At 41.2% G+C, this 57,671-nt stretch carries 46 protein-coding genes, 1 tRNA gene and 1 pseudogene (2 of these 48 cut by a window edge); 27 read left to right on the forward strand and 21 right to left on the reverse strand.

The window, feature by feature from the left end; translation table 11 throughout:
- Positions 1-775: the 5' portion of a DUF3078 domain-containing protein gene (locus J4861_RS09110; RefSeq protein ID WP_211817777.1), read on the reverse strand. Its footprint begins 503 nt before the window's first position; 775 of the gene's 1,278 nt are visible here — the first part of the coding sequence; its start codon is at positions 773-775; its stop codon lies off the left edge, out of view.
- 549 nt (positions 776-1,324) lie between these two features.
- Positions 1,325-2,008: an outer membrane beta-barrel protein gene (locus tag J4861_RS09115; RefSeq protein ID WP_211817703.1), complete on the reverse strand. Its 684-nt coding sequence runs from the start codon at positions 2,006-2,008 to the stop codon at positions 1,325-1,327.
- Between the two features lie 632 nt (positions 2,009-2,640).
- On the opposite strand from J4861_RS09115, the gene J4861_RS09120 reads away from it, so the two are divergent.
- The 7 genes from J4861_RS09120 (at position 2,641) to J4861_RS09150 (ending at position 9,639) form a co-directional block, all read left to right on the forward strand.
- Positions 2,641-3,519: a cell division protein FtsX gene (locus J4861_RS09120; protein ID WP_021672882.1), complete on the forward strand. Its 879-nt coding sequence runs from the start codon at positions 2,641-2,643 to the stop codon at positions 3,517-3,519.
- 131 nt (positions 3,520-3,650) lie between these two features.
- The gene (locus tag J4861_RS09125; RefSeq protein WP_004360512.1) at positions 3,651-3,893 is read left to right on the forward strand and encodes a DUF3098 domain-containing protein; all 243 of its coding nucleotides are present in this window, start codon (positions 3,651-3,653) and stop codon (positions 3,891-3,893) included.
- Positions 3,893-4,753 (forward strand): undecaprenyl-diphosphate phosphatase, encoded by an 861-nt coding sequence (locus J4861_RS09130; RefSeq protein ID WP_211817704.1) that lies wholly within the window; start codon positions 3,893-3,895, stop codon positions 4,751-4,753. Before J4861_RS09125 ends, J4861_RS09130 begins: the two co-directional genes overlap by 1 nt.
- A 21-nt stretch (positions 4,754-4,774) precedes the next feature.
- Positions 4,775-5,473: a tRNA pseudouridine(55) synthase TruB gene (truB, locus tag J4861_RS09135; protein ID WP_211817705.1), complete on the forward strand. Its 699-nt coding sequence runs from the start codon at positions 4,775-4,777 to the stop codon at positions 5,471-5,473.
- 21 nt (positions 5,474-5,494) lie between these two features.
- Positions 5,495-6,679 carry an S-adenosylmethionine:tRNA ribosyltransferase-isomerase gene (locus tag J4861_RS09140; protein WP_013264503.1) on the forward strand — a complete coding sequence of 395 codons (1,185 nt, stop codon included), beginning with the start codon at positions 5,495-5,497 and terminating at the stop codon, positions 6,677-6,679.
- Between the two features lies 1 nt (position 6,680).
- Positions 6,681-7,091: a 2-amino-4-hydroxy-6-hydroxymethyldihydropteridine diphosphokinase gene (gene folK / locus J4861_RS09145; protein ID WP_211817706.1), complete on the forward strand. Its 411-nt coding sequence runs from the start codon at positions 6,681-6,683 to the stop codon at positions 7,089-7,091.
- 112 nt (positions 7,092-7,203) lie between these two features.
- Positions 7,204-9,639 carry a C10 family peptidase gene (locus tag J4861_RS09150; RefSeq protein WP_211817707.1) on the forward strand — a complete coding sequence of 812 codons (2,436 nt, stop codon included), beginning with the start codon at positions 7,204-7,206 and terminating at the stop codon, positions 9,637-9,639.
- Positions 9,640-10,238: 599 nt separating this feature from the next.
- Here J4861_RS09150 and rpsO read toward each other — a convergent pair.
- Positions 10,239-10,514, reverse strand: a complete 276-nt coding sequence (rpsO, locus tag J4861_RS09155) for a 30S ribosomal protein S15 (RefSeq protein ID WP_211793324.1) — start codon at positions 10,512-10,514, stop codon at positions 10,239-10,241.
- A 204-nt stretch (positions 10,515-10,718) separates the two neighbouring features.
- Between rpsO and typA the strand changes: the two genes are divergently transcribed.
- The 3 genes from typA to J4861_RS09170 all read left to right on the forward strand — a co-directional run bounded on the left by typA (position 10,719) and on the right by J4861_RS09170 (position 14,905).
- Positions 10,719-12,521 (forward strand): translational GTPase TypA, encoded by a 1,803-nt coding sequence (gene typA, locus J4861_RS09160; RefSeq protein ID WP_211817708.1) that lies wholly within the window; start codon positions 10,719-10,721, stop codon positions 12,519-12,521.
- A 257-nt stretch (positions 12,522-12,778) separates the two neighbouring features.
- Positions 12,779-13,990, forward strand: a complete 1,212-nt coding sequence (locus J4861_RS09165; protein WP_036886406.1) for a DUF1810 family protein — start codon at positions 12,779-12,781, stop codon at positions 13,988-13,990.
- A 132-nt stretch (positions 13,991-14,122) separates the two neighbouring features.
- Positions 14,123-14,905, forward strand: coding sequence for a radical SAM protein (locus J4861_RS09170; protein WP_211817709.1), 783 nt, complete (start codon positions 14,123-14,125; stop codon positions 14,903-14,905).
- 594 nt (positions 14,906-15,499) lie between these two features.
- On the opposite strand, the gene lpxA is transcribed toward J4861_RS09170, so the two are convergent.
- The 8 genes from lpxA to J4861_RS09210 all read right to left on the reverse strand — a co-directional run bounded on the left by lpxA (position 15,500) and on the right by J4861_RS09210 (position 27,253).
- Positions 15,500-16,282 (reverse strand): acyl-ACP--UDP-N-acetylglucosamine O-acyltransferase, encoded by a 783-nt coding sequence (lpxA, locus tag J4861_RS09175; RefSeq protein WP_211817710.1) that lies wholly within the window; start codon positions 16,280-16,282, stop codon positions 15,500-15,502.
- Positions 16,283-16,455: 173 nt separating this feature from the next.
- A complete protein-coding gene (locus J4861_RS09180; RefSeq protein WP_211817711.1) occupies positions 16,456-17,835 on the reverse strand; it encodes a TolC family protein in 1,380 nt (459 codons plus the stop codon).
- Between the two features lie 20 nt (positions 17,836-17,855).
- A complete protein-coding gene (locus tag J4861_RS09185; RefSeq protein WP_211817712.1) occupies positions 17,856-21,119 on the reverse strand; it encodes an efflux RND transporter permease subunit in 3,264 nt (1,087 codons plus the stop codon).
- 82 nt (positions 21,120-21,201) lie between these two features.
- Positions 21,202-22,536 carry an efflux RND transporter periplasmic adaptor subunit gene (locus tag J4861_RS09190; protein ID WP_211817713.1) on the reverse strand — a complete coding sequence of 445 codons (1,335 nt, stop codon included), beginning with the start codon at positions 22,534-22,536 and terminating at the stop codon, positions 21,202-21,204.
- Positions 22,537-22,732: 196 nt separating this feature from the next.
- Positions 22,733-24,157 carry a CCA tRNA nucleotidyltransferase gene (locus J4861_RS09195; protein WP_211817714.1) on the reverse strand — a complete coding sequence of 475 codons (1,425 nt, stop codon included), beginning with the start codon at positions 24,155-24,157 and terminating at the stop codon, positions 22,733-22,735.
- 401 nt (positions 24,158-24,558) lie between these two features.
- A complete protein-coding gene (locus J4861_RS09200; RefSeq protein ID WP_211817715.1) occupies positions 24,559-24,993 on the reverse strand; it encodes an HU family DNA-binding protein in 435 nt (144 codons plus the stop codon).
- Positions 24,994-25,393: 400 nt separating this feature from the next.
- A complete protein-coding gene (locus J4861_RS09205; protein ID WP_211817716.1) occupies positions 25,394-26,989 on the reverse strand; it encodes a hypothetical protein in 1,596 nt (531 codons plus the stop codon).
- A gap of 54 nt (positions 26,990-27,043) precedes the next feature.
- Positions 27,044-27,253, reverse strand: a complete 210-nt coding sequence (locus J4861_RS09210) for a hypothetical protein (RefSeq protein ID WP_211817717.1) — start codon at positions 27,251-27,253, stop codon at positions 27,044-27,046.
- A gap of 716 nt (positions 27,254-27,969) precedes the next feature.
- Between J4861_RS09210 and J4861_RS09215 the strand changes: the two genes are divergently transcribed.
- From J4861_RS09215 to J4861_RS09265, 10 genes and pseudogenes are all read left to right on the forward strand, one after another.
- The gene (locus J4861_RS09215) at positions 27,970-28,518 is read left to right on the forward strand and encodes a DUF1599 domain-containing protein (RefSeq protein ID WP_211817718.1); all 549 of its coding nucleotides are present in this window, start codon (positions 27,970-27,972) and stop codon (positions 28,516-28,518) included.
- A pseudogene (locus J4861_RS13420) lies at positions 28,511-30,631 on the forward strand (BT_3928 family protein). The gene J4861_RS09215 and the pseudogene J4861_RS13420 overlap by 8 nt, the downstream one beginning before the upstream one ends.
- Positions 30,632-30,729: 98 nt before the next feature.
- Positions 30,730-31,395, forward strand: coding sequence for an SPOR domain-containing protein (locus tag J4861_RS09230; protein ID WP_211817721.1), 666 nt, complete (start codon positions 30,730-30,732; stop codon positions 31,393-31,395).
- A 67-nt stretch (positions 31,396-31,462) separates the two neighbouring features.
- A complete protein-coding gene (folE, locus tag J4861_RS09235; protein WP_204866332.1) occupies positions 31,463-32,056 on the forward strand; it encodes a GTP cyclohydrolase I FolE in 594 nt (197 codons plus the stop codon).
- A 33-nt stretch (positions 32,057-32,089) separates the two neighbouring features.
- The gene (locus J4861_RS09240) at positions 32,090-32,725 is read left to right on the forward strand and encodes a DUF4840 domain-containing protein (protein WP_211817722.1); all 636 of its coding nucleotides are present in this window, start codon (positions 32,090-32,092) and stop codon (positions 32,723-32,725) included.
- A 70-nt stretch (positions 32,726-32,795) separates the two neighbouring features.
- Entirely contained in the window at positions 32,796-33,467 is a 672-nt protein-coding gene (locus J4861_RS09245) for a DUF4840 domain-containing protein (RefSeq protein ID WP_211817723.1), read from the forward strand.
- Positions 33,464-34,213 (forward strand): exodeoxyribonuclease III, encoded by a 750-nt coding sequence (locus J4861_RS09250; protein WP_211817724.1) that lies wholly within the window; start codon positions 33,464-33,466, stop codon positions 34,211-34,213. The genes J4861_RS09245 and J4861_RS09250 overlap by 4 nt, the downstream gene beginning before the upstream one ends.
- A gap of 9 nt (positions 34,214-34,222) precedes the next feature.
- The gene (locus tag J4861_RS09255; protein WP_211817725.1) at positions 34,223-34,975 is read left to right on the forward strand and encodes an SGNH/GDSL hydrolase family protein; all 753 of its coding nucleotides are present in this window, start codon (positions 34,223-34,225) and stop codon (positions 34,973-34,975) included.
- Between the two features lie 33 nt (positions 34,976-35,008).
- Entirely contained in the window at positions 35,009-36,490 is a 1,482-nt protein-coding gene (locus tag J4861_RS09260; RefSeq protein ID WP_211817726.1) for an MBOAT family O-acyltransferase, read from the forward strand.
- Between the two features lies 1 nt (position 36,491).
- The gene (locus J4861_RS09265; RefSeq protein ID WP_211817727.1) at positions 36,492-36,980 is read left to right on the forward strand and encodes a hypothetical protein; all 489 of its coding nucleotides are present in this window, start codon (positions 36,492-36,494) and stop codon (positions 36,978-36,980) included.
- 226 nt (positions 36,981-37,206) lie between these two features.
- On the opposite strand, the gene J4861_RS09270 is transcribed toward J4861_RS09265, so the two are convergent.
- The 5 genes from J4861_RS09270 to xpt all read right to left on the reverse strand — a co-directional run bounded on the left by J4861_RS09270 (position 37,207) and on the right by xpt (position 41,787).
- Positions 37,207-38,316, reverse strand: a complete 1,110-nt coding sequence (locus tag J4861_RS09270; protein ID WP_211817728.1) for an energy transducer TonB — start codon at positions 38,314-38,316, stop codon at positions 37,207-37,209.
- Positions 38,313-38,876, reverse strand: a complete 564-nt coding sequence (locus J4861_RS09275) for a DUF4251 domain-containing protein (RefSeq protein WP_211817729.1) — start codon at positions 38,874-38,876, stop codon at positions 38,313-38,315. Before J4861_RS09275 ends, J4861_RS09270 begins: the two co-directional genes overlap by 4 nt.
- 130 nt (positions 38,877-39,006) lie before the next feature.
- Entirely contained in the window at positions 39,007-39,459 is a 453-nt protein-coding gene (locus tag J4861_RS09280; protein ID WP_211812488.1) for a hypothetical protein, read from the reverse strand.
- A 198-nt stretch (positions 39,460-39,657) separates the two neighbouring features.
- Positions 39,658-41,001, reverse strand: coding sequence for a nucleobase:cation symporter-2 family protein (locus J4861_RS09285; RefSeq protein WP_211817730.1), 1,344 nt, complete (start codon positions 40,999-41,001; stop codon positions 39,658-39,660).
- A gap of 213 nt (positions 41,002-41,214) precedes the next feature.
- Entirely contained in the window at positions 41,215-41,787 is a 573-nt protein-coding gene (gene xpt, locus J4861_RS09290) for a xanthine phosphoribosyltransferase (protein WP_036924097.1), read from the reverse strand.
- A 219-nt stretch (positions 41,788-42,006) separates the two neighbouring features.
- Here xpt and J4861_RS09295 point away from each other — a divergent pair, with 219 nt between their 5' ends.
- Positions 42,007-44,082, forward strand: a complete 2,076-nt coding sequence (locus J4861_RS09295) for a TonB-dependent receptor plug domain-containing protein (RefSeq protein ID WP_211817731.1) — start codon at positions 42,007-42,009, stop codon at positions 44,080-44,082.
- 180 nt (positions 44,083-44,262) lie between these two features.
- Here J4861_RS09295 and J4861_RS09300 read toward each other — a convergent pair whose 3' ends face one another.
- Positions 44,263-46,428: a family 20 glycosylhydrolase gene (locus J4861_RS09300; protein WP_211817732.1), complete on the reverse strand. Its 2,166-nt coding sequence runs from the start codon at positions 46,426-46,428 to the stop codon at positions 44,263-44,265.
- A gap of 282 nt (positions 46,429-46,710) precedes the next feature.
- Between J4861_RS09300 and J4861_RS09305 the strand changes: the two genes are divergently transcribed.
- Positions 46,711-47,796: a hypothetical protein gene (locus J4861_RS09305; protein ID WP_211817733.1), complete on the forward strand. Its 1,086-nt coding sequence runs from the start codon at positions 46,711-46,713 to the stop codon at positions 47,794-47,796.
- 504 nt (positions 47,797-48,300) lie between these two features.
- Here the strand turns inward: J4861_RS09305 and J4861_RS09310 are convergent.
- Positions 48,301-48,378 (reverse strand) — tRNA-Pro (locus J4861_RS09310).
- A 124-nt stretch (positions 48,379-48,502) separates the two neighbouring features.
- Here J4861_RS09310 and J4861_RS09315 point away from each other — a divergent pair.
- The 5 genes from J4861_RS09315 to tsaE all read left to right on the forward strand — a co-directional run bounded on the left by J4861_RS09315 (position 48,503) and on the right by tsaE (position 56,041).
- Positions 48,503-49,756 (forward strand): 3-phosphoshikimate 1-carboxyvinyltransferase, encoded by a 1,254-nt coding sequence (locus J4861_RS09315; protein ID WP_211817734.1) that lies wholly within the window; start codon positions 48,503-48,505, stop codon positions 49,754-49,756.
- Positions 49,757-49,798: 42 nt separating this feature from the next.
- Positions 49,799-50,197, forward strand: coding sequence for a hypothetical protein (locus J4861_RS09320; RefSeq protein WP_013264521.1), 399 nt, complete (start codon positions 49,799-49,801; stop codon positions 50,195-50,197).
- A gap of 67 nt (positions 50,198-50,264) precedes the next feature.
- Positions 50,265-53,762, forward strand: coding sequence for a type IX secretion system periplasmic lipoprotein PorW/SprE (porW, locus tag J4861_RS09325; RefSeq protein ID WP_211817735.1), 3,498 nt, complete (start codon positions 50,265-50,267; stop codon positions 53,760-53,762).
- Between the two features lie 18 nt (positions 53,763-53,780).
- Positions 53,781-55,397, forward strand: coding sequence for a T9SS response regulator signal transducer PorX (gene porX / locus J4861_RS09330; protein ID WP_211817736.1), 1,617 nt, complete (start codon positions 53,781-53,783; stop codon positions 55,395-55,397).
- Between the two features lie 233 nt (positions 55,398-55,630).
- Entirely contained in the window at positions 55,631-56,041 is a 411-nt protein-coding gene (gene tsaE, locus J4861_RS09335; protein ID WP_211817737.1) for a tRNA (adenosine(37)-N6)-threonylcarbamoyltransferase complex ATPase subunit type 1 TsaE, read from the forward strand.
- A 334-nt stretch (positions 56,042-56,375) separates the two neighbouring features.
- Here tsaE and J4861_RS09340 read toward each other — a convergent pair whose 3' ends face one another.
- The 3 genes in view from J4861_RS09340 to J4861_RS09350 are tightly spaced (at most 19 nt apart) and all read right to left on the reverse strand, a layout consistent with a single transcriptional unit that may run on beyond the window.
- Positions 56,376-56,645: a DUF4834 family protein gene (locus J4861_RS09340; protein WP_120173799.1), complete on the reverse strand. Its 270-nt coding sequence runs from the start codon at positions 56,643-56,645 to the stop codon at positions 56,376-56,378.
- A gap of 19 nt (positions 56,646-56,664) precedes the next feature.
- Positions 56,665-57,369, reverse strand: a complete 705-nt coding sequence (pssA, locus tag J4861_RS09345; protein ID WP_211812480.1) for a CDP-diacylglycerol--serine O-phosphatidyltransferase — start codon at positions 57,367-57,369, stop codon at positions 56,665-56,667.
- A 2-nt stretch (positions 57,370-57,371) separates the two neighbouring features.
- On the reverse strand, positions 57,372-57,671 hold the end of the coding sequence (locus J4861_RS09350) for a phosphatidylserine decarboxylase family protein (RefSeq protein ID WP_013264863.1). 405 nt of this gene lie beyond the right edge of the window; the window shows 300 of its 705 coding nt (coding positions 406-705); its start codon lies beyond the right edge, outside the window; it ends in the stop codon at positions 57,372-57,374.

The raw sequence follows: 57,671 nt of genomic DNA on the forward strand, positions 1-57,671 counted from the left end.
GAACCGTATAATACCAACGCTTTGTTGCCTGCAAACCGAGTTTAGAGGTAAGACGAATCAGGTCCTCTGTACTCTTAAAACTGTGTAGGGAGTCGGAGCGACTGCTCTGCATACCATATTTTAATTCCAAACGGTTCTCCCACTTCACTTTCTGCTTATTATTATAATTAGCTTGCATGACCAATGAAGCCAAAGCAGAATAGTTGCTTTCTCCACCTTTATACCAGTTTCCAGATACGTAATTCTGCAGGAACTGTAGAGCATAATCACCACTAAACGTCCAGAAATTAGGACGCTTTACCAAAACATCTACAGGTACATTTGTTGGCTCAACAGGACGATCAGCCACTTTTTCTACCAATGTAGGATCATGATGTATTGGTGCTTTGATATCATCTAATTTCGTCTGCTGTTGCTGTACCATACGATCAGTGCCCTCCACAAGGTCAGGACGTGTCAAGTAAAGGTGCATCAACTCTGAGAGAATTGGACTTTCCTTTCTATCACGTGTAAACAGTCTTTCTGCCACATTACCATAATAGGTCAGTGGTAGAAACAATCGCATATCATTCCGACGAAGCCTCTGTCCGCGTTGAACTTTCGGCATCTTACGTGTAAACACACTATCCTTCAGCGATTTTAGTGAATCAATATACGCTTGAATCTTATCCATTGACGGCCGTTCATCGCTACGAACAGAGATAGGATGATTCACTTGAGCAATAGTACCCAAGCTCACTATTAGAAATAATGTGATTAAAAAGTTCCGTTTCATCATATTTATTATAATGTGCAAACTTACGGTATTTTTTTTAATTTACAGCCCTATTTACTGAAAATCTTAACCACTATAAGCAATTTACTCATATAATTAGTGACTCATCCGAAATATGGAGTGATAAACTAAACTCTTACATATAAGGCACACAGAGTCACGGAGGGGACGGAGGTAACGCAATGTCACGGAGGTGCCGAGGGCACAAAGAGTGACGGAGGTGTAGCGTACAGATTCTTGCTAAATATTTTGGAATAAACGTTTTGTATATAAATTGCTAATAGAATTGGCAAACAAGCTCCGTTGCTCTATGCACCGACGGTGCCTCCGTTACTACTATAGCTTTGTATTTAATAATCCTCCGTTCTCTCCGTTCCTCCGTGTGACATTACTTCAAACTCTAAACATAAGTGGCAAACCTTATCACTCCAAAATCCTGAAGACCCTAATTAGTTGTCTTCCACTTCTTCCTGAAATAAAAGACAACGAACAACGATATTACATGGTTATTCTATTTCTTTAATAAACAAGAAAAGTCTTAGCCTTGTCTTAAAGATTTAATTTATAACCTACAGACACCTCAAACACGCTGTTACGAGAAGAATCGCCTTCCTTGTAAATCTTAAAGACTCCCACATGATATAATGCTCCTAACACAACGTTTTCGTACTCATAGCTTACGCCAACTGGTATAGAAAGACCAAACTTACACATACCATTCTTTATATCAAAATCATATGTATTCTCTTGGAAATTAGTCTTCTTACCGTCTTTATCTACAGAATACAACTGATATACTTCATGATTATTAGCATTAAAGACGCAGGTTGGTTCTATACCAACCTTAACAGAAAAACCTGGCAACAACTTATTATGAACTAAAATTGGCATACTCACATAATTTATTCGCAAGTAACGATCATAAACTACAGTGTGGTCATCAGTATAATCCTCCAACTTACAGCCTGCTTGAACAAATGATAAGCCAGCAGAAAGACATACGGCATCAGAAGCCTGATACATCACATCAGCGCCTCCAACAAACCCTAACAATGCATGTGTCTTTACTTCTGTACCTTGCTCAATACCAATTTCATAGATTCCAGACCCACCTAACAAAGAAGAAATTGACACTCCAACATGCGGTATCACTGACCATGTACCTAATTTATTCTGTGCCATTGATACCAAAGTTGATGTAACTAATATGATTAGAATAGCTATTCGTTTCATAGGTTTTGTTATTTATTTTGTTAAAGATTATATATGTTAAACGTATTTTGCATGATTTTATTGCAAAGCACATACGATTTGTGAATATTTTATGAAGACATACAACAGTATTATCACCACAACAAGAGTCGCGAAAATTATTTACATTATTTCTTAAAACATTCGTCTAAAAAGACAAAAAACAGCCTTTTCTAACACCCTTGTAACTTAATACAAATCAGATAGTTACAAAATAGCAGCGCAAAAGGTGCTTAATTGGACTTCAAAAGGGCGTTAATAAGACCTCAAAAGGGCACCTTTTAGAGGCTAATTGGGCGTCTTTAAGAGCCTTAAAGAGCATCTTTTAATTTTCAAGTATGAGTTTTTTATTACAAAATAGAAAATTATCACCTTGAGACAATGCCCACTTATTAGCTTAAAAAGGAGACATTAGATATCCCTATAGCGGTTGAAGGAAAAACACAACGTAATTGTTTTAAAACTTTCGAGCATAACTCCCCTACCTTCCCTTCCATAGTAATATGTTCACAAGTTTCATCTTTTATCTCTAAATAAAGCATAATTTCCTTTGTCGTTACCTTATTTTGCAGTATCTTTGCAACAACTTTGGTGTATTATACCTTATTAAAGAAATGGCAAAAAAAAGAAACAAAGCCCGCAGTCGTCATAGCCTGCAGGTTGTCACACTATGTATCAGTACAGCTATGGTACTGATGCTGATTGGTATAGTTGTACTTACAGGCTTTACCAGTCGCAATCTTAGTTCTTATGTAAAGGAGAATCTGACTATCACTATGATTCTCCAACCCGATATGAATACGGAAGAGAGTACTGCTCTCTGCGAGCGTATTCGCACCTTGCATTATATCAACAGCTTGAACTTTATCAGTAAAGAGCAAGCGTTGAAGGATGGAACTAAAGAATTAGGTGCCAACCCTGCCGAATTTGCAGGTGAGAATCCGTTTACGGGTGAGATAGAAGTACAGCTGAAAGCTAACTATGCTAACAATGACTCTATCCGCAATATTGTTCAGCAGTTGCGTACCTATCGTGGTGTGAGTGACATCACTTATCCACAGAGCTTGGTAGAAAGTGTAAACCAAACTTTGGGTAAGATTAGTTTGGTATTATTGGTTATTGCTGTATTGCTCACCATCATATCATTCTCTCTGATTAACAACACTATCCGATTGAGTATCTATGCACATCGCTTCTCAATCCACACGATGAAACTTGTTGGTGGTTCATGGAGTTTTATCCGTGCACCATTCTTGCGCCGTGCGGTATTAGAAGGATTGGTTTCAGCCCTATTGGCAATTGCAGTCTTGGGTATCGGAATATGTCTCCTGTACGAAAAGGAACCAGAGATTACGAAATTACTGTCATGGGATGCATTGATTATCACAGCAATCGTAATGTTAGCTTTTGGTGTGATTATTGCAACCTTCTGCGCATGGCTGTCAGTAAACAAGTTCCTGCGCATGAAGGCAGGTGACTTATATAAGATTTAAAAGGAACAGTAAAAAGGGGAAAAGATAAGAGAGTAAAAGTTTCTTGTAGATGGAAAAGAGAAAAACTCATTATTCCAACTAACTTCTTTAACTTCTCAATCTCAGCCCCTTGAACTCTTCAAAAATAGAATATGGACAAAAGAAATTTAGCTTTTGGTAAGACCAACTTTATTTTGTTGGCTATAGGTGTAGCCGTTGTTATTCTCGGCTTTATCCTTATGAGTGGTGGAACATCTACTGAAACCGTATTTGATCCAGACATCTTCAGTGCCCGTCACATCAAGGTAGCGCCCATTGTTACCTTTATTGGTTTTATCTCTATCATTGGTGCTATTCTCTATCAGCCGAAAGAAACTAAAGAAGTGGAGGAATAATGACACTTTTACAAACGATTATTATCTCTATTGTCGAAGGGCTAACGGAGTTCCTTCCTGTGTCATCTACGGGTCACATGATTATTACACAAAATCTTTTAGGTGTACCATCAGGTGACGATTTTGTACATGCCTTTACCTTCATCATCCAGTTTGGTGCTATCCTCTCTGTCGTATGCTTATATTGGAAACGCTTTTTCCAAATCGATCATACCCCAGTGCCTGTTGATGAAACTTGTACTTTCAAAAGGATTATTCACCCAATCCGCTTCTACTGGTTATTGTTCATTGGTGTCCTACCAGCTGTTATCATTGGCTTAGCAGCTAAGAAAAGTGGTTTACTTGACTGGCTGCTCGACTCAGTTTGGGTTGTAGCAATAATGCTCGTTGTGGGTGGTATCTTCATGCTTTACTGCGATAAACTGTTCAATAAGGGAAAAGAAGAGAATCAAGTAACTGAAAAACGTGCCTTTAGCATTGGTCTTTTCCAGTGCTTATCGGTTATACCTGGCACAAGTCGCTCTATGGCTACCATCGTTGGCGGTATGGCAAACGGATTGACACGTAAGCGTGCAGCAGAGTTCTCATTCTTCCTTGCAGTACCTACTATGGCTGGTGCAACACTACTCGACCTACTTGATTTATTAAAAGGTGACAGCACATGGGCGTCTGCTCATAACCTTATAATGCTCGCTGTAGGCTGTGTTGTATCATTTATCGTTGCGCTATTGGCAATGAAATGGTTTGTAAGTTTCCTTGCAAAATATGGTTTCAAGTGGTTCGGTTGGTATCGTATCATCGTTGGCGTTATCATTATTATAATGCTACTCTGTGATATTCCACTGAATATGGTTGACTAATCTTATATACTTATTGCCCTAATGAACTTCAAAGAAGGAGTAATCATCCCTATCGACAAGCCCTACGGAATCACCAGTTTCAAGGCATTGGCGCACGTACGTTACCTTTGTACACAGGCGAATGACGGAAAAGTAAAGATTGGTCATGCAGGTACTTTAGACCCTTTGGCTACAGGAGTACTCATCCTTGCTACGGGTAAGATGACAAAGCAGATTGAAACCTTGCAGACACACACAAAGGAATATACAGCTACTCTTCAGTTGGGAGCAACCACACCGAGCTACGATATGGAGCATGAGGTGAATGAAACCTTCCCAACAGAACACATAACAAGGGAACTGATAGACGCTACACTTCCTCAGTTTGTGGGTGATATCGAGCAGATTCCACCAACTTACAGTGCTGTAAAGGTGGATGGTAAGCGTGCTTTCGACTATCGAAGAAAAGGTAAGGATGTTACGTTAAAACCTAAGAACATTCGCATTGATGAGATAGAAGTATTAGACTTCGATGCAGAGAAGATGCAACTATCAATTCGTGTGGTCTGCGGTAAAGGTACTTATATCCGCGCATTGGCACGCGACCTTGGCAGAGCTGTGAATAGCGGAGCCTATCTTACAGCATTGCGCCGCACACGTGTTGGAGACGTAAAAGTGGAAGACTGCGTCAATTATGACCAGTTTGAAGCATGGCTTCAGCAACAAACAATAGAAAAATAATAAACTCCCCAATATAAAAATATGAAGCTTTCACAGTTTAAATTCAACTTACCAAAAGAGCAGGTAGCCTTATATCCACATTCATCTGAGCGTGTACTGACACGTACTGATGGCAGCACACAGACCTTCACTGTTACACGTCGTGACGAAGGTAGACTGATGGTGTTACACCGTAAGTCAGGAAAGATTGACATGTTTAAGGGTGAGATCAATGGTGAACCTAAGGAAGAAGACTACATCCGCTTCAAAGATGTATTCAATTACTTCGATGAGGGCGATGCTTTTATCTTCAATGATACTAAGGTTTTCCCAGCTCGTCTGTATGGAACAAAGGAGAAGACTGATGCTAAGATTGAGGTATTCCTCCTTCGTGAACTGAATCAGGAGATGCGTCTTTGGGACGTATTGGTTGAGCCTGCACGTAAGATTCGTATCGGAAATAAGCTTTTCTTTGACGAATCTGGCACAATGGTGGCTGAGGTTATTGACAACACGACTTCTCGTGGTCGCACACTTCGTTTCCTTTACGACTGTCCGCACGATGAATTTAAGCGTGAGTTGTTTGCTTTGGGTGAAGCTCCATTACCACGTTATATCATTGACAATCGTCCAAAGGAGGATGGAGAAGAGTTTGCACACGCAACAGCTGACGACATGGAGCACTTCCAGTCAGTCTTTGCAAAGAACGAAGGCGCAGTCTCTGCACCAGGAACAAACATCCACTTCTCTGAACACATGATGAAGATGATGGATATTAAGGGAATCAAGAAAGCATTCATCACTTTACATTGTGGCTTAGGTAACTTCCATGACATTGAAGTAGAAGATCTTACAAAGCACAAGATGGATTCTGAAGAGATGCACATCAATGCCGATGCTTGTCGTATTGCCAATGGTGCTAAACAGGCAGGACATCGCCTTTGTGCCGTCGGTGCGAGTGTTGTTAAGGCTACAGAGACAGCCGTTGGTACAGATGGTATGTTGAAAGAGTACGATGGTTGGACCAATGAATTTATCTTCCCTCCATACAACTTTGGCTTTGCTGACTCTATGTTGGTTAATTTCTATCACCCATATTCAACCTTATTGATGGAAACAGCAGCCTTCGGAGGTTATGATCTTGTGATGGAAGCATATGACAAAGCGGTAAAGAATGGTTATATGTTTGGTTGCTTCGGTGACTCATTGTTGATTCTCAACGATTAATATGCACATAGTTTATTTATCCCTCGGCACAAATCTTGGCAATAGAAAGGCTATTATGCACGAGGCGATAGCATTGATAGAAAAAAAGATTGGCACAGTTTTGCGCCAATCTTCTTTTCATGAAACGGAGCCTTGGGGGTTTGAGAGTCCTAATCTCTTCCTCAATGCCTGTGTATGTGTTTCAACATCGCTTGCCCCTCGACAGCTATTAGAGGTGACACAAGCTATAGAAATAGAGATGGGGCGGGTAAAAAAGTCTATCAATGCACAATATACAGACCGCATCATTGATATTGACATCCTGCTTTACGACAAGCTAAATATCAATGAACCAGACCTTATCATTCCCCACCCTCTTATGGAAGAGCGTGAATTTGTTATGCTTCCTTTAAAGGAGATATGGGAGGATTAGACTGTCTCAAGTCATAAAATAAACTAAATCTATTTGCTTTAAGTGTTCTCAAACTTACACAACCCTGACATAAAATATAACAAACCAATATTTTGACTAATAAGATAAACAAATGAAAAGAACTTTATTATTAGTACTAACTGCGTTTACTAACATTCTACTTGCTAACGCAGAACCCATCACTAAAGCGCGTGCTTTGAGTATTGCAGCTAAATACATCAACAACCCAAAACTATCGAACGATACTCCCAAAACCCGCTCATCACAAGCGAATGAGCAACCAGCCTATTACATCTTTACAAATCCAAACGACAAGAAATTCGTTATTATCTCTGGAGAAAGTAAACTCAACGAGCTCGTGGGTTATGGAGATAAGATGACAGAAAACCCCAACGACCAGCCTCCATACTTCAAACTGTTCTTAAAGGAATATGAACGTGTTGTAAAAGAAGTGCGTTCTAAAGCTACAGTTACTACCCCACAGCGTCCTATCAAACGAAAGGTAGAACCCTTGCTTACTTGTAAGTGGAGCCAGTATGACCCTTTCAATAAGTACACCCCACTAAGTGATGGTCAGCATACACCTACTGGCTGTGTTGCAACAGCCACAGCACAGGTGATGTTCTACAATAAATGGCCTAAGAATCGACCACAAGATTATATAGCATCAACAGGTGATGATGCTAAGAAGAGTGCTACTTATTGGTGGGATGAGATGAAGAACACGACTAATGAGATGGGAACGGAACATTCTCGACAAGCCGTTGGCGTATTGATGTATGATATTGGTAAGGCTGTCAATATGAGATACTATTATAGAGGTAGTGACTCAAACTTACAATATGCTTGCAATGCACTTCGCGACAAGTTCGACTATACCGTGCGTTATCTTGACAAAAACTTCCTTCCTGCCAATGACTTCCTCAATGAGGTGATGCAAGAAATCTCAGACGGATACCCTGTCTTGGTAGTAGGTGGTCCTCATGCCTTTGTTTATGATGGCTATGATGAGCAAGGCCTCATTCACACCAACTGGGGCTGGGGAGGTGAAAACGACGGATACTTCGACATCAACATAGTTACCCTTAATGTTTCAGGCTTTGCCCTCAATAGTGGAACATTCTGGGACGATATCTCAGTTGTCTTTGCCCATCCTAACGACGGTAAGGCTACACCTTTTAAGGATATAGAGCGCGGATTAGATGCAAGAACCACCACTTCACTCACTATTGACAAGACAGAAGCAAACCGTTCTGAAAGTTTCAGTGCAAAGATTGAGAAGTTAGGCTCGTATAGTTCGGTGAAAGGTGAACTTGGTGTATTCACTGGGAAGGTTGTACTTGCCCTTTATAATGACAAGAACGAACGAGTAAAAATCTTCAACTCAACTGCAAGCGACCAGACTTGGGCATCTATCTTTACTTCCATGTCCTTTGATGTTACTGATATTAACTTTAAGGGTATTGCTGACGGAAACTACCGTTTAGTACCCGTATTCTCTGAGATGCTCAATACCAAGACGAAAGAACACGGCGACTGGAAGCCAATCAATCACGCCAATGAGATAGAAGTAAAACTCACTCCAAATGCAGTACAGCTCAATACAAATAACCCAAAGGATGTAGTTGTTATTGAAAAGGCACCAAGCCTACTTGCACCTTATTATGAGGGTTCTGGATTTAAGGGTGCATACAGCTTCACGATGTATAACCCTGGACGTGAAGAGGTGCGTGGTGAGCTTGTGATGACACTTACAAATCAAGAGACAAAGAAAGAATATAATGGTTATCTACTTACTCCAAACGTTGTTGCACAACGTCTTGGACGAACTACCTTTGTCATTAATATGCTTCCACTATATTACAACAAACCAAGTTTAGGGAATCTTCCAAGAGGCAAATATGACGTCAAACTATCAATAAAAGCCAATAGAAAAGGAACCGAAGTAGAGATACCTATTGACATGAAAGAGCCATTCGAGATCGAAGTATTACCTTATGTCAATAATGGAAATATCGAATTAACTTTCCTCGACTACTATGCGGATGGTAAATACGCCAATTACAGCACCTTCCAACTTAATAAGATAAAGAATATCAGTCTGCAAGTACATTCTAAAGTATCTGGCTATCAGATCAGAAATGGCTACCGCGGTCCAATCCATTATCGTCTACTCGATTTGACAAGTAACAAGTGGATTGAATTAGGAACTGTTCATAATGTTTATCTCCCTTGTGATGCAGACAACAATGCAGCCGAGACACGTATCACATTCTCTGCTTCTCAGTTAGAACCTAACCATTCATACGAAATACATTTAGAGCTTGAGCGAGACGGACAACGACAAGATACATGGAACCCACTTGTACTACGCAATGTCTTCAACACCATCAATGAGTTAAATCCTACAGGAATCAATTCAATTAATTACAACAAAAATACCGCAAAAAATATCTTTACACTACAAGGTATTCGCCTGTCAAAGACTTGGGAAGAACTCCCTGCAGGCATCTATATCATTGATGGTAAGAAAGTAATTAAGAAATAGGAAAGAGACTATCTGTATAACAAATACGGATAATATTGAGTTTTCAAACTCCAATAAAAAGATTAAAAGCCAAGTCGGTCATTGTGTATTATCTCATAATATGCGATGACCGATTTTCTGTTAAGGCAAATCATACCATAATTACCAATCTCTTTGTAAATATTTTTCACCGCTTCGATTTTTATTAAGGCTTAATTGGACTCGAATTAACGCCCTTTTGGCTTCTAAAAGGTGCCCTTTTGAAGTCTTATTAATGCCCTTTTGCAAGCCAATTAAGCACCTTTTGCAAACCATTCTTGTAACATCCTCAATATAAAAGAGTTACAAAGGCGCATAGAAAGACTATTCTTTACTATTTTTCTACTATGACATCAGGAGATAATGTAAAGAAAATTCAAGCCTTCTAAAAACTTTTAGAAAACTCTATTACACGGACATTCTAATACTTAGAATATTGAGATAATATAAAAAAGGAAACAAAACTATCTCTTAAGAACAAAAACAATAGTAGCAGGAGACAAAGAAAAAAGGTAAGAAAGTAAAGTATGGATAAACCAACTTTAACTTTCTTACCTTTTATTTTTTTGCTTTCAGAAGTCTTACTTACGTAGACCCAAAGCCTTGATGATAGCACGGTAGCGCTCAACATCGCGATCGTAGAGGTAATCGAGCAATGCACGACGCTTACCTACGAGCTGTGTCAATGAACGAGTTGTAACATAATCCTTGCGATTCTTCTTTACGTGCTCGGTCAAGTGCTTGATACGATAAGAGAAAAGAGCAATCTGGCTCTCAGCTGAACCTGTATCAGTTGTGCTCTGTGCCTTACCATACTGTGCGAAGATTTCTGCCTTCTTTGTCTTGTCTAAATACATAATTTTGTTTTGATTAATGTGATTTGCAATTACATCTTTCCGTCGTTAGCCGCCTTAATCACAACGGGTTACGACATCAAATGCATCGGACGTTCCGAAAATGCTGTGCAAAGTTACAACTTTTTATTGGAACCACAAACGTTTTCCATTTTTTATTCGTAATTTTGCAGCATAAATTTAGCGTAAGCTTTTTAAGGTATTTAAATGCAAGATATTCGTAACATCGCAGTTATTGCACACGTAGACCACGGTAAGACAACCTTGGTTGACAAGATGATGCTCGCTGGAAAACTTTTCCGTGACGGACAAGACAACAGCGGAGAAGTTCTCGACTCTAATGACTTGGAGCGCGAACGAGGGATAACAATTCTGAGTAAGAATGTAAGTATTAATTGGAAAGGAGTAAAAATCAACATCCTCGACACGCCGGGTCACTCTGACTTCGGTGGTGAGGTTGAGCGTGTGCTGAACATGGCAGACGGCTGTTTGTTGCTCGTAGACGCTTTTGAAGGTCCTATGCCACAGACACGTTTTGTGCTACAAAAGGCCCTTCAACTTGGTTTGAAACCAGTTGTTGTTATTAACAAGGTAGACAAACCTAACTGTCGTCCTGAGGAAGTATATGAGATGGTATTCGATCTCATGTGCGACCTTAACGCTACAGAAGACCAGTTGAACTTCCCTGTTGTCTATGGTTCAGCTAAGAATGGCTGGATGAATGAAGACTGGAAGAAGCCAACAGATAATATTGAATATCTGCTCGACCTCATTATTAAGGCAATCCCTGCTCCTAAGCAGATTGAAGGAACACCACAGATGCTGATTACATCTTTGGACTATTCAAGCTATACAGGACGTATCGCCGTTGGTCGTGTACACCGTGGTACACTGAAAGATGGACAGAATATTACAATCTGTCACCGCGACGGAACACAGGAACGCACTAAGATTAAAGAGCTTCATACCTTCGAAGGTATGGGACATAAGAAGACTGATGCCGTAGATTCAGGCGACATTTGTGCCGTAATTGGCTTAGAGAAGTTTGAGATTGGTGATACTATTGCTGATTTTGAGAATCCAGAACCACTGCCACCTATCGCTGTTGACGAACCAACAATGAGTATGCTCTTCACCATCAACGACTCTCCTTTCTTTGGAAAAGAAGGTAAGTTCTGTACCTCTCGTCACATTAGCGATCGTCTGAATAAGGAACTTGAAAAGAACCTTGCACTTCGTGTGCGTCCGATGGAGGACTCTATGGATAAGTGGATTGTTAGTGGTCGTGGTGTACTTCACCTCTCTGTCCTCATTGAGACAATGCGTCGCGAGGGCTATGAGTTGCAGGTTGGTCAGCCACAGGTTATCTATAAGGAGATTGATGGTCAGAAGTGTGAGCCTATTGAGGAGTTGACAATCAACGTACCAACAGATTTCTCAAGTAAGATGATTGATATGGTGACTCGTCGTAAGGGTGATCTTCTCGGTATGGATGCTGAGGGTGAGCGTGTGAACATCACCTTTGAAATACCATCACGTGGTATCATTGGTCTGCGTACCAACGTCTTAACAGCCAGCCAGGGTGAAGCTATCATGGCGCACCGTTTCAAAGATTATCAGCCATTCAAGGGCGAAATCGTACGCCGTACAAATGGTTCAATGATTGCATTGGAAGCTGGTACTGCCTACGCATACGCTATCGATAAGTTGCAGGATCGTGGTAAGTTCTTCATCGATTCAGGTGAGGAAGTTTATGGCGGACAGGTTGTTGGCGAGCATGTTCACGACAATGACCTCGTTATCAACGTTACGAAGGCAAAGCAGTTAACCAACGTCCGTGCATCTGGTTCTGACGAGAAGGCACGCGTCATCCCTAAGACCGAGATGAGTCTTGAGGAATGTCTTGAGTACATCAAGGGCAACGAGTATGTTGAGGTAACTCCAAAGAACATTCGTATGCGTAAGATTACGCTCGATCATAATGATCGTAAGCGTGAGAGTAAAGAATAGACATCTTACTAATAATAAGTTAGAAAGGCGGCTGTCCACAACGGATAGCCGTCTTTTTTCGCTTAAAACAGGAATAACTTTTATTATAATTCATATTGGTTACTTACTATGCTACTTTTTGTTTATCTTTGTATCTAACAAGTAGATTTGATAATAAAGAGCTCAAGTATAAATAAGAGTAGTGTCTAAAGAAAGCAGAAGAGAAGTTAAGTCGATTGCTTCTGCCACAAAACACTAAGCAAATAAAGGTTTTAGCTATGTTAGGAGCAATCATTGGAGATATCATTGGCTCAGTATATGAGTTCAACAATAAGAAGCAGAAAGACTTTCATCTCTTTACCCCGATGAGTCGGTTTACAGATGACACTGTGATGACTTTGGCTGTTGCAGAATGGCTAACAGAAGACAAGGAACACAGTGAAGAAGGGCTTGTACTGCGAATGCAAGACTTGGGTAGACGTTATCCTTACGTTGGTTACGGCGGTGGTTTTAGGCGGTGGCTGTACAATCAGCAACCAAAACCTTATAACAGCTATGGGAATGGGGCGGCTATGAGAGTAAGCCCTATTGCTTTCTATGCACAGAGCTTAGAGGAGACCTTAAGACTTGCTACTATCTCAGCAAAGGTTACTCATAATCATCCAGAAGGTATAAAAGGTGCCAAAGCAATTGCCTCCGCAACCTATCTTGCACGCACAGGAGCATCAAAAACAGAGATAAAAGCTTATGTGGAGGCAAATTTCAAATATAATTTAAACCTGCAGTTAGACCATATCCGTTCCATTGTCTGCGATGCTATGAGTTGTCAGAAAACTGTTCCAGCAGCTATTTGGGCATTTTTAGAAGGCGAGGACTTTGAGGACGTGATACGTATTGCTGTCTCCTTGGGCGGTGATTCAGACACAATAGCAGCAATGGCTGGAAGTATTGCACAAGCTTTTTATGGTCTTCCTCTAAAGCTTGCCACCTATTGTTACGCACTGCTAACACCATACTTACGCACTATTCTCAATAAGTTCGAAGAAAGTATAGGAGTACTTGCTCCCGACCCTTTCGACATTGAAAGATTTATCAAGGCTCAGAATGCTGACAACACCTACCAACGAGCGTTGGAAGAAATGCAGCGAGGGCATAAAACCTCACACTGGATATGGTTTATCTTCCCACAACTAAAAGGACTTGGACATAGTCGCTATTCACAATATTACGGCTTAGCTGATGCGGACGAAACTCGTACATTCCTTGCAAACTCATGCTTGAATAAACGACTGCGTGAGATAACCTGCACCCTACTGACACATAAAGACAGAAACATAGAACAACTTATGGGCAGTTATGTTGATGCTTTAAAGCTAAAATCTTCAATGACATTATTTGATGCTATTAGTCCAAATGATATCTTTTCAGAAGTTCTAAAAACATTTTACAATGGTGAGAAGGACCACAATACGATAAAAAAGATAGGCTAAAACGTGGAGAAACCTTATCAAAACATCCCTCTTACATTAAGATTTCATTCTCTTTTTCTTCTTTTCTTTTATAAGAAACAACAGAACATTCAGCAAAAATACTTACCTTTGTTGTTATAAAATAAATATTCAATGAGCACGATTATCTATCCATCCCCTATATTTGGACCAGTTCACAGCCGTCGTTTAGGTATTTCCTTAGGCATTAACTTGATGCCAGCAGACGGTAAGATATGCACATTCGACTGCATATATTGCGAATGTGGCTTCAACAAAGATCACCGCACAAAGACGCCCCACCCTACTCGTGAACATGTTGCGGAAGCTTTGGAAACCAAGTTAAAGGAGATGCAACAAGAGAATATTCACCCTGATGTATTGACTTTTGCAGGTAATGGCGAGCCTACCTCCCACCCACACTTTGATGAAATCATTGACGACACAATCCGCCTACGTAACAAATATTGCCCACAGGCTAAGATATCTGTCCTCAGTAACTCTACCTTTATCCACCGTCCGAAGATTCATGAAGCACTATCAAAGGTCGACAATAACATTCTGAAACTCGATACCATCAATGCTGAATATATCAATAAGGTAGACCGTCCTACGCAGCCTTCCTATGATGTAAAAAGAATCATTGCAGATATCAAGTCTTTCAACGGACAAACAATTATCCAAACAATGTTTATGAAAGGGACTACTGAAGACGGATATGATGTTAACAACACAACCGAAGCCTTCGTTGCACCGTGGCTTGAGACAATCAAAGAGATTGCTCCCCGTGAAGTAATGATTTACACCATCGATCGTGAGACGCCCGACCAGCACCTGCAAAAGGCTACACGCGAAGAATTAGATGCTATCTGTGATCGTGTCATCGCATTGGGAATCCCTTGCACAGCATCATATTAACGTTTCTCTATTCTTAATATCCCTATCACGGAAAGATTCCTATTATAGAAAAATATCCAATACGAAAGTATAAACCAAACATAATGGACACACTTTTGATGTGCCTATTTTATTTTGACGAATGTATAAATCCTCCGTCTCTCTTACTTATAAAACAAATTACTTTAAGTTTAGTTGAGGGTTACTTGCATTACCAGAAGCCTACAGAGCCTACTGAAATGTCATAACTTTTCTTATTCCTACAATCTCAATACATGCTCTTTTGGCTTCTAAAAGACGCCTTATTGACTTGCAAAAGGTGCCCTTTTGAGGTCTAACTAACGCCCTTTTGAGGCCCAATTAAGCACCTCTTACTTTACTACTTTGTAACTAACTGATTCGCTGTTGATTGCAAACTTGCTCTTTACACGCGTTTTAGTCTTTATTTGTAGCTATTTTACCCAAATTTATGTCATGATTTTTCAAAACATTATCTACGAAATTTAAAGCACAAATCAGGCACCAGTTTAACCCAAATTAATAAATGAATTAAATAAAAAAGAGAGCCAACCTCACGGCTGTCTCTCCCCATCATAAAATTTATAGGTATGAAAATTATAATTTACTGATAATTCCTTCTTCTGTACCTCGCACGAATTCGAGGATGTTACGGATAGCAGGTGAGTCTGGTACCTGCTGTTCAATCTGGATACAAGCATCAAAGACCGATGTCTGACCGTGGAACAACAGACGATAAGCATTCGCAATATGCTTAATTACCTTATCATCAAGTCCTGCAGTCGTACTGATAGTGCTGTTTACACCATTAAAGCCAATAGGCGCTCCCCCAGCTATAACATAAGGAGGAACATCCTTAGAGAAGGTTGTACCAGCTTGTACCACAGCATATTCACCTACACGAGTATTGGCTTTCTCAACAACATTAGATGAGATAAGAGCACCAGTACCAATGTTACAATCACCAGCCACCTTTGCGCCATAACCAAAGACACAACGGTCACCAACAACAGTGTCATGACTGATATGTGCACCTTCCATCAAGAAGTTGTTTGAACCAAGAACTGTCTTACAACCACGATGTGTAGCACGATTGATGACAACATTCTCTCGAATAATATTATTATCGCCTATAATCAGTTCGCTCTTTTCGCCCACAAACTCAAAGTCCTGTGGCAAGGCAGCGAGTACTGAGCCTTGGTGAATCTTGTTGCCGTTACCCATACGAGTACCATTTAAGATACTCACAAAGGGGAAGATAATACAGTTATCGCCAATGACAACATCATCCTCTATATATACAAATGGGAATATCTTACAGCCGTCTCCTATCTTTGCTTTTGGAGAAATATCAGCTTTTGGACTAATTTCGCTACTCATAATCTTAAATATTTAATTTTTCAGTATCTACCGACAATCACCTTCAAGGGCAGCCTTATCAGTTATGTCGGTAATCATAATTATAACGTACTAATGAGAATTTTGCTCAGAATGATTCTGAATTGTAACTTGGAAGTAATCATAATTATGTATTATGAATTGTGAATTATGAATTACTTCGCACCTCCACCTAAGGCTTTGTACAGATTGACTATTGACTGAAGCTTTGTAAACTGCTCCTGAACCTGTGAGATTTCAGCATTAAGCAGACTCTGCTGTGCGGTAATAACCTCAAGATAAGTACTTGAACTCTGAGTATAGAGCATCTGTGTGTGCTCAACATTCTTCTTCAAAACATCAATCTGTTGCTGACGCAACTGCTCTTTTTCATTAGCAGCATTGTATGCTACAAGTGCATTGCTTACCTCTGAGCCAGCCTTAAGAATACTATTCTGCCATGTGTTGTATGCCTGCTTGTACTTATCTTCGGCAACACGCAAACCTGCTGTCAGCTGACCACGCATAAAGATAGGCTGTGTAAGGCTACCCACAACACTTAAAAGGAGTTTACCTGGGTTCACCATACCACCACTATTAGTCCAAGCCCCAGTAGGAGAAATGGTCAATAATGGATAGAAACGGCTGCGAGCTGTCTGAACATTATAGAAGCACTGTGCCAAAGCCATTTCGTTTGCATGTACATCAGCACGATTGCTCAATAGCTGTACACCGATACCACCTGCAAAGTTAGCTGGCAGACTCTGATTGTCAAGACTACCACGTGCTACGGTCTGAGCAGGCTCACCAAGGAGTAAGCTAAGCGTATTCTCTGTCTCACGAATCTGACGACGGATATCTGCAGCCTGTGTCTGAACACTGTAGAAAGCAGCCTCAGCACTCTGTACACTCGTTGAACGAGCACGACCAAACTCCATCTGAAGTTTCATCACATCCCAAGTATTCTTGGTCAGACCTAACATGTCATCGACAATCTGCCTTTGACGGTCGAGCATTAAGAGGGTATAATAAAGATTAGCGACACTACTTATAAGCGTTGTCTGTGCATAAACCTTATAATCTTGTGCCTGCATCATCGTCATCTGAGCAGCCTTCTTTGAAGAACGCAACTTACCAAAGAGGTCTACCTCCCAACTCGCTGCAACAGGAAGAGTATAAGACTGAGTTGATGATGTATGTGTACCGAAATGAGAAATAGTTCCTGTCGGTGCAAAGACTACTGATGGTAAAAAAGACAACTTAGCCGCTTTAACCTGCTGCTCAGCAATATCAACATTCAATGCAGCATTAAGTAAGTCTGGATTATTATTAAGCGCCTTCTCAATAAGAGTCTGCAGATGTGGGTCAGTAAAGACACTGCGCCATGGCAGATTACCAAAGTCATTAGCACCCTCAAGCGCAGCCTTGTCATCAATAGGGTCGCGAACAATGCCACTCATTTTCACGTCAGGGCGTTCGTAATTGCCATAGAGACTCTTACAGCCTGTCAGTAACAGGGCTGCAAGAGCTATGATGATTATATTTAATTTCTTCATTGTTATTCCTTTATTAGTGTCTACTCTTCAATCTTATAATCCGTTGCAGGTCCCTTTGAGAACTGCTCGAGTTCCTTGATTACATCACGGCTTGCCTCATCCTCAAATACGAGAGGCTTAACACGCTCCTGTAAGTACTGGAAGAAGGCGAACAGAGCTGGTACAACGAATACCTGACAGAGCGTACCGATAAGCATACCACCGACAGCAGCTGCACCCAACGTCTGGTTACCATTACGACCTACACCACTTGCAAACATCAATGGTAACAAACCAATAATCATTGCAAGAGAGGTCATAAGAATAGGACGCAGACGAGCACCAGCACCTAAGATTGCTGCATACTTAATCGCCATACCTGTACGACGACGCTCAAGAGCGAACTCTACAATAAGAATAGCATTCTTTGCCAACAGACCAATCAACATAATCAGTGAAATCTGCATATAGATATCATTGTTATGTCCGAAGATCAACGTAAAGATAAATGCACCAGACAAACCGATAGGAATAGAAAGAATTACAGCCAAAGGAAGGATGTAACTCTCATACTGAGCACTCAAAATCAAGTAAACGAATACGATACAAAGAACGAAAATCATTGCGGTAGAGTTAGATGACTCCTGCTCTGAACGAGTCAGACCAGAGAACTCATAACCATAACCCTGTGGCAACACTTGTTTTGCAACCTCCTCTGCAGCCTGAATAGCCTGACCTGAAGAATAACCATCAGCTGGTGTAGCACTGATAGAGATAGAGGTAAAGAGGTTGAAACGAGTAATGTTTGATGGACCATAAACACGCTTCAATGTGCAAAACTCACTTACAGGTGCCATTCCACCAGCTGTTCTTACATAGATATTCGTCAGTCCACTCTCACTCATACGACTCTCAACCGTGCCTTGAATCATAACACGGAAGAGCTTACCATAAGAGTTGAAGTTTGAAGCATACATACCACCATAATATCCCTGCAATACTGAGAGAATTGCAGCTGGTGATGTACCAGCCTGCTTTGCCTTTGCCACATCAACATCAACCATATACTGTGGATAGTTAGGATTATAAGTGGTAAGTGCACGGCTGAACTCTGGACGCTTATTCAATGCAGCTAAATAATCCTGTGCTACCTTATAGAACTTATTAAGATCGCCACCTGTCTTATCCTGCAATACAAAAGAAACACCATTTGATAGACCATAACCAGGAATCATCGGAGGACCGAAAGCAATAATCTGTGCTCCCTTGATACTTGATGTCTGCTTGTAAATCATACCCAAAATCATATTCGATGATGTTGGATCGATAAACAGACCAGCTATACCTGCGCCATCAAAGACAGACTTAATACGATCTATCATTCCATACTCACGCTCGGCAAATGGCTTTAGCTTAATAATAAAGGTTGACTGGTTAGAACCCTGTCCAGCGATGAAGTTGTAACCTACAATCTGCTCACGGCGCTCAATATATGGGTTGCTTGCCAACATTTTGTCAATCTGGTCGGTCACCTTCTGGGTTTCAACCTGTGATGTACCCGGTGGCAAACTAATCATTGCAAACAATGTACCCATATCCTCATTTGGAACAAGACCAGTCTTAGTGAAATTCATTGTCAGAACAAGCGCAACAATACCCAAAACAACAGTGAGGCTTGATATCCAACGGTGATTTATAATCTTCTCAACAACCTTCTGATACTTGTTGTTAATCTTATCATACTGGGTATTGAAAGCCATGTGGAAACGGTCAACACGTGACAGTTTCTTGTGCTCCTCATCCTTGCTATGTGGCTTCAGGAAGATAGCACAGAGCGCTGGAGAAAGTGTCAAAGCATTCAAAGCAGAGATGACGATAGACACAGCCATCGTAACACCAAACTCACGATAGAATGTACCAGAAGTTCCACCAATAAAGGATACAGGAACAAACACGGCTGACATCACCAAAGTAATAGAGATAATAGCACCAGAGATTTCGTTCATTGCATCAATAGCTGCTGTCATAGCGCTCTTATAACCTAAGTCGAGCTTTGCATGTACAGCCTCAACGACCACGATGGCATCATCGACCACAATTGCAATTGCCAACAGCAACGCCGAGAGTGTCAGCAGGTTGATGGAGAATCCGAATACCCAAAGGAAGAAGAAGGTTCCTATCAAAGCCACAGGAACTGCAATCATTGGAATTAACGTTGAACGAATGTCCTGCAAGAAGATATACACAACGAAAAATACCAATAAAAGAGTTATAAACAATGTAAAGACCACCTCTTCGATTGAAGCAAAGAGGAACTCTGTTACGTCCTGCTCAATTGTAACTTTCATGCCCGGCGGCATCTGCTTCTGAGCATCAGCCAAGGCAGTCTTCACATCATCTGCAATCTGTGTAGCATTTGAACCAGCAATCTGGTTTACCATACCAATAACAGCAGGACGGCTGTTGTTCTTCATCATAACTGAATACTGCAGACCACCTAACTCAACCTTTGCTACATCGCGCAAGTGAACTGTTTGACCATTGGTATTGCTTGAGATGATAATATTACCATACTCCTCAGGGGTCTTCAGACGACCTTTGTAACGCATGGTATATTCAAACTTCTGATTACTCTGCTCACCAAATGAACCCGGTGCAGCCTCGATATTCTGCTCTGCCAAAGCCATAGATACATCTGATGGAACCAGCTTATGCTGCTTCATCTTATCAGGATACAGCCAAACTCGCATAGAGTAGGTCTTCATACCCGGTGTCTGTACGTCACCAACACCATTGATACGCTTCAACATTGGCACGATATTGATATTGTTATAGTTCGTCAAGAACTCGTCATCATATCGTCCGTCATCTGTTGTCAATGAATACATCACAACGTTTGAACTCTGACGCTTTGATACCGTCACACCCACACGTGTCACCTCAGCTGGCAACAATGCCTGTGCTTGTGACACACGGTTCTGTACGTTGACAGCTGCCATATTTGGATCTGCACCCTGCTTGAAGTAAACCGTAATCATTGCCATACCAGCATTGGTTGCGGTTGATTCCATATAGGTCATGTTCTCAACACCGTTGATACTTTCCTCCAATGGTGTGATAACAGAATTCAGCACGGTCTGTGCATCTGCTCCCTGATAAAATGTCGAAATCGAAATCGTAGGAGGGGCAATATTCGGATATTGTTCAATAGGCAGTGATACCAATCCAATGATACCCAAGAGTACAAAGAAGATTGATATAACCGTTGACAATACCGGTCGTTTGATAAAATTCGTAAATGTCATAATACCTAATTGTTTATTTAGGGTTTGTAAATATCGAATGAGCTAAGCAATTCATCATCACCCCTCATTCAACACCTATCACCTACTTATCTTCTCCCTTCATAGCTTTGAGAAAGCCTGATGCTGAACCTTGGTTCTCGCCAAGTTTCTCTGCTTTCTCAATGGCTTTATCATACTCTGCTGGAGTAAGTGCCGTAATCTTTGCACCATCCTCAAGACTTGAAAGGCCCTTGCTCACAATACGGTCGCCCATTTTAAGACCACTTGTAACAATATAATTGATACCATCATTCTGTGGATCAACGGTTATCTCGGCATAATGTACCTTGCTATCAGCATCAACCTTATATACAAAGATCTTATCCTGAACCTGTACAGTAGCTTCCTGTGGTACCAACAAAGCACGGTTGTTATTCTTTGCGATAACAATCTGACCGCTACCACCACTCTTCAACAAGTGCTCTGGGTTAGGGAAACGGGCAATAACACTCACTGTACCAGTTGTTGCATCTATGATACCACTGGTCTTAACAACTACACCTTCATGGTTATAAGTTGTACCATCAGCTAACATCAAACTAACACTTGGGAAAGACTTGATAGCATTAGCCAAACCATTATTAGTACGGCTAAGCTTTAAGACATCAGACTCTGTCATTGAAAAGTAAACTTCTATAGAAGAAGTGTTACTAACAGTGGTAACAGGCTGTGCAGAAGAAGCACTAACCAAAGCACCTTCCTTATAAGGAAGACTACCAACATAACCTGATGCAGGACTCTTCACATAGCAGAAACCGAGATTATCTTTAGCAGTTGAGAGCATTGCCTGAGCCTGACGAACAGCTGCATGCGCCTGTGTCACTGCTGCATTAGCAGATGCTACGCCACTCTGTGCTTGGCTAACAGCAGCCTGGGCTGTCTCGTATGCATTCTTTGCAGCCTCCAACTCATAATCACCTATTACCTTATTATTATAAAGGTTCTTACTGTTACTATAAGTCAATCGTGAAGTTGCAGCCTGCGCATTGGCTGAATTAAGACTTGCATTAGCTTGTACGACACGAGCCTGAGCACCTGCAACACCACTCTGTGCTGATGCAACCTGAGCCTCGGCCTGACGAACAGCAGCCTGATAAGTAGAGTTATCTACCACGAAGAGGACCTGCCCTGCACGGACATACTCACCTTCATGTACATAAAGTTTCGTGATAAAGCCACTAACTTTTGGACGTACCTCAACATCCTGCACACCCTTAATGGTTGCTGGGAATGTCGTTTTCAACTGTGCATTAGCTGCACTAATTGTAACTACTGGATACTCATCGTTTGTTGGGAGACTTTGTCTACCTCCTCCACCACAACTGGTAAGTAACACTGTCACTGCTGTTATAGCAGACAATAAGATACTTTTTTTCATACCTAAATAAATTATATATTCTTTTTATTATCTCAATTCAACAGGAAAAACAAGGCTTAACCTGTATACTAAAAGTTTATTTATTATTAAGCAAAGTACGATAAAACTATAATTCTATAGTATAGTTTTGAGCGTACAAATTTAATATTATTATTTAATTCAACTCTGTTTATAACTTCTTTTTTAACAATAATTTCTATACCAACCCTAATTCCTTTGCCTTTTCTCGTAATAAAGCTAAAAGCGGTTCACGTTCATTAGGAACTTTATTATCGAGCACAGCATCCTTTAGCGTTTTTTTCAAAACTCCGACCTCCCTACTCGGCTTCAAATTAAACATCTCCATAATCTCGTTTCCATCAACACAAGGCTGTAAAAGACGCTTATAATCACGGTCTTTCAAGTCCTTTAGTTTCTCACGAACAATACGGAAGTTATCCAAGAAGCGTTGTTTTCGAACAGCATTCTTACTTGTTATATCTGCCTCACAGAGTGTCATCAAGTCATCAATGTCGTCACCTGCATCATTCATCAATCGACGTACCGCAGAGTCGGTCACCTCTTCATCAGCAATAGCAATCGGACGCATATGTAAGTCAACTTGTTTCTGCACATACTTCATCTTGCTATCCATCGGGAGTTTAAGACGACGAAAGATAGTTGGAACCATTTTTGCACCAACAAAGTTATGGTTGTGGAAGGTCCAACCTACTGTTGCATCCCAACGTTTACACTTAGCCTTACCGACATCATGCAACAATGCCGACCAACGCAACCAAAGATTATCCGTATGCTTACAAATATTATCTAACACCTCTAAGGTGTGATAGAAGTTATTCTTATGTGCACGTCCATTTCTTGTGTCTACAACATCAAGTGCAACAAGCTCTGGAAGGATGAGTTGTAAGAGTCCACAACGATACAACTCTATAAAGCCCTTACTTGGAGTTGCCGTCATCATTATCTTATTCAACTCTTCCTCAATACGCTCTCCACTAATAATCTTGATTCGTTCTGCATTACGCTCCAAAGCCTCGAAGGTCTCGTCTTCTATGAAAAAGTTAAGCTGTGTAGCAAAACGTACACAACGCATCATACGCAATGGATCATCTGAGAAGGTTACATCAGGATCAAGTGGTGTACGGATAATACCATCCCAAAGGTCATCAATACCTCCAAATGGGTCTACCAATTCTCCGAAACGTGCTTTATTCAAGCATACCGCCATCGCATTAATCGTAAAGTCACGACGATTCTGGTCATCTTCTAATGTACCGTCTTCAACTATTGGTTTCCTGCTGTCGTGGCTATAACTTTCCTTTCTTGCTCCGACAAATTCAACTTCGATATTCTTGTACTTTACTTGTGCTGTACCAAAATTACGGAAGACTGACAAATGTGCCTTCTTACCCAAGATGGCTTTCAATTCACTTGCAACCTGAATACCACTCCCAACAACAACGACATCAATGTCATTTGAAGGACGTTCCAAAAACAAATCACGAACGTAACCACCTACGACATAGCATTCTAATCCAAGTTTATCGGCTGCTGTTGAAATATGATGAAATATATCTTTGTCTATAAGCTGTGCCAATTCGGCATCTGAAAGATCTCGCATAATTAAATGTTATCTGTGTATGAATAGCCATGCAAAGATACGCATTTTAGTTAAGCCACACAAATAACTAACCTGTTTTGATAAGACCCTCAAAAAATAGTTCGCGAACAATCTTAAGAAAGTTCGCGAATTCTATTTGATTTATTCTTGATTAAAGCTAATCCTTTACTATAAACAATTTGCGGAGAGAGGAGAAGGCCCTCAACTCCCCCGAAAGAGGAAGAACCCCATTTGCAGAATATTCGCTATAAGGCTTACCTTATAAGGTTTACGCTCAAAATCTTTGCTGTGTGCCGTTTGGCTTATCATTCACAATAATACATTCAAACATGTGGGGGTATCTCGGTGTTCACTCCCCTCTCCAATAGGAGAGGGGTTGGGGGTGAGGCCGCTTGATTGGTTTAGCCTTCTGGCAAAGGTCCAGGAGTCTTTCCGCCCCCTTCTTCCTTAGAGCCCGATTTTTCCTCTTTCACTGTCTCATACGAGTTCTCGCGCAGCGCAGCCTTCAGTTCTACACCTGGCGTAAACGTTACGCGCGGCTTGATGGTCTCTGTCTTAAAAGCCTTTTCCGTTGCAGCCCCCTCGCTTGACAGTGTCAAGCGCATCGTGCCAAACTCGCCCAGCTGCACGCTAAAACCGTCACGAAGATAATGAGGCAGACAATCCATAAAGTTCGACAGTACGTTCTCAATGTCACCACGCGTCAGCGAAGAACGCCCCGCAATGTCATGCGCAATATCATGCAGACTTTTCTTGCCCAAATTTACGGGATTAGCATAGAGTTTTACCTCTGTTTTCTTTTGCGGATTCTTCCGCGCTACTAATTTGATTCTCATAATATCAAATATTTTTAAAAGTGAATAAATTATTTATAAGGGAGTTTCCCTTGGAATTTATATCCTACGAAAAAGTATTTGCTTATTTCCCCATTCAACCCTCTATTACTTCCGTTCAATCAATGACTGTTAGTCTAGAGTAGAGTCTAGGAAGATAAAAAATACATACGGTCAGAAGAAAATTTTTCTTTGAGAAAAATATTTTTTCATACGGTTCCCCGTAAATTTCTAACCGTATTAAATTTACGGGGAACCGTATAAAAATTTTCTTTCCTTCGCAGTCTAATTTCAGCAAGTCGTTTTCCTCACAGTTCAACTTGCTTTCGTCATTGACAAAATATACTTTCGTGCTCCATGAAATGTACTTTCGTCAAAATGGCTTTTAAACTTTGTTGAAATCTTACTCGAATGCCTGTGCCCTGTGTCCAGCATAACGTTGATTGATGCCTACACTAATAGAACTATTAGTGATTTCGAGGTAGTATGCAAGTAAATTACTACCACCATTAACTGGACTAGCGCTAGACGACCAATAATAGCCCCAATCACCACAGTTAAGCAATTTTCCCTGAAAACCTCCATAAGTTCCTATAGACGGTAAAAAGAAAAATTTACTTATCTCAGAAGCAGACGGTAGGATGTTGGAAACAGTAGTATTGCTTGTAGTATTTTGAGTAGTACGCCAATCAGTACCATCATAAGCATGCTCTTTATCATAACCACTAATGTAAGCTTTCTTCTTCAACCATACGCCACTTTTATATAAGTGCCCCATAGTTGTCCATACCTCGTCATGATCCAAGCGAGGGTCGCCCTTCATACAGTACCATGACATCTCATTGACATTGGGGAGAGTCTGAAAGAAAGGAGTTGTCGCATCATTTCTTACATACATACCAGGATTACTGTCGTTAAACCAGCGGGTTGGATCTGTCGCTTTACTTTGTGGATAGAATGTAGAAGCTGTAGCACCAGGTAAATAATATCTGAGAGTTGGCTGCCATAGAGGATTGTTATGTGTCCATTCGTAACCTTTCCAGTATTGATCCTGTGCATCCCACATATAGTAATGATCGCCGTCGTAACTGGTTACGTTGAGATCGGCCGTCATATCGTAGTAGGTATTCTTTGCATAATTGAAAGAACTTAGTGTTTTAGTAATAGTACCTTCTACTTCAGTTGCTACATCCCTCACCCAATAACGTATTTTAAGTGTATGTGTACCGGGCTTAATAACCATGTAAGCACCGTTAGTACTTACACTGGAAGAGGTAGTGTTGAGTGGGAAGCCGTTAGGGTTACTACCCCATCCTCCAGTGGTGAGTATAATTTTTTTACCACTACCAGAACCAGTCAGTTCGCCTGTTGTAGAGTTGAGAGTATAGGTATCGGTGATATCGTTGTCAGAGGTTACTTCAACCTTTGTAAGGTAGCAGTCTCTCAGAACTGTATTGCTTGTGTAAGGCTGAAAGACAAGGATAGCTGCCTGATGGTCAAGTGCAAAAGCAAACGAACCGTTTGACTGTTTCGATGCATCAGCCGTTCCGCAGTCACCTGATACGCCGAGGTAAACAGTTGAATTTGGTGTTTCTTGAAACTGAGAGGCTGAAATAGTTACTTGGTCATTGCTACCGTTTCTACCAGGATAATAAACCTTATAAGTTGTGCTATTTTCAAATTTACCAGGCACCTTAAATTTGAAAGAAGCAACTTTGGCAGATGGTGCGTTATTACTTTTTTGCCATGTGCCGTCGTCGTCCTTTACATAAATATAGTCGCCTGCTTCCCAAAAGAAATCACCACTGGTGTAGTCCATTGAAGTGCGGGTCTTAGCCTCGTCACCTGCTACGAAAGTTGTTAGATTCTTGTCGTTATCAGTCTCTGTACTTGTTGTACCCTGTGCTACATCTTCATTGGCACACGAAGCGAACACCAAAGCGAGCCCACAGAAAGTTGCGAACGAAAGCAGGCGTGTCTTAAATAAATTCTTTTTCATTGTCTGTCTTTTCTTTTTTGATTCTGTTTTCTTTTTTATTAATAACTCTCTTACTTAGTCTTCCCATGGAGAAGAAGTACCCTTGCTACTTTCCTCTATGTCTTCCCACTCTGCTACGGCCTTAGCACTTGATGGACCTGAAGCGTGATGTCCAGGCTTGTGCTGGCTTGGGAAAGAGGTAGCCATAAGACTAGTTTCTTCACTCATCTTTGCTATCTGGCACTGTGGCACGAGATAGGCTTTTCTTTCTTTTGTTTTCATCATCTTTTTGATTTGATTAAAATAGTTGTTATTTACTCTCTATGTGGCTTTGTCGCTCACCTTTTATTATATACATCCTGACGAACTCATTTTTTATCCTTTCTGATTGCTTGCCCTCTCCCTCTCTACAGGCAGACAGCATATCACTGCTGCCTGCCCGAGAAATCAACGAGAGAAAACAAACTATTATCAGAGAATTACAATTATCTTTTGCAGTAAAATCAATGCTTAAAACGTTCTTATTTTGCCTTCTTGATAGCTCGCAAACGGGCACAAAAAAGCGAACAAAGGAAACTCTGTGAAGTCCTTTGTTTACAACGGTTACGCCACGCTTCGCGCGCGCGTAGGATGACAGAAAAAAAGTATGATTAAACGCTAGGTGCGCCTGTGTGTGTGTGTGTGTGTGTGTGTGTGTGTGTGTGTTAGCAAAATATCTGAAACTACCAAATATAAAGCACTAAAAAAGGCAAAGAAATCAAAGTTTCTTTGCTGTGCTGGATTGGCTGGATATGTCATTGCTAATTGTTTCACGCCGCAAAGATAAGAAGAAATATTGGAATAATAAAAAAATGTAGAAGAAAAATATATAAATCATGAAAAGAAAGCAGAACTGTGAGCTATATATGTGGACTATCAGCAAGAAGGATGGGATTAGTTGGTAATTCATTCGTTTATTACAATGAAATTCTGTATTTTTGCAGTCAAATTGATTCACAATAATGGCAAGTCAACTGACAAAGACACAGCAGGAATTTCAAGATGTACTCGCAGAGTGCAGAAGTCTCTTTGAAAAGAAGCTCCACGACTATGGTGCTTCATGGCGTATTTTGCGCCCTTCTTCCCTTACTGATCAGCTTTTTATTAAGGCGAAACGCATCCGTTCTTTGGAGATTACGGGTGAAAGTTTGGTGGGTGAAGGTATTCGCCCAGAGTTCATCGCGCTGATAAACTACAGTATCGTAGGACTTATCCAGTTGGAAAAAGGCTTTGTCGACAACGTTGACATGACACCTGATGAGGCATTAGCACTATACGATAGCTACGCAAAGGAATCTTACGAGCTGATGATAAAGAAGAATCACGACTATGGCGAGGCTTGGCGCGATATGCGTGTCAGCAGCTATACCGACCTTATCTTAACAAAGATTGAACGCATTAAGGAGATTGAAGACCTTGGCGGTGCAACACTCGTCAGCGAGGGTATCGATGCCAATTATATGGATATAATGAACTACGCTGTTTTTGGAGCAATCAAACTACATGAATAAAATAAAGTCCATACTGGTAAACTTCAGCCGTGCCCTACTTGCTTTGACATTCATCTTTTCGGGTTTTGTCAAAGCGATTGACCCTTTAGGTTCGCAATATAAGATTGCAGAATACTTAGAGGCGGTGCAGTTGTCGGCATATATTCCAGATTGGGCACAATTGATTTTATCAGTCGGACTATCAGCAATAGAGTTCACCTTGGGTGTGATGCTCTTGCTTGCTATCCGTCGCCGACTCGCCAGCAAGTTATCACTCATCATGATGGTAGTGATGACGCTTGTAACCCTTTGGCTTACTGTAAGCAATCCAATACAAGACTGTGGATGCTTCGGTGATGCCATTCATCTCACGAATACGCAGACATTCATCAAGAATCTAATCCTCTTGACAGCAGCCATCATCCTTGCATGCTGGCCACTTTATCAAATACGCTTTGTATCAAAAACAAATCAGTGGATAGCCTTTTATTTCACGATTGTCTTTATTGTCACAGCCTCCACACTGAGTCTTTATCATCTACCTATCTTTGATTTCCGTCCTTACTACATCGGACAGAATATCAAAAAGGGAATGGAAATACCCAAAGGGGCTAAGCTAACGACTTATAAGACGACCTTCATCTGTGAGAAGAATGGCGTAACAAAAGAATTCACTGAAAATGATTACCCATACGATGATTCAACATGGGTGTTCAAAGACACACATCAAGAGATTCTCGAAAAAGGCTATGAACCTCCTATCCACGACTTTTCAATTACTGACGAAAAGACAGGAGAAGACCTTACTGATAGCATACTAACCAAAGATGGATATACTTTCCTACTCGTAGCTCCAGTATTGGAGCGTGCCGATGATAGTAACTTTGGTGAGATTGATGCTATCTATGAATACGCGAAAGAGAATGGTTATGGTTTCTATGGACTCACAGCAAGTACGGATAAAGCCGTAAAACACTGGCGAGATATTACAGGAGCCGAGTATCCATTCTATACGACGGATGGTACAACCCTAAAAACCATTATCCGAAGTAATCCCGGTTTGGTACTGCTTTATAAAGGCACCATCATCAATAAGTGGAGTCATAATGACCTGCCAAAACAAGCAGAACTAAACGCTCCATTGTCACTTATTGAGGCAGGACGTGAACCAGAAAATAAGACATGGACAAAGATTGTGCTAATCCTCATTTGCTATATCTTCCCGCTGACCCTCCTTATTGTTGCCGACCGCATCTGGTCATGGACACGATGGGTAAGAAAGCGCGAGGAATGGTTGAAGCAAAAAGAGGAGTGGTTAATATAAAAAGAACAATCAAATAAATTATATCAACTTTTAAAACGTAAAAGACAAATGAGAAAGAAAATTGTAGCAGGTAACTGGAAGATGAACGAGACCCTGCAGGAAGGTATTGCTTTGGCAAAGGAAATCAACGACTCATTGAAGGCAGAGAAGCCAAACTGTGATGTTGTTATCTGTACTCCATTCATTCACCTTGCAAGTGTTGCACAGGTATTGGACGCTGAGGGCGTTGCTCTCGGTGCTGAAAACTGCGCTGACAAGGAGAAGGGTGCTTACACTGGTGAGGTTTCTGCCGCTATGGTAAAGAGTACTGGTGCACAGTATGTAATCCTCGGTCACTCTGAGCGTCGCCAGTACTATGGTGAGACAGCAGAGATTTTGAAGGAGAAGGTACAATTGGCATTGGCTAACGGCTTGAAGGTTATCTTCTGCTGCGGTGAGACTCTTGAGGAGCGTGAGGCTGAGAAGCAGAACGAGGTAGTAAAGGCTGAACTCAAGGGTTCTGTATTCCACCTTTCTGCTGAGGAGTGGAAGAACATCGTTTTGGCTTACGAGCCAATCTGGGCTATCGGTACTGGTAAGACAGCTACATCTGATCAGGCTCAGGAGATGTTGGCTTACATCCGCTCTATCGTTGCTGAGAAGTATGGTAAAGAGGCTGCAGAGGACACAACAATCCTCTATGGTGGTAGCTGTAACGCAAGCAATGCTGCAGAGTTGTTCAGCAAGTCTGACATCGACGGTGGCTTGATTGGTGGTGCTTCATTGAAGGCTGCTGACTTCAAGGCTATCATCGACGCTTGGAAGAAGTAATTCAAAGAAAATCTAAGAGGCTGTATCAAATTGCTACTTGGTCAACAACCATTGGCATTTTTGATACAACCTCTATTTCAATTTTTATACACTAAAGAATGAAAAGACTCCTTACAATCATAGTTTTTATGCTGACTGCTGTTGTGGCTGTTAATGCCCAAGGGTCGGTGACGGTGTCGCAGAGTGCCGAGATTGACGCATTGGTGAATGGCAAGAAAGCTTCAAAGAAAAATAATAAAGACCGACAGAAAGTAGAGAGTCAAAACGAGAGCGCACGTCCAGCTATCAAGACGCCAGACACGAGACAGCTAACTGTTCCAAAGCTAAACGAGCATAAGCCAGAAATAGCACGCCCAGACAATAGCACCTTACAACCTGTCAGAACAAAGATTGTAAAACGTTTAGTCAGAAGACCGCACGTCCCTTCATGGGATGAGGTTGAAGACACGCGGATTGTGACCAAACGTATCAAAAAAGGTACACAGAAAGTAAGAGGCTTCCGTGTACAAGTTTATAGCGGTGGTAATACTCGTATTGCTCACCAACAAGCAGACAAAGCAGGACAGAAAGCAAAACAGCTCTTCCCTGAGCAGCCTGTTTACGTACATTTCTATCCACCACGTTGGATGTGTCTTGTTGGTAACTTCACCAACTATGAGGCAGCAAAGAAGATTATGCGAACACTCCGAAAGGAAGGCTATCCACATGCTAACGTCATCCGAATGATGGTGAGCATTAAGACAACACAACCTGTAGATTTCTAAGGTTTATTCCACCTTATTATCATAAAGAGAACCCTAACAAATACAATTAATCAGAAATCAAAATAATATGACGCCAGAAATACCATTCCGTGAAGGATTAGACGAACTTGCATCACACTACAAGCAGGTGCTTACACTCTTAGGAGAAGACCCTGAAAGAGAAGGTTTGCAGAAAACACCTATGCGTGTTGCAAAGGCTATGCAGGTACTTACACGTGGTTATACACAAGACCCACATAAGGTGTTGACAGATGCTTTGTTTGAAGAGAAGTACAACCAGATGGTTATTGTGAAAGATATTGACTTCTTCTCCATGTGTGAACACCACATTCTTCCGTTCTATGGTAAGGCGCATGTTGCATATATACCAAACGGATATATAACGGGATTGAGCAAGATTGCACGTGTTGTGGATATCTTCTCACACCGTCTACAAGTGCAGGAACGCTTGACAGAGCAGATAATGCAGTGCATCAATGACACACTGAAGCCACAAGGAGTAATGGTTGTCATCGAAGCAAAGCACATGTGTATGCAGATGCGTGGCGTAGAAAAGCAGAATTCTATCACTACAACAAGTGCTTATAGCGGTGTATTTGAATCAAGTAAGACTCGCAATGAGTTCATGGACTTGCTGCGTGGAGAGACCAAGAGAATATAATTAAAGCACTATTATAAACTAAAACTTAAAGACATGAAAAGAACAATGAAAGCAGCGGTAATGCTATTATGTACATTCGCCTTAACAGTGATGACCACTGGATGTTCCAATGACAACAATGAAGTAGAGCATCAGAAAAGTGCAGAACAGGTTCTTAACAATATGGTTGGGATTTATGAAGGAACACTGGGGTTTACCTATGGAACATCCACAGCAACTTCAAGTAGCTTGGGATGGAAGACAAATTGTAAGGTAGATAAGGATCACAATATTATCTTTGATCAATTTCCTTACCACACATTGGCTAATGGTGTATCAAAGAAAGGATTGGTCGGAGTAGCATCACCTTTGCTTGCAAGACTGCAAAAAGTAGAGAACAGTCCACTTAAAATAAAAATTGAAGCTGTTGGATTGAATTATAATAGAACAGAACTTTTTATCGTTCCAGATGTGAAGTTTAATGTAACAGGCACTAAAGAGATATACGAACTATCAGGACAAATTAGACCATCAAAAAACAACTATTATACAATGAGCACATCAGAAATGAACCTAGAGTTCACTGTAAATAAGTTGGTGAGAATTAATAAAGAACATGGGACGGCATTAGTTGAAAATGATTTTGATATGCCTGTGACCTATTATTTGAAAGTAAAAAGAGTTAAATGAAACTGATTTCATGGAATGTAAACGGGGGCTTACCTATATTTTAAGAGAAAGAACCCAAATACAAAAGTTTATGAAAAAGATAATAAAACTTACAGCTATGGCATTATGTACCCTCGCATTATGCCTCACAAGCTGCTCAAAAGACGACAACAATGAAAATATAGGGGGTAAGGAAAAAGAACTAACAAAAGAACAATTCCTTGAAGCACAGACAAAGGTTTTAAACAGTATTCCCGGTAATTACAAAGGTTTTATCAGTGCTGATGCAAAAAATCAGGGGCTTAGTGGTCATATTAAATGGACTGTCAATAGGAATGGCATAGTAGTTTGCAAGAACTTTCCTTATGAAGCTCTTGCGTTTGGAATATCTACTGATGACAACAGCAGCGAAGCCGCTCACCTTTGTTCAGCATTAAAAAAAGCTCCGTTAGCCAACCTTCAGTTCCGCCTTATAGGCAATCCTGACTCTAAAGATCCAGCAGATTTATATGCAACCCCACGTATTACAACAAAAATACAGACCTCTCAGGGTACTTATAACGTAGTCGGTCAGTTACGAAATGATAGACTTAATGCACACTATGATATAAAGTCATCCAGCCTCAATATGAAATTTATAATCTACAGATTGGATAAAGTTATAGAACATCAGGATGGACGCACTGAATATAAACAAGAACAGAAATTCAGCATACCTGTTGAGTTTGAACTAAGAACAATAGAAAAGAAAGAAATACAATGAAGTTTATTTCATGGAATGTAAACGGGCTTCGCGCCTGTGTAGGAAAAGAGTTTGAGCAGCAATTCAAGGACTTGGATGCTGATTTCTTCTGCCTACAAGAGACAAAGATGCAAGCAGGACAGCTCGATCTCAGTTTTCCTGGTTATGAATCTTATTGGAATTACGCTGACAAGAAGGGCTATTCTGGTACGGCAATATACACAAAGCATAAGCCATTGAGCGTGACTTATGGTATTGATATTGATGAGCACGACCATGAGGGACGTGTAATTACACTCGAGATGGAAGACTTCTACCTCGTAACTGTTTATACACCGAACTCACAGGATGGGCTTCGTCGATTGGAGTATCGTATGAAGTGGGAAGATGACTTCCAAGCCTATCTCCACAAACTCGATGAGAAAAAGCCTGTTATCGTATGTGGTGACATGAATGTTGCCCATCAGGAGATAGACCTCAAGAACCCAAAGACAAACCGCAAGAATGCTGGCTTCACTGATGAAGAGCGTGAGAAGATGACCCAATTACTAAGCAATGGCTTCATCGACACCTTCCGTACCCTTTATCCAGAGCAGGTTACTTACTCTTGGTGGTCATATCGTTTCCGTGCAAGAGAGAAGAATACGGGGTGGCGTATCGACTATTTCCTCATCTCAGAACGTCTCAAAGACCGCCTCGAAGATGCTAAGATTCATACTGAGATTATGGGAAGCGACCACTGTCCTGTGGAAATTATCTTGAAATAAGACAATCATATGCACGCCCAGATAAAGACACTACTCTTGATGGCTGCTGTCATGGCAGCCATTATTGTCTATGCTGTTATCCCAACTGAGATAACAATGGGCAGCTATACTATCCGCAAGATAACGCTTGTCAACCTAAGCCGACCGCTTATTGAGAAAACAAAACAAACAAAGCATACCGCTAAAAAGGTACATCGCAACCAAACAATCCTTTTCATTGGAGACTCAATGGTGGAAGGCCTTTCACGTAGGTTGGGTGATTATGCAGGCGAAAACGGACACAAACTATATACCGTCATCTGGTATAGCTCTTCTACAGAACGTTGGGGAACCACCCAAACCTTAGAACACTTCATTGCTGAATATAAGCCAACATACATACTCATCTGCCTTGGCAGTAATGAGCTCTTTATCAACGATCTTGCCAATCGTACGCAATATGTACAACAATTAGTAAAAAAAATAGGTAATATTCCTTTCGTATGGATAAGTCCTTCTGATTGGAATGGCGATACTGGCATTAATGATGTCATAAAGGAAAATGTCGGGAAAGGACATTTCTTTGACAGTCGTAACCTAAAACTCAAAAGAGGTAGCGACCATTATCATCCTACATGGGCAGCAGCTGCCTATTGGATGGATACCGCGGCTAAGTTTATAAGGAGTAAAGAGTGTGCTAATCCGCTACAACTCAACAATCCAAAAGCCCATCACAAGGCAACAAATACAAAGCTTTTGCAACCTTCCTTTGAAGGCTATTAAATAGGAAACAAGCTACAAATAAACGATTAATAGATGACAAATATAACACAGCTGATGACTGCCTTCTTTGACTTCTTGTCTTCACAAGACAAGAACTGGTCGCTGTGTACATTACCATTTATGGCTTCGTTCCTTTTTTTCTTTGCCATATACATAGGATTAAACCGCTATCGCCAAACATGGACAAAGGCATACGTCATAGCTTTTAGTCTTTTCTTTGCTTTCAAAGCGAATGGAGTTTTGATGTGGCTATTGCCCATTGTTACGATTAGTTCATGGTATCTCACTCGCTTTATGATGCGCTTAAAGCGTGGAAAAGTGCGTAAAATTGGACTTGCCATTGTCATCCTTACTGAGTTGTTACCCCTACTCTACTACAAATACACGAACTTTACACTTGAGATATTCCACGAACTATTGCGTAGCAACTTCTCACCAGAGAAAATGTTGCTACCTGTCGGTATCTCATTCTTCACCTTTCAAGCTATCAGTTACACCGTTGATGTCTATAAAGGACGCTATCCTAAGACAGCAGAACTGATTGACTACGTTTTCTTCCTTACCTTTTTCCCACTCCTTATCGCTGGTCCCATCACCCGCGCTGAAGTATTACTCCCACAGGTTCAAACGCCAAAAGACAATGTCAACGAGAACCTTGTTTATAAAGGTCTGTGGCTTATCATCTGCGGATTGATAAAGAAAGCCCTCATCGCCGACTATATTGCACAATACAATAATATTGTTTTTGATGCGCCAGCAAGTCAAAGCGGCTTTGGAGATTTGATGGGAGTATTGGGCTTTTCAGTTCAAATCTATTTCGATTTCTCGGGCTACAGCGACCTTGCTATTGGTGTTGCCGCCCTGATGGGATATGAGCTAAAAGACAATTTCAGATTCCCTTATCAGAGTCTGAACCTCACAGAGTTCTGGCATCGTTGGCATATAGCCCTCTCCACATGGTTCCGTGACTATCTTTACATCCCATTGGGAGGAAACAGAAAAGGCGAACTTCGCACCTATCTCAATAGCTTCTTGGCGATGATAGTGGCAGGTCTGTGGCATGGTGCATCATGGATGTTCATTGTATGGGGCGTACTTCATGGCATTGGACTGGTCATTCATAAGTTCTGTCGAAACAATGGATTGGATAAGATACCAGACAATAAATACACAAAAGGTATCAGTTGGTTTATTACGTTTAGCTATGTTTCCCTTGCATGGATATTCTTCCGTGCAGCGGATATGACAACTGCTACAACATTAATAGACAACATCCTGCATACTATCAGCCTCTCAGATGCCTACACCTTCCTAATGGAATACCCACTATGGCTTGCCGTTGTGCTGATAAGTTTAGAACTTCATAGTATTCGAGAGACTGATTATAACTGGCTGCAAAATAAGTTTATCAATTCTTCATGGCTCGTAAAGCTATGTATCTTTGCTGTTGTTATGCAGTTAGTTATTAATCTTAGTCATCATAGTATCCAACCTTTTATTTACACACAATTCTAAGATGGTTATCAAATACAAATATAGTGGCTCATTACTCTTAGAAGCGTTATTATTCACACCCATCCCCATCTTCTTTTCTATATGGTTTTTCTTTGGGCACAAAGGTGTAGACGCTGCCCATCCTTTCATGCTCATTATCGCACTCTCATTCATACTTCATACTGTTTCGTTTTGGCTTTTCAGACTTTTTGTTGCCTGCCAAAAACTATGGGAAAAAGACTATCTATCCATCAAAGGTGACCATATTTGCTTCTACGATTGTCTACGTCGCAAATATACAGAAGTAACTGCTGATGAAATAGAAGGGATAAACGACTACCATTATTACTTCGTTCCTTTCATCGTTCAGATAATTTATACAACAAAAGGAAAAATCTTCACCCTTCCAGAACTTACTAACGAAGGGCAAGAAAGGGTTACAGAAATCATTTACGACTTCCTATATCAGGCTGAAAAAGAGAAGGATGAAAAGCATACAACCATACCCTAAAAGAAGATAAGTATAACCTATCAACTTTCCGTCTCCTCCCTTTGGTGAAACAAAACAAATGCTTTCGTATTTCATTCACCTTCGAGACAAGCAATGAACAAGCATTAATCGACTCTGAACCAGCTCTTTACCGACAATCACATCTATATCTATTTGTTTGGTGCGAAGCCTCCGCACCATTGGTGCTTACCATCCGCACCACACGTGCTAAGGCTCCGCACGACTCTTATTGGAAGTGTAAAATGAGGGGAAGGTTATATCTAAAAGCTACAGGTTTACCGTTATGCATTGCAGGTTTCCAACCTCTTAATAATTGAAGTGCTGCAGCAACACTGCGGTTCAACTCAATATTATTTACCGTTAGAAAGACTATATCTTTCAAAGAACCATCCGTATCAACAATAAAAGAGGCGTAAATTCTCCCCACAGGAGTTGTTGCTGGGTTAAGTCCTGTATCGGAAAAATTCTGCCCAAAAGCCGCAACTAAATTTCCATCAAACTGTGGCAATATTTCTGGGAAGACAGAATCAGGTGATAAGGAGACATATACAGCCTCATTAGGAAGTTTCTTAGTGCCTGCATAAGATAATGACTGTTTCTGCCACTTCTTAAAACTCTTAGAGAAAAGTACATCTACCATGTCATTACTTACTTCTGAATAAACTCCTCCACCGTTATCAACACCAAGGTCGAAACGTATATTCTGTCCTATCAGTGCAAACTGATTGGGTAGAATATCCCAATTTATAGAGTCCTCAGTATGCGTATTTGCCGTATAATCTAACAATTCATAGAACTGATAACGAACATTAGGATCCTGCCACATGCGTGTCTGATTAAACACATCATTCTGCGTTAAGACTTTCTTATTGATAAGATCAAAGGTAAAATAAGAATGCTTTGCCGTAATGACACTTGTTGCATTACGCTCCTCCAAGCGGGCAAGAAAAGAAATGTATCTGCCTGGCTCCAACCAAAGACATCGTAACCCCATATCGTAAAAACGCCTTTCAGCATCCGCATCATCCTTTATAGTTCGCACTTCTTTACCTAACGAAGACGCAAACTGCTTCCAACCAGTATCATAACTTTCAGAAGGCTGGTTAAAGAAAAAGCTTGTAAGATAGTGCTGTAGTTCTGGTAAGACAGATCCATCCAAGCCTTTTGGCCATTCAAAATCCTTTGAAATAATCGTCAACGTATCACCCTTCTCATATAGATGACGAGACGACTCATAAAGCATAGCATCCTTAGACGCAATTGTTCCTGCCGACTGTCCGAATGCCATAAGACTTACAAACAGTAACAGGAACAAAGTATTAAGTCGGTTAATCATAATTTCATGAATGTTGTCTGGTGTCTCTTACTTGCTTTTTGACCCTTTGGTGTAAAAACATCATTAAGCTCCATCACCCCAGAAAAGCTAATCGTCTCCTTTTCACTGGGATTAATTACCAATGACACAGTAGCATTATCGAAGACTTCAAGTACAATCTGATAGCTCTCGAAATCATTACGAGTGGTCATGAAGATACGACGTCCGCCCTTCATCGGTTCTTCCCTATAACTCGTTAGAGGTTCTACAAGGCTCAAACCGCCACCACGTCCGTAAGGAATATAGTAAGCTCTACCGAAATAAGGGAGGAAAAGTCCTACCGAATCACCACTCACCTCGAGTCCCCAGTCGTCCTGTAAATAGACAGCAGGACCACGCATAGGGTACATACGATCCACAAAGACGCGGTAGCGATGCTCTGCTAAGTGAGCCTTCACAGCAGTAGCACGCAACTGCGCCATCTTCTCCTTTGACACAGGATTACCCTCTGAATCATAATAAGTTGTAGCACAACCCACCATTAGGACAGCTACAAAAAGAAATAAAACTAAACGTTTCATTGCATACCTCTCTTTCTTTTAAGTCGTTATAGTATTTTTTCTTTCTACTTTACAAGCTTTAGAACAACGTTTACACAAAGTTGTGAAGATTCTTATAGTCTACTGTTCAGTCTAAAGAACAGTTCTTATACTATTCGATCTTTTCAATCTTTGGAGCCTCCATCTTCTCAATAGAAGGTGCTGCCTGCTTAGCAGGAAGTTCTGAAGATGGAGTAACGTCTGGAGCAGGTGCAGCGATAGGAGCATCGTATTGGTTAGACTGCACCTTATCAGAAGCCTCCTTCCCCTTATCATCTTTACCAGCCTTAGCCTTTTCAGCCTCAGCAGCTTTCTCCTCATCAGTCATCATATCTTCTTTTGATGGCTTCATATTAGGCCAAAGATAATCGCCTACTATGTCTATTGTGTCTGCATCTGCATTGCGTTTCTGTACCTCTTCCTCCTCCTGTTCAGTCATTGGAGCATCATCTGAAGCCACAATAAGATTATAAATTAAGCCCAAGAATACGAGGACAGCCAGTCCACAAAGAACTTTAAAGGTCAGCGACTTTGTAAATTTACGCTGCTTATTCTGATTTGACATAGTCTTGTTATTATTCTGTTTTGTTAAGAATCAATTTATACTTCACGGAGAAACGCAATCGGTACATTCTCCTTCTATCTTTTGCAAAGATAAACATTTAAAAGGAGAATGTACCGAAAGGATAGTAAAAAACTGCTTTTTTCTTACAGAAAACACTTAAATCATTATTGATTCTTTGGTTTTCTATATTGCTTAAGTTTACTCCTTGATGCGGATAAAGGCATTGGCAAGAATAGCTGTAAGGCCACCTGTAGTGATACCACTTGAAAAAATGTTCTTGATGATATCAGGCATCTTGTCAAGAATACCAGGTACCAACTCTACGCTCAGACCCATTGCAAAACTGATAGCCATGACCAACACTGCCTTACGAGTAATATCAGTAGAAGCGATAATACGAATACCTGCAGCGGCAACAGTACCAAACATCAACAAGGTTGCACCGCCCAAAACAGGATCAGGAATAAGTGAGAACACCTTACCTACTACTGGGAACAATCCTAAAAGAACCAAAGCACCAGCAATGAAATAACCAACATAACGGCTGGCAACACCTGTAAGCTGTATCATACCATTATTTTGGGCAAAGATAGAGTTAGGAAAACTATTGAAGACAGCAGCCAATAAAGAGTTGAAACCATCTGCAAGAACACCACCCTGCGCTCTTTTCAAGAAGACAGGACCTTCAACAGGCTCACCAGAGATGAGCGAATTGGCTGTAATATCACCAAAAGCCTCTACAGCTGTTACGAGATAAATAAGTCCGATACCAATGATTGTACCTAAATCAAAGTTCAATCCATATTTGAAAGGAACTGGAATATTAAGGCTACCACTACCTTTGAGGCTTGAAAAGTCAATCATATTGAGTGCATAAGCAGCTACACAGCCTATCAATAGTCCCAACACAATGGATCCCATACGTAGGAAACGGTTGTTTGAACGGTTGAAGAAAATAATGCTAACCAATACGAGTAACGCAAGTCCAAGGTTCTGCATAGAGCCAAATGTACCAGCATCAACAGCCGACTGACCACCACCACAAGAGTTGATACCTGCCTTAATAAGACACATACCAATAAGAGAAACGACGATACCTGACACCAATGGAGTGATAATCTTACGTGTGTAAGGCAAGAGACGGCTCACAACCATCTCTACAACAGAGGCAACAAGACAAGCACCAAAGATGTAACTGAGTCCCATTTCTACGTTCATCTTGCCGTTAATCATACCTAACACACCTGCTCCGATGATTGGACTGATGAAAGAGAAAGACGTTCCTTGAATACAAAGAAGCCCTGCTCCAATCGGACCAAACCTACGACACTGAATAAAGGTAGCCAATCCAGACACAAAGAGAGACATTGACACGAGGAAACCTGTGGTATCCAAGTCGAATTTCAATGCTGAACTGATGATGAGTGGTGGTGTGATAATGGCTACGAAGATTGCCAACAGATGCTGCAAAGCAGCAAAGATAGTTTCACGAATTGGTGGACGATCATTCAGACCATAGATAAGTTCCTTAGACTTTTCCATTCTTTTTGTTATTTAAAACGATATAATAAAGGTAAGATGTTATTCTTTACTGAAATAAAAGGGTAGCTTTGGTGGTTCCAAAGTATAGTTCCATCCCTCTTAAAAGTTAGTTCTACGCCTCTTAAAGAGTAATCTCAATGCTTTAAAGAAGCGTTTGCGTTAAAGATAATTACCATATAAAACAAGAAAGGTGGGCACACAAGCCCACCTCGTTTATGTTTCTCTCATTTTAATCTCACAGTTTTCAAGCGACTCGATGATAGCCAAACTCTCACAACGAACACCTGCTGCTTCAATCGCATCACGACCATGTTGGAATGCTTTCTCTATGATAAAGCCCATACCAACTAACTCTGCACCTGCCTTCTTGCAAAGATCTATGATTCCTTTCGCCGCATTACCATAAGCCAAGAAGTCATCAACAAACAGAACCTTGTCGCCTTTACCGAGATACTCTTTGGATATCACGACGTTATACTCTCTTTGTTTGGTAAACGAGAAGACGCTTGTTGAAAGCATATCGCCCATTGTTGAAGGCTTTTTCTTCTTCGCAAAGACCACAGGAAGGTCGAGCAAAAAGCCCATCATAATGGCAGGAGCAATGCCACTCGCTTCAATTGTGATAATCTTGTTGATTTCTGTTGATGCATAACGGCGGATAAACTCCACACAAATCTGCTTCATCAGATTAGGATCCATCTGGTGATTAATAAACTTATCTACCTTCAAGATTCCGTCTGGGAAGCACTTTCCATCCTTTAGGATACGGTCACGTAATGCTTTCATTGTGCAATTAATCGTTTGTCTGTTTCGAGAATTAATTGCCTACAAAAGTAGTAAAAATCTCAAATATAACGTGCATAAATGAAGGTTTTTCTACACCTTACCCACATAAAAGTAGATAATCATCGATTAATCCACGCTGTTACAAAAACTTTTATTACTTTTGCACCCGTTTGTCGGTTGGGGAAAGCTCCACCTTCCGACGTTTTCTTTAATTATATTATGTACAAACCAACATTTCAAAAGCGCAGCGTTCTGAAGTTTAAACACTTCTCCAACCATGGCTATTCGCTCTTTTCCGTTCTTGGAAAAGAGGTTCTGATTGGTGTACTGAGCGTCGCTACCTTGCAAAATGCTACTGCCAAGGGCATTAGTATTGAAACAGAGAAGGCAGAGACGGACTCAACTATCACCAACAGAGGCGTCATGATGGAGGAAGTGAACGTCACTGGAACGCGAGCACCGCTGACAGTTAGTCAGCAAGCGAGAATGGTAACTGTACTGAGTCGTGAGGATATTCAGGCGGCTCCAGTACAAAGTGTAAACGATTTGCTAAAGTATGCCGTTGGTGTTGACGTCCGCCAGAAAGGTCCTTTAGGTACTTTGACCGACGTAAGTATTCGTGGTGGCAACTCAGAACAAATCACAGTCCTCCTTAATGGTATCAATATCTGTGATGCACAGACTGGACATAACTCCTTTGACTTCCCTGTTGACATCAGTGAAATCGAACGAATAGAAGTCCTTGAGGGTCCAGCAGCCCGCGTTTATGGTACATCTTCTTTATTAGGTGCTATAAACATCGTAACCAGAACTCCACAAAAGACAAGTCTCTCTGCCCATATTGAAGGTGGTTCCTACGGCTATCTCAGTGCTGGCATACGTGGAAACATTGCTTCAAAAGACCGTTGGAACAATCAGCTATCAGCTTCTTACACCCGTAGTGATGGCTATCTTCGCAACAAGGCAGGCAGCCTCAACGCTGATTACCGCACTGCAAAAGTTTTTTATCAAGGTAATTATACGGATGAAGACATGGTGGTTCGCTGGCATACAGGTATGAGTCTGAAAGACTTTGGCTCAAATACTTTCTATTCGGCAAAGTACGATGACCAGTTTGAACATACTTTCAAGACCTTCACAGCCATTCAAGCTGAGAATCTAAAGGGCCGTTTCCACATTCGCCCTTCTATCTATTGGAACCGTAATATGGACCGCTTTGAACTCTTCCGTGGCGCATCCAATAAGTATCCTTTCAACTATCACCGCACTGATATCTATGGTGTAAACCTCAATGCTTACTTTGATTGGAACCTTGGACGCACAGCTCTTGCTGCAGAGTTACGCAATGAAGACCTCGTAAGTGGTAACCTCGGTGAACCACTCTCTCGTCCAAAGCATATCCATGGAACAGACAGAGACTACACTGTCGGACTTAATCGCACAAATATCCAGTTTGTTCTTGAGCATAATATCATCCTTGACCGCTTCACATTGTCGGCTGGTTTGACAGCTGTCAAGAACAGTCAAGCAGACATGCCAATGCATGTTTACCCCGGAGTTGATGCAAGTTACCGTATAGGAAACGCTTGGAAGCTATATGCTTCTTATAATTCATCCCTCCGTATGCCGTCAGTAACAGAGTTATTCTACTCAGTTGGTGGTCATAAGGCAGACAAACATCTTCGCCCAGAAGAACTTTCAGCATTCGAAACGGGTGTGAAATATGACAACAAGGGCGTCACTGCCAAGGCAAGTGTTTACTGGAATAACCACAAGAATCTCATCGACTGGATCAGTGATGGCACATTAGATGCCAACGGAGCAGTGCTATGGAAGAGTGTAAACTTCGGAAAGATAAAGCACTTTGGAACAGAGGCTTCACTCGAATTCGACCTCTATCAGCTTCTTCCTTCACAGAAGTTCTTTAAGAAGTTTGGTGTAGCTTATAGCTATATCCACCAGAAGAAGGTTGATAATCAAGGCTATGTAAGCAAATATGCGTTGGAATATTTGAAGAACAAGTTTGTCAGCAATCTCCAGTTGAACCTCTGGCGTAATCTTGACCTTGGTTTCTACTATCGCTTCCAACATCGTATGGGAAACTATATTGATACGAACAACCAACGACAAAGCTATAAGAGTTATGGCGTTGTTGATAGCCGTATGACTTGGAATGCAAAGAAGTGGACGGCATATGTTGAAGCAAACAACTTATTTGGTGCCCATTACGTTGACTATGGGAATGTTCCACAGCCAGGCGCATGGGTCGTTGCTGGTGTAAGTCTGAACCTTTAGCGAATTATTTTCATGAAAAAAAATATTTTTCTTCATGATAATAAATATTTATTTTCATACAAAAAAAGAATTATCATCACGTAAATAAATCATTATCTACGTGATGATAATTCTTTTATAAATAATCAGTCGGAGCCGTAAAGACATTCATTTTACAGCCCGAAGACCATCATTCACAACCTATCTTACGTTGACCGCAACACCACGACGTTGCATATCATCTGTCAACGGACGAACTCGTGTGAGGAACTCCTTATAACTTCTACGTTCTGGTACACTCCATCCTGCCTCAGCCAAAGCGGCTGCACGTGGGAATGCTTGATAATAAATTCGTTCTGTAGAGTTGATACATTCACTCCAAAGCGTTCCACTCACACCAAGCAAATTATCACGTACAAACACACTATCCTGCCCCCATGCAGGGTCAAGACGATAGGTTTGTTCAAGCGTTGTTACCGGCATTCCCCAGTTTTTCTCTGGCATATCCCCCTTCTGCTGTGGATAGTCAAGGTAGCAGTGTTCACCTGGACAGAGCATTATCTTCGCCTTATTGCGTACGGCAGCATCAATAGCCGTCTTCGTCAAACCATGTCGCCATGCATAGACCACACAACCCGGCTGAATCGTCTTAAACTCCTGTTCATACCAGTACATTGGTGTCTTTCCTAATGAATGAAGTTTATTAATCACGCGGTCGAAGAGATATTGCTGCAACTGCCAGTTCTCTGTGTAGCCTTCTTTCTTCTTCAATGCCGTACAAGCTGCGCAATCTGACCATGCACCCAATGGTGGTTGCCCAGCCTCATCACCACCCAAATGAACATATGGAGCAGGGAATACATCGGCTAACTCTGTCAAGACATTATCGAGAAACTCATAGACAAATGGCTCTGCAGGACAAAGTAACTCATTACTCACACCACAAGTCAAGCGAATAGGTACAGGCTTCTTAGCACAAGAGAGCTGTGGAAAGCAGTGAATAGCAGCTACCTCATGGCCTGGGAGCTCAATCTCTGGAATCACCATCACATGATACTGAGCTGCGAAACGAACCAATTCTCGCATCTGGTCTTGTGTATAATAACCGCTGATATGCTCTGGCATGTCATCCATTCCGACACGATCAGAACCCTTCTCTATGAGTTCTGGGTATTTCTTTATCTCTATACGCCATGCCTGATCATCTACCAAATGAAGGTGGAGTGCATTAAACTTATAGCGTGCCATCTCAACAATAAAGCCCTTCAAATCCTCAAACGGAATAAAATGACGCACTGGGTCAACCATCAATTCACGGATTGCCGTACGTGGTTCATCTGTAATATTGAGGGCAGGAATCTTCACTGAACGTGAGGAAACACCATTACCAATACAGAGTTGTTCGAGTGTCATCAGTCCATAGAACACCCCAGTTGCTGTGCGTCCTTTGATAGTTACTCCCTTATCATTCACCTGCAAGGTGTAAGCCTGATCATTGGTAAGCGACTTGTCAAGTGCCAGATGCACCATCGGACCAGTCTTTCGTCCTTTCTTATAGACTGTTCGCTCACCGAGAATGCGCTCAGCTTGCATCTTTTCATTACTCAATTCCAGTGGAGCCTGTACCCCTACAACATCTTTCCATTTGAGAGGAAGATTATTCTTATAGACTTCTAACTTGAGAGGACAAGGTACGAGGAGATTCTCTGGGTCGCATACATTCTCCATTTCATGACGTGAGAAGAAGTTTCGCCAGCCCGGTGCGTTACGATATGCTTTCTTTGCTTGAGTAGGAACGACAAGTTTCACACGACTAAGATCTATACCATCAAAAGCATTGTCAGCACAAACAGGAGGAACAACTGCCGAGAGACGAACTTCACGAAGTCCACGACAATTAGCAAATGCGAAAGCACCTATGCGTGTAGAGCCGTCGAAAGACAGTTCTGTCAACTGACGACAACCATTAAAAGCTGACGCATCTACCACACGTGTAGTTGCTGGGAAATATAGTTTTCCACTGATTCCATCACAAGCAAAGAACGCTTGCGTACCGATAGAATCAAGTTTTGGAGGAAGTATAAGTGATGTAAGACGGTGACAAGAGTGCATCGCATTGCGAGGAATCACTTTACAGTCAGACTGTGAAAGATCGAGTACGGTCTCATTCACCTTTACATCACGCAGAGTTCTGAAGTTCTGCGCATTAGCTGACTGACCCAACAAAAGACAAGCAAAAAGTATTGATATGCCTTTTCCCGCATATCTTCTCCAAGATAGGAAACTATTTAGCACATTTTTTTTATCAATAAACTGCAGAGAATTCTCCAATAGATTTGCCCAAGAGGTTACGCTCATTGTAGCCATTTTCTTGTTTGTTTTAATTACGTAATACAATAGATTTTGGTTTTATCATCCCAATAGAGTAGGCAAAGATACAAATAAGATTTGAGATAAAAACATTTTCCTTTGACATAACATATAATTCAACAAACTATTATAAACATTGCGAGATATTGAAAAATCTTATTATCTTTGCCCTACTCTTTCCTCATAGAGTATGAAAACGAACTGCAATAGCAGGCAAATATAACCACCACTATTACTCGAAACAGTATGGAAACAAATATAACTAAAAACATAAAAGACATGGAAAAGACGTCTAAAAATCCTCAGCAGATAGGGACACAAGATAATAAGAATGACAAGAACAAAGCGACATCTGCCTATACACAACAACAGTTAGAGGCAAACACGCAGATTAAAGGGTTTCTTGCCATCTATCTCCTTACGGCTATCATTGGTGTTATCTATAGCTTATTTCTCGGCTTGAAAGCCTATAACATAATAGGAGAAGACCTATCGAGCAATATTGCAATCGCAAATATATTTACCATTTTCACACTTTGCTACACAGGACTCTATACCATCTATGCTTTTATAAGACGCAAGGCTAATGCCACGTTCTACGCTAAGGCCTATGCAGGACTGATGCTCTTTGCTAATATACTGATACTCATCACCTCCCTTACAGAAGGACACTTGACAGCTGACTGCCTGCTTTACCTCGGTGGTCTCTGCCTCGGAATCATCTGGATGGGCTATTTGTTTGTCTCAACCAAGGTGAAAGAGGCTACTCCCTCAGCCTGTCGTAATGCGCCACAAATGAACCGAGCAGTCATAATAGGCCTGTTCACCACATCAATCGTGCTATTCCTCTTAGGAACACCAGATTTAGTAATGAACTTTACAACCAAAGCTAAGCAGAGAAAAGAGATGCTTAGTAGGAAGCTACAGCCCAACCAACGTACCAACGGAGTGTTTATCTTTACAATCCCCAAAGGTTTCACCTGTGAAAGGCAACAGTTTAAAGAAAAGTTACCTATCGACCCTTTGTTCGAAATACACAATAAATACGTTGGTAGTGCGGGCCTAACTGCATTCTATTTATCTGATGAATATACAGAAAAAGTTTATAGGAGTTGGGAAAAGGAAATACTCAAAAATTTCGATGACGTTTCTCCTCAACTAATTGCAGAGGGTCAAGAGAACATTAACGGCAATACTTGTACATACCGCATCAGGAAGATTGAGAAAAAAGGAGAAACTGTTTTCTGGCGTTACTGTATCCTTATTGATAAGAAAAAAGAGAAGGCTTGTATCATATCTGCCTTCGACAATGGTGTGTCTGTCGGTTATATCACCGAGCTTATCAAATCTATTAAATTCGAATAAAAGCGCTTCTTTCTAAAGAAAGAGGGGAGAATGGTGGGAAGGTAATCCCTACTCTACATCCTCTCAGCCATCTCATAACACGTTGACAGCCTGCTCATCTCGTGTACAGAAGGACTTTTACTGGGTCATAAACCATCCTTACGATTAGTGCTAAGCCCCCGCACCATGCATGTTCAGCCTCCGCAACATGCGTGCTGGAGTTTTGTGCGATGAAAAAGAACTGTAAGGAATGATTATAGTGATGCTCTCACCGTATAAAGAAATGTGCCCTCTCTTTTATAATCGTTATCCTACTGTATTTCAGGAGAAGCATGATAAGGTAAGAGGCTACCCAAGCCACAGACACAATCTATGGTTAATCAAAATTCATCTCTCGACTTAGTCCGGGTCAGTCCTCAATAGAGAACGACACCCACAATAGATAAACAGGATAGGAAAGAAGTAAGTACACCTCTTTTAACAAAAAAGGGAACTGATAAACAGTCCCTTTGTAATAATGTTTTATGGTCGGGATGACCAGGCTCGAACTGGCGACCACTGGTCCCCCAGACCAGCATTCTAAACCTACTGAACTACATCCCGCTCTTTTTAAAGCAATGCAAAATTAGTTACTTTCCACCATATTAGCAAACTTTTGGACTTCTTTTTCTCTTATACCAAGTTTATTTCGTACTTTTGTCCTATAATAAATTTGCACTAAATACACATGCAATACATCATAACTTGCCCCGAACGTATTGATACTTCTATCACGCTTCCCGCATCAAAAAGTATCAGTAATCGTGCATTGATTATCCAAGCACTCACCAAGGGAGGAATGATGCCAGAAAACCTATCGGATTGTGACGATACAGAGGTTATCATCCGTGGACTAAGTAAGCAGTCGGATATTATCGACATTAAAGCTGCAGGAACAGCAATGCGCTTTATGACTGCTTATCTAAGTGCAACGGAAGGAGAATATACAATCACAGGAACAGAACGAATGAAACACCGTCCGATTGGTATTCTTGTAGATGCACTGCGATATTTAGGGGCAGAGATTGAATATGTTGGCGAAGAAGGTTATCCCCCACTCCACATCCGTGGCAGACAACTTGAAGGAGGTTCATTGCAGATACCAGGCAACGTTAGTTCGCAGTATATCTCTGCACTATTGATGATTGCGCCTATTCTGACAAAAGGATTAGAACTAAAGCTGACGGGTAACATTATTTCACGACCTTACATAGACCTCACATTGCATCTTATGCATGAGTTTGGTGTATCGGCAGAATGGTCAGACTTTGATACAATTAGCGTAAAGTCACAAGCCTATCAGCAACGTGCCTACACAATAGAAAGTGATTGGAGCGCAGCAAGCTATTGGTATGAGATACTTGCTCTGACAGATGACACACGCTCAAAGGTAGCTTTGCAAGGACTGAAAGATGGGTCACGACAAGGCGACTCGGCTGTGCGCTATATCTTCTCACTATTAGGAATAAAGACAAGTTTTAAGGATAAAGATTCTAACAGCTTACCAGAAGCGATATTGACACGCCACTCACGAATGCTGAACAGAATGGAGTATGACTTTACCAATCAGCCAGACTTGGCCCAAACGCTCATCGCTGTGTGTCCGATATTAGGAATACCCTTCCATTTCACAGGCTTAGGTACGCTAAAAATTAAAGAGACTGACCGCATTGAAGCTATGAAGAGAGAGATGGAGAAGTTAGGTTATATCCTCTATGATGAGAATGGAACAGAGCTTTCATGGAATGGTGAACGATGTGAACCAATGGCAGAACCCATCATAGAAACCTACGAAGACCATCGCATGGCAATGTCGTTTGCCCCATTAGCTATCAAGTTGGGCGAGATACGCATCAATCATCCAGAGGTAGTTTCTAAGTCTTATCCCCACTATTGGGACGATTTACGCAAAGCGGGCTTCCTTATACAAGAAGTGGATTAACCTACTCACAGAGCCGCTCAAACAATAAAACGAAGTAAAAGAATGAATATATTTTTCATTGGCATAGGTTCTCTTTTAATCTTAGCGATTATAGCTGCTATCGCAACAAAGCTCACCAAGAAGAAAGAAGGTGAGCCAGATGTTGTCATGCCGACATCTGGGGATTGTTCTTCTTGTGACGGAACAGATGATAAATGCGAACAGGTATGTATGATGGAAGCAGCTGTAAAAGGCGTAGAATACTATGACGATGAAGAACTTGATCGTTTTCGTGGTAGGCCGTCTGACCAATATACCGACGAGGAAGCTGAGGAGTTTGCAACGGTTCTTTATACGATGCAACCCCATGAGGTGAAAGGTTGGAACAGAAGCCTTATCCTTCGGGAAATCAACCTACCCAATCAAATTAAAGATGAATTGATAACAATGATAGAAGGTTAAGCCTGTTATATCTGTATCTATTGCTGTCTGAAGATACATGCTTTAGAACAGAACAATAAAATAAAATGTGAAGAAAAGAGTATTAAGACATATTATCCCCTCTCTGTTGGCAATCAGTGTACTAACAATTATTAGTTGCTCAACTAAGAATAACACCGCGCAAACGCGTTGGTGGCATGCCTTCAATACACGTTATAACGTCTACTATAACGGTGCACAAGCTTATATTGATGGTTCATTAGAGAAGGAGAAGGGAAATAAGGATAACTTCACAGAACTCATCCCACTCTATACTGTCGGCAATAAGAATAGTCGTGACTTAGGAAAGGGTAACTTCGATAGGGCTATAGAAAAGGCTGAGAAGGCGATTGCAAAGCATAGTATCAAGAAAAGACCAGAATGGACAAAGAGTAGACGAAAGACAGAAAAGGACATAGAATGGCTATCGCGCCGTGAATATAACCCCTTCTTATGGAAGGCATGGATGCTCATGGGGCGTTCACAATTCCATAAAGGTGCCTTTGAAGAAGCGGCTGCTACCTTTGCTTATATGAGCCGCATCTACAAAGGACAACCTGCAATCTATGGGAAAGCAAGGGCTTGGTTAGCTAAATGTTACATAGAACAAGACTGGCTCTATGATGCTGAGGATGTCATTCGGAATATGCAGCGCGACTCTTTGGACTGGCGAGCTGTGAAAGAATGGGACTATACCTATGCTGATTATTACCTGCATTCAGGTGAGTTTGAGAAGGCTGTTCCTTATCTCCAAAAGGTTATCAAGCATGAAATGCGTAAGAAGCAGAAGGCTCGTGAGTTGTATCTACTCGGACAAGTATTGGCTTCACTCGGCAGAAATGAGGAAGCTTACAAAGCGTTCCAACGTGTAATTCGTACCAACCCTCCCTATGAATTAGAGTTCAATGCACGTATTGCACAGACTGAAGTTACCGCTAAGGGGCAGACGAAGAAGATGATTAGTAAGCTCAAGCAAATGGCTGCTTCGGACAATAACAAGGAGTATCTTGACCAAGTATATTACGCTATGGGCAATATACACCTTGCTGCACGAGATACGCTTGCAGCCATTAATGCATACGAGTTAGGTAACAAGAAGGCAACAAGAAGTGGTATTGAGAAAGGCGTATTACTGCTCCACCTCGGTGATCTCTACTGGGCAAAGGAACGCTTTGGAGATGCTAAACGATGCTATGGAGAAGCTATCGGACTCCTTGATAAGGACCGTAAAGACTATGAGCAGTTGTCTGAACGTTCAAAGATATTGGACGAATTAGCGCCTTATACAGATGCCGTACAGCTCCAAGACTCACTTCAATATCTTGCAAAATGTTCTGAACAAGAGCGTAATGCTGCGATTGATCGTGTTATCACAGCCCTTAAGAAGAAAGAAAAAGAAGAACGACAGTTGCAGACTGCAATGAATAATGGACAGCAGCAAGGTATGGATGGCAACTTTGGAAACAATAACCTTGGGACGCCTAAGCCTTTAAATAATAGACAACAGCAAGGAAATACGTGGTATTTCTATAACCCAACAGCGGTTCAACAAGGTAAGACTACCTTCCAACAACTATGGGGTAAACGAGAGAATGTTGATAACTGGCAGCGCATTAATCAAAGTGTTGTGGGCAAAATAGGCAATACCAACATGCCTATTGAACTTACAGAGCAGCAAAGGGATTCTATCATGCACGCTGAAGCACGACAAGATTCTATCAAACAAGCAGCTGACTCGCTTAAGAATGACCCTCATAAACGTGAGTATTATCTGTCACAGATACCGTTCACTGCGGAACAGTTGGAGGCAAGTAATAAGATATTAGAAGATGGTTTGCACCATTCTGGTGTTATCTTTAAGGACAGACTCGACAACCTTCGGTTAGCTGAAAAGGCCTTAAGGCGTGTGAGTGACAACTATCCTGACTATGAACAGATGGATGATGTGTACTATCATCTCTACCTACTCTACATGCGTAAGAATGAACCCCAGGTGGCTGAGAACTATGTTACACGCCTAAGTCAGAAGTTCCCAAAGAGTAAGTGGACTGCTCTCCTTACTGATCCGTACTACAAACAGAACCTTCGCTTCGGTGTGCAGATAGAAGATTCTCTCTATGCAGCAACCTACGAAGCCTTCAAACAAGGTCGATATGGTGAGGTCGCAGCTAATACTCGCATCTCTGATTCACGCTTCCCAATGGGTGCCAATAGGGATAAGTTCCTCTTCATTGGAGGCTTAGGGAAACTGAACAATGGCGATCCTACGGGTTGTGTCAATGACATGAAAGAGGTTGTAAAGAACTATCCAAGCAGCCGTATCAGTGAGATGGCGGGTATGATTGTTAATGGTGTGCAAGCTGGAAAGAAGCTACGTGGAGGTAAGTTTGACCTTGACGACATCTGGAGCTATCGTGCAAATGTAATGAAAGATAGCGATAGCATACAACAAGCTAAACTTTCTTCAGAGCGTGATATAGACTTTAAGTTCCTGTTAGTGTACCACCCTGACTCCCTGAAAGAGAACAAGTTACTATTCGAATTAGCACGATTCAACTTCACAAACTTCCTCGTTCGTAACTTTGAAATTGAGATAGAAGACCTCAATGGCTTACATCAGATGCAGGTATCAGGCTTCCGTAGCTTTGATGAGGCTTATCAATATGCACGTCAATTATTCGCATCACAGGCTGTAGCACAGCAAATGGGCAAGAGTACAAAGGGAATTATTATCAGCGAAAAGAACCTTAAACTGATAGGAACAATATATAGTTACAAGGACTACGAGGCGTTCTATGCAAAGCATTTTGCACCTTTAGTCGTGACACAAAGATACTTACTGAGTGAGCCAGCTGAGGTTGCTACACCACGTGAACGCGATATACAGCAGGAGATAGAACAGAAACATGCAAATGATCCTGACCTCTATCCTGACACACAGGACGTACCTGTTGACAACACGATGACTATCCCAATGGAGGAGTCAAAGCCTAAGAAGACGGAACAGAAGGTAATCGAACAAGATAACAATACCTTTGAGATTCCTGTAGAGGACAAGAAGCCAGTTGTAGAAGATAAGAAACCTGCAACTGAGAAGAAGCCTATAATAGAAGAAAAGAAGCCTATAACGGAGGAGAAAAAGCCTGTACTGGACGACAACAGCACCTACTTCATACCAGAGGAGGAACCTGCAAAGCCAACTACTCCTGTAACACCGGCTAAGCCAACAGTGCCAACAACTCCAAACAAGACAACTAAGCCTGTTATACCAGCTAAGCCTACGACTCCAGTAGCACCAGCAAAAACTACAAAGCCAGTGGCAACGGACAAGTCTGCTAAGCCTACAGCGCCAAAGACGCAACAGCCTTCTACGCAGAAGCCACAGGCTACACCTGCACCAAAGAAGAAGGTTTCGGATGACGGTCCGATAATCTACTTCGGTGATGAAGTGCCACAACAGAACAAGACAAACAACAAGAATAATAAAAAGAACCAGCCCATCCAGAACGATATCGAAGATGAATACTACGATTTGGAGGGGTTCTAAGGAAAGGAGATAACAACTATGAGCAATGGATTGTTACTTTGGGTAGATGATGAGATTGAGTTGTTAAAGGCTCATATCATCTTCCTTGAGAAGAAAGGATACGAAGTGGTGACGGTCAGCAATGGTACTGATGCCATTGACCAATGCCAAACACAGACATTCGATCTCGTTCTCTTGGACGAGCAGATGCCTGGATTATCAGGTTTAGAGACGTTACAACGTATTAAGGAGATTCAACCTGCCACACCTATCGTCATGGTAACGAAGAGCGAGGAGGAAGATATTATGAACCAGGCTATCGGTGCAAAGATTGCCGATTACCTTATTAAGCCTGTCAACCCTAATCAGATTCTCCTTACACTGAAGAAGAATATCCACCAAAAAGAGATTGTTACGGAAGTAACTCAAAGCGGTTATCAGCAAAACTACCAACAAATTGCTATGCAGATAGCCGACTGCCGAACATTCAATGACTGGAAGGACGTCTATCGAAAGCTTGTACATTGGGAACTGGAACTAAGCAGTGCTGATAGCAATATGACCGAGATGCTGAAGATGCAAAAGGAAGAAGCCAACAATGGTTTTGCTAAATACATTGCGAAGAACTATCTTGATTGGGTAGCACCACAAGACAACAAAGTCAGCAATAGCTTCTCTAAATTGGCTGGACAGAAGAAACAGCAGACGAACAACGATGATAATCGTCCGCTGCTTAGTACGGATATCTTCAAAAGTAAGGTGTTCCCACTCATTGACAAAGGTGAGAAGGTGTTTCTCATCGTCATTGATAACTTCCGACTCGACCAATGGCGCATTCTCTCAAAAGAGATTGGCGACATGTTTGACATTGAAGAAGACCTCTACATGAGTATTCTTCCAACTGCCACACAGTATGCTCGTAATGCTATTTTCAGCGGTCTTATGCCAAAGCAGATAGCAACAATGTTCCCAGAACTATGGGTAGATGAAGACGAGGAAGAAGGTAAAAACCTTAACGAGGAACCACTCATACAAACACAGATAGACCGCTATCGCCGACATGATAAGTTCTCTTATCATAAGATTAACAACTCTACTGGTGCAGACAAGTTCATGCAGCAATATAAGAACCTTGCGCAGAACGACCTCAATGTACTTGTAGTAAACTTCGTCGACATGCTTTCTCACGCTCGTACAGAGATGAGAATGATACGTGAATTAGCAAGTAACGAGAGCGCATATCGCTCTATTACGCTTAGTTGGTTCCAACATAGCGTATTGGCAGATGTATTCAAAGAGTTGGCGCAGTCTGACTATAAGGTCATCATTACAACCGATCACGGTTCTATCCGTACGACGAATCCAATCAAGATTATCGGTGACCGCAATACGAATACCAATCTGCGTTATAAATTAGGAAAGAGCCTCAACTACGATGCACGTCAGGTATTCGCTATCAAGAATCCTCATCTTGCACAGCTCCCTGCACCAAACCTCAGCACAAGCTATGTCTTTGCAACAGGCGACTCGTTCTTTGCCTACCCTAATAATTATAACTATTACGTCTCTTACTATAAAGATACATTCCAGCACGGAGGTATCTCAATGGAAGAGATGATTGTCCCATTGGCAACACTTAGTCCGAGGAAGAGGTAAGAGGAAGCCTCCCCCAACCCCTCCGAAAGGAGGGGAGATTTCCTCAAATACACTTAAGAATGGGATAGAGAATATATCTTATTAAGGGTAAGCGTGCTTAAGACATAAACATAGGTTGTATAGGTTCGTTCTCACATAGGAAACTGTAAAATTCTTGAAAACATATAGTTCCATACAAATGGACGAACTGCTGACAACCATCTACCGCATAAACAGAATAAAAAGAAAACAATATGGAAATTACAATCAAAAGCCTCGATTCCATCCATGAGGCTGCAAAGGAATTTGTCAAGAGGATGGGTGATGGAAAGGTATTCGCTTTCTACGGAAAGATGGGTGCAGGAAAGACTACTTTTATCAAGGCTCTTTGCGAGGTCTTGGGCGTAGAAGATGTTATCACCTCCCCTACTTTCGCTATTATCAACGAATATACGGATGGCAACGGTGACCCAATCTATCACTTTGACTTCTATCGTATCAAGAAGTTGGAAGAGGTATATGACATGGGATATGAGGACTATTTCTACAGTGGTAACCTCTGCTTGTTAGAATGGCCAGAACTCATCGAGGAAATCCTCCCTGAGAATGTAATCAAGGTTACGATTGAAGAACAACCAGATGGTACTCGTAAGCTGAGTTGTTAATAAGAAAAGAACACCGAAAAATAGTTCATGCAAATACGAAATATCTTTACATAAATTGCCGTTCATTGGGCAATTTAATGGGATAAAAACGCATTTTCGGGCACAATTGTAACTGTCTTGTATTCATAATGTTACAAAACAGAAAAAGAAAAGGTGCTTTATAAGCCTCTAAAAGGGCGTTAGTAAGACCTTAAAAGGGCACCTTTTAGAAGCCAATTAAGACTTAATTCGAATGCAATTAAGCATCAATTGAAAATGTACAGATAATAAAATAGGACAAATCAGATTGATTTGTCCTATTTTATTTATGTAAGTAATGTTGTGTTACATCTTATTATGATTGAGTATCATCAGACTCCGTGAAGTCAACATACTCACCTTCGCTGTCTGGAATTACCTGCTTACGGCGTTCCTCTATTGGGCGATTATCGATAATAGTATTCTCTGTAGAGCTTGGTTCTTGATACTGATAGTTGTTAGGATTAAACTGACGACGTGCGCGTGTCATCTGCTTATAGAATGCAAAAGCCACCCATAAGATAATCACAAAAAACGCTATAAAAAAGAAGAACGCAAACTTCAGAATAAAAGCAATTATTGACATAGCTTTGAACTTATACCCCTTACTGTTGTGTTGGGGATTGTTTTACGATAGCTGACAGTATCACATACCATGCAATGATAATAGCAAATGACGAGATACCAAAGATGACTACCAATGGACAACAAGTAATCAAGAAGAGATACTTCACCTCATTACCCTTGAATGACCAGTGCTTGAACTTTAATGCAAACATTGGGATCTCTGATACAAGTAGCCATGAACTAATAAGAATACCTGCAAGGAGGAAGTATAAAACCCAAGGACGAGTCTCTAACTTCTCCCCTACACCTACAAGAAGTGAACCCCAAAAGAGTGCATTCGCAGGTGTTGGCAATCCTATAAAACCTAATGACTGACGTTCATCAAGATTAAACTTTGCAAGACGCAATGCCGAGAAAGCTGCCATGATAAAGGCTGTATAAGGCAGATAGTCGCGTAATGGCTCAAGAAAAACAGGATAAGACATTACGTATAACTGTGAAAAAATGATAGCTGATGGTGCTGCACCGAAAGTAATAACATCTGCCAAAGAGTCTAACTCTTTACCAATAGGAGAACTAACATTCAGTAAGCGTGCCACCATTCCATCAAAGAAATCAAACACAGCACCTATAATAATAAATAGCAAAGCAACCTCTATCTTGCCTGCAAAAGCAAAACCAATAGCAATGCAACCAGAGATAAGGTTGCAACAAGTAATACTATTAGGAATATGTTTCTTCATCTTTACTTGTTATTTGGCTTCAACTTAGCAATCACTGTTTGGTCACCCGTTGTTGACTGTCCCATCTTAACACATACCTCAGAGCCTACAGGAAGGAAGATATCAACACGACTACCTAACTTAATAAAACCAAGATGCTCATCAATATAACAATCTTCACCAGGTTTAGCGTATGTCACGATACGGCGTGCCATAGCACCTGCAATCTGACGACAAAGGATGTCTGTACCATCAGGAGTTGTGATAATTGTATCTGCATGTTCGTTCTCCTCACTTGCCTTAGGTAGCCAAGCCTTGTGGAA

Origin of the sequence: Prevotella melaninogenica (genome assembly GCF_018127925.1) — a bacterium.
Lineage (GTDB): Bacteria > Bacteroidota > Bacteroidia > Bacteroidales > Bacteroidaceae > Prevotella > Prevotella melaninogenica_C.

Coding starts and splice junctions, on each gene's coding strand:
- typA (WP_211817708.1), top strand. CDS start 10,719: ATGCAAGATATTCGTAACATCGCAGTTATTGCACACGTAGACCACGGT.
- J4861_RS09210 (WP_211817717.1), bottom strand. CDS start 27,253: ATGATGAAAACAAAAGAAAGAAAAGCCTATCTCGTGCCACAGTGCCAG.
- J4861_RS09205 (WP_211817716.1), bottom strand. CDS start 26,989: ATGAAAAAGAATTTATTTAAGACACGCCTGCTTTCGTTCGCAACTTTC.
- tsaE (WP_211817737.1), top strand. CDS start 55,631: ATGGAAATTACAATCAAAAGCCTCGATTCCATCCATGAGGCTGCAAAG.
- J4861_RS09125 (WP_004360512.1), top strand. CDS start 3,651: ATGGACAAAAGAAATTTAGCTTTTGGTAAGACCAACTTTATTTTGTTG.
- rpsO (WP_211793324.1), bottom strand. CDS start 10,514: ATGTATTTAGACAAGACAAAGAAGGCAGAAATCTTCGCACAGTATGGT.
- xpt (WP_036924097.1), bottom strand. CDS start 41,787: ATGAAAGCATTACGTGACCGTATCCTAAAGGATGGAAAGTGCTTCCCA.
- J4861_RS09115 (WP_211817703.1), bottom strand. CDS start 2,008: ATGAAACGAATAGCTATTCTAATCATATTAGTTACATCAACTTTGGTA.
- J4861_RS09305 (WP_211817733.1), top strand. CDS start 46,711: ATGGAAAAGACGTCTAAAAATCCTCAGCAGATAGGGACACAAGATAAT.
- J4861_RS09320 (WP_013264521.1), top strand. CDS start 49,799: ATGAATATATTTTTCATTGGCATAGGTTCTCTTTTAATCTTAGCGATT.
- J4861_RS09260 (WP_211817726.1), top strand. CDS start 35,009: ATGACAAATATAACACAGCTGATGACTGCCTTCTTTGACTTCTTGTCT.
- J4861_RS09190 (WP_211817713.1), bottom strand. CDS start 22,536: ATGAAAAAAAGTATCTTATTGTCTGCTATAACAGCAGTGACAGTGTTA.
- J4861_RS09240 (WP_211817722.1), top strand. CDS start 32,090: ATGAAAAGAACAATGAAAGCAGCGGTAATGCTATTATGTACATTCGCC.
- J4861_RS09150 (WP_211817707.1), top strand. CDS start 7,204: ATGAAAAGAACTTTATTATTAGTACTAACTGCGTTTACTAACATTCTA.
- J4861_RS09255 (WP_211817725.1), top strand. CDS start 34,223: ATGCACGCCCAGATAAAGACACTACTCTTGATGGCTGCTGTCATGGCA.
- truB (WP_211817705.1), top strand. CDS start 4,775: ATGAACTTCAAAGAAGGAGTAATCATCCCTATCGACAAGCCCTACGGA.
- J4861_RS09140 (WP_013264503.1), top strand. CDS start 5,495: ATGAAGCTTTCACAGTTTAAATTCAACTTACCAAAAGAGCAGGTAGCC.
- J4861_RS09120 (WP_021672882.1), top strand. CDS start 2,641: ATGGCAAAAAAAAGAAACAAAGCCCGCAGTCGTCATAGCCTGCAGGTT.
- lpxA (WP_211817710.1), bottom strand. CDS start 16,282: ATGAGTAGCGAAATTAGTCCAAAAGCTGATATTTCTCCAAAAGCAAAG.
- J4861_RS09295 (WP_211817731.1), top strand. CDS start 42,007: ATGTACAAACCAACATTTCAAAAGCGCAGCGTTCTGAAGTTTAAACAC.
- J4861_RS09275 (WP_211817729.1), bottom strand. CDS start 38,876: ATGAAACGTTTAGTTTTATTTCTTTTTGTAGCTGTCCTAATGGTGGGT.
- folE (WP_204866332.1), top strand. CDS start 31,463: ATGACGCCAGAAATACCATTCCGTGAAGGATTAGACGAACTTGCATCA.
- J4861_RS09265 (WP_211817727.1), top strand. CDS start 36,492: ATGGTTATCAAATACAAATATAGTGGCTCATTACTCTTAGAAGCGTTA.
- J4861_RS09250 (WP_211817724.1), top strand. CDS start 33,464: ATGAAGTTTATTTCATGGAATGTAAACGGGCTTCGCGCCTGTGTAGGA.
- folK (WP_211817706.1), top strand. CDS start 6,681: ATGCACATAGTTTATTTATCCCTCGGCACAAATCTTGGCAATAGAAAG.
- J4861_RS09215 (WP_211817718.1), top strand. CDS start 27,970: ATGGCAAGTCAACTGACAAAGACACAGCAGGAATTTCAAGATGTACTC.
- J4861_RS09195 (WP_211817714.1), bottom strand. CDS start 24,157: ATGCGAGATCTTTCAGATGCCGAATTGGCACAGCTTATAGACAAAGAT.
- J4861_RS09165 (WP_036886406.1), top strand. CDS start 12,779: ATGTTAGGAGCAATCATTGGAGATATCATTGGCTCAGTATATGAGTTC.
- J4861_RS09270 (WP_211817728.1), bottom strand. CDS start 38,316: ATGATTAACCGACTTAATACTTTGTTCCTGTTACTGTTTGTAAGTCTT.
- J4861_RS09180 (WP_211817711.1), bottom strand. CDS start 17,835: ATGAAGAAATTAAATATAATCATCATAGCTCTTGCAGCCCTGTTACTG.
- J4861_RS09130 (WP_211817704.1), top strand. CDS start 3,893: ATGACACTTTTACAAACGATTATTATCTCTATTGTCGAAGGGCTAACG.
- J4861_RS09245 (WP_211817723.1), top strand. CDS start 32,796: ATGAAAAAGATAATAAAACTTACAGCTATGGCATTATGTACCCTCGCA.
- J4861_RS09280 (WP_211812488.1), bottom strand. CDS start 39,459: ATGTCAAATCAGAATAAGCAGCGTAAATTTACAAAGTCGCTGACCTTT.
- J4861_RS09285 (WP_211817730.1), bottom strand. CDS start 41,001: ATGGAAAAGTCTAAGGAACTTATCTATGGTCTGAATGATCGTCCACCA.
- J4861_RS09230 (WP_211817721.1), top strand. CDS start 30,730: ATGAAAAGACTCCTTACAATCATAGTTTTTATGCTGACTGCTGTTGTG.
- J4861_RS09315 (WP_211817734.1), top strand. CDS start 48,503: ATGCAATACATCATAACTTGCCCCGAACGTATTGATACTTCTATCACG.
- J4861_RS09170 (WP_211817709.1), top strand. CDS start 14,123: ATGAGCACGATTATCTATCCATCCCCTATATTTGGACCAGTTCACAGC.
- pssA (WP_211812480.1), bottom strand. CDS start 57,369: ATGAAGAAACATATTCCTAATAGTATTACTTGTTGCAACCTTATCTCT.
- J4861_RS09185 (WP_211817712.1), bottom strand. CDS start 21,119: ATGACATTTACGAATTTTATCAAACGACCGGTATTGTCAACGGTTATA.
- J4861_RS09200 (WP_211817715.1), bottom strand. CDS start 24,993: ATGAGAATCAAATTAGTAGCGCGGAAGAATCCGCAAAAGAAAACAGAG.
- J4861_RS09300 (WP_211817732.1), bottom strand. CDS start 46,428: ATGGCTACAATGAGCGTAACCTCTTGGGCAAATCTATTGGAGAATTCT.
- porX (WP_211817736.1), top strand. CDS start 53,781: ATGAGCAATGGATTGTTACTTTGGGTAGATGATGAGATTGAGTTGTTA.
- J4861_RS09340 (WP_120173799.1), bottom strand. CDS start 56,645: ATGTCAATAATTGCTTTTATTCTGAAGTTTGCGTTCTTCTTTTTTATA.